This is a genomic window from Pseudomonas sp. EA_15y_Pfl1_P101, assembly GCF_963970835.1.
Taxonomy (GTDB): domain Bacteria; phylum Pseudomonadota; class Gammaproteobacteria; order Pseudomonadales; family Pseudomonadaceae; genus Aquipseudomonas; species Aquipseudomonas tritici.
In genome coordinates, this window is record NZ_CAXAPA010000002.1 from 1 (window position 1) to 57671 (window position 57671).

52 protein-coding genes and 1 tRNA gene (1 of these 53 running past the window's edge) are annotated in these 57671 nt (G+C 59.5%); 29 read left to right on the forward strand and 24 right to left on the reverse strand.

Translation table 11 applies throughout. From position 1 onward, the window contains the following. Nucleotides 1–500 precede the first annotated feature (500 nt). The gene (gene tyrS / locus AACY36_RS02375) at nt 501–1700 is read right to left on the reverse strand and encodes a tyrosine--tRNA ligase (RefSeq protein ID WP_339415447.1); all 1200 of its coding nucleotides are present in this window, start codon (nt 1698–1700) and stop codon (nt 501–503) included. Nucleotides 1701–1909: 209 nt separating this feature from the next. Here tyrS and AACY36_RS02380 point away from each other — a divergent pair, with 209 nt between their 5' ends. Continuing rightward, the gene (locus tag AACY36_RS02380; protein WP_339438162.1) at nt 1910–3319 is read left to right on the forward strand and encodes a peptidoglycan DD-metalloendopeptidase family protein; all 1410 of its coding nucleotides are present in this window, start codon (nt 1910–1912) and stop codon (nt 3317–3319) included. A gap of 3 nt (nt 3320–3322) precedes the next feature. Beyond that, a complete protein-coding gene (locus AACY36_RS02385) occupies nt 3323–4414 on the forward strand; it encodes an anhydro-N-acetylmuramic acid kinase (RefSeq protein WP_339415445.1) in 1092 nt (363 codons plus the stop codon). Between the two features lie 77 nt (nt 4415–4491). Here the strand turns inward: AACY36_RS02385 and erpA are convergent, their stop codons facing one another. After that, nucleotides 4492–4842 (reverse strand): iron-sulfur cluster insertion protein ErpA, encoded by a 351-nt coding sequence (gene erpA, locus AACY36_RS02390; RefSeq protein ID WP_003176443.1) that lies wholly within the window; start codon nt 4840–4842, stop codon nt 4492–4494. 153 nt (nt 4843–4995) lie between these two features. Continuing rightward, nucleotides 4996–6030 carry an N-acetyl-gamma-glutamyl-phosphate reductase gene (gene argC / locus AACY36_RS02395; RefSeq protein WP_339428458.1) on the reverse strand — a complete coding sequence of 345 codons (1035 nt, stop codon included), beginning with the start codon at nt 6028–6030 and terminating at the stop codon, nt 4996–4998. Nucleotides 6031–6165: 135 nt separating this feature from the next. Here argC and hemJ point away from each other — a divergent pair, with 135 nt between their 5' ends. From hemJ to coq7, 6 genes are all read left to right on the forward strand, one after another. Then, entirely contained in the window at nt 6166–6594 is a 429-nt protein-coding gene (gene hemJ / locus AACY36_RS02400) for a protoporphyrinogen oxidase HemJ (protein WP_339415443.1), read from the forward strand. Between the two features lie 24 nt (nt 6595–6618). Continuing rightward, the gene (locus AACY36_RS02405; RefSeq protein WP_339438163.1) at nt 6619–7581 is read left to right on the forward strand and encodes an NAD(P)H-dependent flavin oxidoreductase; all 963 of its coding nucleotides are present in this window, start codon (nt 6619–6621) and stop codon (nt 7579–7581) included. Nucleotides 7582–7650: 69 nt separating this feature from the next. Beyond that, entirely contained in the window at nt 7651–8613 is a 963-nt protein-coding gene (locus AACY36_RS02410; RefSeq protein ID WP_339415441.1) for a DUF805 domain-containing protein, read from the forward strand. 62 nt (nt 8614–8675) lie between these two features. After that, complete coding sequence (locus AACY36_RS02415) at nt 8676–9464, forward strand: SDR family NAD(P)-dependent oxidoreductase (protein WP_339415440.1); 789 nt, start codon at nt 8676–8678, stop codon at nt 9462–9464. 46 nt (nt 9465–9510) lie between these two features. Next, a complete protein-coding gene (locus AACY36_RS02420) occupies nt 9511–9849 on the forward strand; it encodes a histidine triad nucleotide-binding protein (RefSeq protein WP_003194682.1) in 339 nt (112 codons plus the stop codon). Between the two features lie 116 nt (nt 9850–9965). Then, nucleotides 9966–10613, forward strand: coding sequence for a 2-polyprenyl-3-methyl-6-methoxy-1,4-benzoquinone monooxygenase (gene coq7, locus AACY36_RS02425; RefSeq protein WP_339496710.1), 648 nt, complete (start codon nt 9966–9968; stop codon nt 10611–10613). A gap of 61 nt (nt 10614–10674) precedes the next feature. Here coq7 and AACY36_RS02430 read toward each other — a convergent pair whose 3' ends face one another. After that, a complete protein-coding gene (locus AACY36_RS02430; RefSeq protein WP_005792019.1) occupies nt 10675–11097 on the reverse strand; it encodes an OsmC family protein in 423 nt (140 codons plus the stop codon). Nucleotides 11098–11343: 246 nt separating this feature from the next. Between AACY36_RS02430 and crp the strand changes: the two genes are divergently transcribed. Next, complete coding sequence (gene crp / locus AACY36_RS02435; RefSeq protein ID WP_065871978.1) at nt 11344–11988, forward strand: cAMP-activated global transcriptional regulator CRP; 645 nt, start codon at nt 11344–11346, stop codon at nt 11986–11988. Here crp and AACY36_RS02440 read toward each other — a convergent pair. The 14 genes from AACY36_RS02440 to AACY36_RS02505 form a co-directional block, all read right to left on the reverse strand. Continuing rightward, nucleotides 11985–12680: a lipoate--protein ligase family protein gene (locus AACY36_RS02440; protein WP_339428460.1), complete on the reverse strand. Its 696-nt coding sequence runs from the start codon at nt 12678–12680 to the stop codon at nt 11985–11987. The genes crp and AACY36_RS02440 overlap by 4 nt on opposite strands. A gap of 160 nt (nt 12681–12840) precedes the next feature. After that, entirely contained in the window at nt 12841–13677 is an 837-nt protein-coding gene (gene trpC / locus AACY36_RS02445) for an indole-3-glycerol phosphate synthase TrpC (protein WP_339415436.1), read from the reverse strand. Further along, complete coding sequence (gene trpD / locus AACY36_RS02450) at nt 13674–14723, reverse strand: anthranilate phosphoribosyltransferase (RefSeq protein WP_339415435.1); 1050 nt, start codon at nt 14721–14723, stop codon at nt 13674–13676. Before trpD ends, trpC begins: the two co-directional genes overlap by 4 nt. Before the next feature lie 9 nt (nt 14724–14732). Continuing rightward, entirely contained in the window at nt 14733–15326 is a 594-nt protein-coding gene (locus AACY36_RS02455) for an aminodeoxychorismate/anthranilate synthase component II (protein ID WP_339415434.1), read from the reverse strand. A gap of 9 nt (nt 15327–15335) precedes the next feature. Beyond that, on the reverse strand, nt 15336–16817 hold the full coding sequence (gene trpE / locus AACY36_RS02460; RefSeq protein WP_339496711.1) for an anthranilate synthase component I: 1482 nt from the start codon (nt 16815–16817) through the stop codon (nt 15336–15338). A 70-nt stretch (nt 16818–16887) separates the two neighbouring features. After that, nucleotides 16888–17706 carry a phosphoglycolate phosphatase gene (locus AACY36_RS02465; protein WP_339415432.1) on the reverse strand — a complete coding sequence of 273 codons (819 nt, stop codon included), beginning with the start codon at nt 17704–17706 and terminating at the stop codon, nt 16888–16890. Further along, nucleotides 17703–18377 (reverse strand): ribulose-phosphate 3-epimerase, encoded by a 675-nt coding sequence (rpe, locus tag AACY36_RS02470; protein WP_034101050.1) that lies wholly within the window; start codon nt 18375–18377, stop codon nt 17703–17705. Before rpe ends, AACY36_RS02465 begins: the two co-directional genes overlap by 4 nt. An 84-nt stretch (nt 18378–18461) precedes the next feature. Then, entirely contained in the window at nt 18462–19610 is a 1149-nt protein-coding gene (locus tag AACY36_RS02475) for an iron-containing alcohol dehydrogenase (protein ID WP_339415431.1), read from the reverse strand. 153 nt (nt 19611–19763) lie between these two features. Further along, nucleotides 19764–20588, reverse strand: a complete 825-nt coding sequence (locus AACY36_RS02480; protein ID WP_339415430.1) for an ABC transporter permease — start codon at nt 20586–20588, stop codon at nt 19764–19766. A 12-nt stretch (nt 20589–20600) separates the two neighbouring features. Then, nucleotides 20601–21848 carry an ABC transporter permease gene (locus tag AACY36_RS02485; RefSeq protein ID WP_339415429.1) on the reverse strand — a complete coding sequence of 416 codons (1248 nt, stop codon included), beginning with the start codon at nt 21846–21848 and terminating at the stop codon, nt 20601–20603. Nucleotides 21849–21959: 111 nt separating this feature from the next. Further along, complete coding sequence (locus AACY36_RS02490; protein WP_339415428.1) at nt 21960–23000, reverse strand: ABC transporter substrate-binding protein; 1041 nt, start codon at nt 22998–23000, stop codon at nt 21960–21962. 44 nt (nt 23001–23044) lie between these two features. Next, nucleotides 23045–24157 carry an ABC transporter ATP-binding protein gene (locus AACY36_RS02495; protein ID WP_049711272.1) on the reverse strand — a complete coding sequence of 371 codons (1113 nt, stop codon included), beginning with the start codon at nt 24155–24157 and terminating at the stop codon, nt 23045–23047. 214 nt (nt 24158–24371) lie between these two features. Beyond that, entirely contained in the window at nt 24372–25001 is a 630-nt protein-coding gene (locus tag AACY36_RS02500) for a response regulator transcription factor (protein ID WP_339415427.1), read from the reverse strand. Nucleotides 25002–25019: 18 nt separating this feature from the next. Continuing rightward, nucleotides 25020–27014: a PAS domain-containing sensor histidine kinase gene (locus AACY36_RS02505; protein WP_339415426.1), complete on the reverse strand. Its 1995-nt coding sequence runs from the start codon at nt 27012–27014 to the stop codon at nt 25020–25022. A gap of 77 nt (nt 27015–27091) precedes the next feature. Between AACY36_RS02505 and AACY36_RS02510 the strand changes: the two genes are divergently transcribed. Next, nucleotides 27092–28066 (forward strand): alpha/beta hydrolase family protein, encoded by a 975-nt coding sequence (locus tag AACY36_RS02510; RefSeq protein WP_339415425.1) that lies wholly within the window; start codon nt 27092–27094, stop codon nt 28064–28066. 140 nt (nt 28067–28206) lie between these two features. Here AACY36_RS02510 and AACY36_RS02515 read toward each other — a convergent pair whose 3' ends face one another. From AACY36_RS02515 to AACY36_RS02525, 3 genes are read right to left on the reverse strand one after another with little or no spacing between them, the layout of a single operon-like run. Further along, the gene (locus AACY36_RS02515) at nt 28207–28974 is read right to left on the reverse strand and encodes a TerB family tellurite resistance protein (RefSeq protein WP_339415424.1); all 768 of its coding nucleotides are present in this window, start codon (nt 28972–28974) and stop codon (nt 28207–28209) included. A gap of 1 nt (nt 28975) precedes the next feature. Further along, a complete protein-coding gene (gene murU, locus AACY36_RS02520) occupies nt 28976–29650 on the reverse strand; it encodes an N-acetylmuramate alpha-1-phosphate uridylyltransferase MurU (protein ID WP_339415423.1) in 675 nt (224 codons plus the stop codon). Then, nucleotides 29647–30672 (reverse strand): aminoglycoside phosphotransferase family protein, encoded by a 1026-nt coding sequence (locus tag AACY36_RS02525; RefSeq protein ID WP_339415422.1) that lies wholly within the window; start codon nt 30670–30672, stop codon nt 29647–29649. The genes murU and AACY36_RS02525 overlap by 4 nt, the downstream gene beginning before the upstream one ends. A gap of 130 nt (nt 30673–30802) precedes the next feature. On the opposite strand from AACY36_RS02525, the gene AACY36_RS02530 reads away from it, so the two are divergent. From AACY36_RS02530 to AACY36_RS02580, 11 genes are all read left to right on the forward strand, one after another. Next, entirely contained in the window at nt 30803–33613 is a 2811-nt protein-coding gene (locus AACY36_RS02530) for an LPS-assembly protein LptD (RefSeq protein WP_339438167.1), read from the forward strand. Beyond that, complete coding sequence (locus AACY36_RS02535) at nt 33588–34928, forward strand: peptidylprolyl isomerase (RefSeq protein ID WP_065871786.1); 1341 nt, start codon at nt 33588–33590, stop codon at nt 34926–34928. Before AACY36_RS02530 ends, AACY36_RS02535 begins: the two co-directional genes overlap by 26 nt. Beyond that, entirely contained in the window at nt 34925–35914 is a 990-nt protein-coding gene (gene pdxA, locus AACY36_RS02540; protein WP_339436907.1) for a 4-hydroxythreonine-4-phosphate dehydrogenase PdxA, read from the forward strand. Before AACY36_RS02535 ends, pdxA begins: the two co-directional genes overlap by 4 nt. Then, complete coding sequence (rsmA, locus tag AACY36_RS02545; protein WP_339415419.1) at nt 35911–36723, forward strand: 16S rRNA (adenine(1518)-N(6)/adenine(1519)-N(6))-dimethyltransferase RsmA; 813 nt, start codon at nt 35911–35913, stop codon at nt 36721–36723. Before pdxA ends, rsmA begins: the two co-directional genes overlap by 4 nt. A gap of 106 nt (nt 36724–36829) precedes the next feature. Beyond that, nucleotides 36830–37210 carry a Co2+/Mg2+ efflux protein ApaG gene (apaG, locus tag AACY36_RS02550; protein ID WP_339415418.1) on the forward strand — a complete coding sequence of 127 codons (381 nt, stop codon included), beginning with the start codon at nt 36830–36832 and terminating at the stop codon, nt 37208–37210. Beyond that, nucleotides 37210–38049, forward strand: a complete 840-nt coding sequence (locus AACY36_RS02555; protein WP_339496713.1) for a symmetrical bis(5'-nucleosyl)-tetraphosphatase — start codon at nt 37210–37212, stop codon at nt 38047–38049. The genes apaG and AACY36_RS02555 overlap by 1 nt, the downstream gene beginning before the upstream one ends. A gap of 9 nt (nt 38050–38058) precedes the next feature. Beyond that, the gene (gene glpE, locus AACY36_RS02560) at nt 38059–38388 is read left to right on the forward strand and encodes a thiosulfate sulfurtransferase GlpE (protein WP_339428469.1); all 330 of its coding nucleotides are present in this window, start codon (nt 38059–38061) and stop codon (nt 38386–38388) included. Nucleotides 38389–38672: 284 nt separating this feature from the next. Next, nucleotides 38673–40595: a PrkA family serine protein kinase gene (locus AACY36_RS02565; RefSeq protein WP_003194732.1), complete on the forward strand. Its 1923-nt coding sequence runs from the start codon at nt 38673–38675 to the stop codon at nt 40593–40595. 123 nt (nt 40596–40718) lie between these two features. Beyond that, entirely contained in the window at nt 40719–41990 is a 1272-nt protein-coding gene (locus tag AACY36_RS02570) for a YeaH/YhbH family protein (protein WP_339496714.1), read from the forward strand. Further along, on the forward strand, nt 41987–43552 hold the full coding sequence (locus AACY36_RS02575; protein WP_339415414.1) for a SpoVR family protein: 1566 nt from the start codon (nt 41987–41989) through the stop codon (nt 43550–43552). Before AACY36_RS02570 ends, AACY36_RS02575 begins: the two co-directional genes overlap by 4 nt. Before the next feature lie 63 nt (nt 43553–43615). Next, on the forward strand, nt 43616–44845 hold the full coding sequence (locus tag AACY36_RS02580; RefSeq protein WP_339415413.1) for a multifunctional CCA addition/repair protein: 1230 nt from the start codon (nt 43616–43618) through the stop codon (nt 44843–44845). A gap of 29 nt (nt 44846–44874) precedes the next feature. Here the strand turns inward: AACY36_RS02580 and folK are convergent, their stop codons facing one another. Both folK and folB read right to left on the reverse strand, forming a co-directional pair. Continuing rightward, complete coding sequence (folK, locus tag AACY36_RS02585; RefSeq protein WP_339415412.1) at nt 44875–45393, reverse strand: 2-amino-4-hydroxy-6-hydroxymethyldihydropteridine diphosphokinase; 519 nt, start codon at nt 45391–45393, stop codon at nt 44875–44877. Then, complete coding sequence (gene folB / locus AACY36_RS02590) at nt 45384–45737, reverse strand: dihydroneopterin aldolase (RefSeq protein WP_032883867.1); 354 nt, start codon at nt 45735–45737, stop codon at nt 45384–45386. Before folB ends, folK begins: the two co-directional genes overlap by 10 nt. A 74-nt stretch (nt 45738–45811) precedes the next feature. Here folB and plsY point away from each other — a divergent pair, with 74 nt between their 5' ends. Further along, nucleotides 45812–46381 (forward strand): glycerol-3-phosphate 1-O-acyltransferase PlsY, encoded by a 570-nt coding sequence (gene plsY / locus AACY36_RS02595; protein ID WP_339415411.1) that lies wholly within the window; start codon nt 45812–45814, stop codon nt 46379–46381. Nucleotides 46382–46414: 33 nt separating this feature from the next. Here plsY and tsaD read toward each other — a convergent pair whose 3' ends face one another. Further along, complete coding sequence (gene tsaD / locus AACY36_RS02600) at nt 46415–47440, reverse strand: tRNA (adenosine(37)-N6)-threonylcarbamoyltransferase complex transferase subunit TsaD (protein ID WP_065871797.1); 1026 nt, start codon at nt 47438–47440, stop codon at nt 46415–46417. Between the two features lie 202 nt (nt 47441–47642). On the opposite strand from tsaD, the gene rpsU reads away from it, so the two are divergent. The 7 genes from rpsU to AACY36_RS02635 form a co-directional block, all read left to right on the forward strand. After that, complete coding sequence (gene rpsU, locus AACY36_RS02605; protein ID WP_002551877.1) at nt 47643–47858, forward strand: 30S ribosomal protein S21; 216 nt, start codon at nt 47643–47645, stop codon at nt 47856–47858. Nucleotides 47859–48304: 446 nt separating this feature from the next. Continuing rightward, nucleotides 48305–50275, forward strand: coding sequence for a DNA primase (gene dnaG, locus AACY36_RS02610; protein ID WP_339415410.1), 1971 nt, complete (start codon nt 48305–48307; stop codon nt 50273–50275). Between the two features lie 67 nt (nt 50276–50342). Next, nucleotides 50343–52193, forward strand: a complete 1851-nt coding sequence (gene rpoD / locus AACY36_RS02615) for an RNA polymerase sigma factor RpoD (RefSeq protein ID WP_339415409.1) — start codon at nt 50343–50345, stop codon at nt 52191–52193. 121 nt (nt 52194–52314) lie between these two features. Then, the gene (locus tag AACY36_RS02620; RefSeq protein ID WP_339438170.1) at nt 52315–56058 is read left to right on the forward strand and encodes an EAL domain-containing protein; all 3744 of its coding nucleotides are present in this window, start codon (nt 52315–52317) and stop codon (nt 56056–56058) included. Between the two features lie 15 nt (nt 56059–56073). Continuing rightward, nucleotides 56074–56150: transfer RNA gene (locus AACY36_RS02625), tRNA-Ile, on the forward strand. A gap of 105 nt (nt 56151–56255) precedes the next feature. Then, nucleotides 56256–57320 carry a site-specific integrase gene (locus AACY36_RS02630; RefSeq protein WP_339496715.1) on the forward strand — a complete coding sequence of 355 codons (1065 nt, stop codon included), beginning with the start codon at nt 56256–56258 and terminating at the stop codon, nt 57318–57320. 218 nt (nt 57321–57538) lie between these two features. Then, nucleotides 57539–57671, forward strand: the 5' portion of a protein-coding gene (locus AACY36_RS02635; RefSeq protein WP_054071027.1) for a hypothetical protein. The gene runs 104 nt beyond the window's last position; the window shows 133 of its 237 coding nt (coding positions 1–133); the start codon lies at nt 57539–57541; its stop codon lies beyond the right edge, outside the window.

The following is a 57671-nucleotide window of genomic DNA, read 5'->3' on the forward strand; positions in this document are numbered from 1 at the left end:
ACATCTTTGATTTCTCGCGGAGTAACTTGTGATGCTGATAATCTTGTTGACTATCAGTCTGACTCCACAAGCACCCACACGAATTGCTTGATTCAGTTGTTAAAGAGCGGTTGGTTAAGATCTTTCGCCTCAACCGAGGCGCGCATTCTACAGCAGCCTCATTTGCTGTCAAGTGATTATTTTCAGAAGTTTTCGAAGAATTCTTCAACAACTTCAACCACTTGCGCTTCCGATCTCTCGTTAGCGGGAGGCGAATTCTACAGCGTTACACGCTGCTGTCAACACCTCTTTTTCTCCGCTTTCGACCGAGAGGATCGAAACGTTAATAGAGCCAAACAACACCGCTCTACCAACTCCTTCTGGGCTTCGATCAACTGAAGCAACTCGCTGTCGAATTTCGCATAACTCTTTGTTTACCAAGGAGTTTTCCGTTTCGACTGCGCCGGAAGTGGGGCGAATTATAGACAGATATAAATCGCCGTCAACACTTAATTTCAGGTTTATTCGGATTTGAGCGTAATACGCGCAAATGCCTTCTTTCCAGCCTGGCAAACGTGTGTAGCACCCAGCTCGCATATAAAGGTGCGATCTACAACCTCACCATCTATACGCACACCACCGGAACCCAACAAATCACGCGCAACCGCCGAGTTCTTCACCAAGCCCGCCTTATTAAGGACAGCAGCGATCGGCATCGCCTCGGCAGCGGACAGCTCAATCTCCGGCAGATCATCCGGCAGCTCGCCATCCTTCATACGGTTACCCGCCGCACGGTGAGCACTGGCCGCAGCCTCTTCACCATGGAAGCGCGCAACGATCTCTTCCGCCAGCTTGATTTTCACGTCACGCGGATTAGTGCCTGCTTCTACGTCAGCACGCAGCGCATTGATCTCATCCATCGAGCGGAAGCTCAGCAACTCGAAGTAGCGCCACATCAGCGCATCAGGAATCGAAACCAGCTTGCCGTACATCACACCCGGCGCTTCCTGGATACCGACATAGTTGCCCAAGGACTTGGACATCTTCTTGACGCCATCCAAGCCTTCCAGCAACGGCATGGTCAGAATGCACTGAGCCTCCTGCCCATACGCACGCTGCAGTTCACGCCCCATCAAGAGGTTGAATTTCTGATCAGTGCCACCCAGCTCAACATCAGCACGCAACGCTACCGAGTCGTAGCCCTGAACCAGCGGATAGAGGAACTCATGAATGGCGATCGGCTGGTTGGTGGAGTAACGCTTGTCGAAGTCATCACGCTCAAGCATGCGCGCAACGGTGTACTGGGAGGTCAAGCGAATGAAATCCGCCGGCCCCATCTGATCCATCCAAGTAGAATTGAACGCCACCTCGGTCTTGGCCGGATCAAGAATCTTGAACACCTGTGTCTTATAGGTCTCGGCGTTATCGAGCACCTGCTCACGGGTCAACGGCGGACGCGTGGCACTTTTGCCACTTGGGTCACCGATCATCCCGGTGAAATCACCTATAAGGAAGATGACCTGATGCCCCAGCTCCTGGAACTGACGCAGCTTATTAATAAGCACGGTATGACCCAGGTGCAGATCCGGCGCCGTCGGATCAAAGCCAGCCTTAATACGCAGGGGTTGGCCACGCTTGAGCTTTTCGATCAGCTCAGCTTCGACCAACAGTTCTTCCGCACCACGTTTTATCAGCGCTAGCTGTTCTTCAACCGACTTCATAACAGACCCGCAAGGCTCAGATTCAAAAGGGAACCAACCATACAAGATCAGGGACTAATTACAAGTTTTGCCCTGCGAACGGACACCGTTCAGCAAGCCCAGCGTTCGCGAGCTTGCGCCACAGATGATTTGGTTATATTTTATACAGTTATTTCATCTTCATCATGTCATTCATCTTTTCCATTTCATCTTCAAAGTCAAAATTACCTATGACCACTGAACCGTCTAAAGCGCCGCCGCTTTACCCGAAGACCCACTTGCTCGCCGCAAGTGGCATCGCCGCCCTTCTCAGCCTGGCACTCCTGGTATTCCCTTCCAGTGACGTAGAAGCCAAACGAACATCCCTGAGCCTTGACCTGGAAAGTCCAGTTGAACAACTGACACAAGATCAAGACGCTTCCGACGCGCAACAAGCCACAAATGCACCCGCCGGCTCACCCTTCGCCCAGATAGAAAACAGCCCGAAGGACACACAGCAAGCTGGCGAGACGCCGACTGTAGAGGTGGCCAAGAGTCCTCTGCACCGCGAAATCATCGTAGGTAAGGGCGATACACTATCGACACTGTTCGAGAAAGTCGGCCTGCCTGCCGCTACCCTCAACGACGCACTGGCCAGCGACAAACAAGCCAAGCAATTCACTCAGCTCAAACGCGGTCAAAAGCTTGAATTCGAACTGACCCCCGACGGCCAACTCAACAAGCTCCACAGTACCGTCAGCGACCTTGAAAGCATCACGCTGACCAAAGGCACCAAAGGCTTTGCCTTCAACCGCATCACCACCAAACCGGTGACGCGCTCGGCCTACGTTCACGGGGTGATCAACAGCTCCCTGTCGCAATCTGCCGCCCGCGCCGGACTGTCCCACAGCATGACCATGGACATGGCCAGTGTGTTTGGCTACGACATCGACTTCGCCCAAGACATCCGTCAAGGCGACGAATTTGATGTGATCTACGAGCAGAAAGTCGTCAACGGCAAAGTTGTCGGCACTGGCAACATCCTCTCCGCGCGCTTTACCAACCGCGGCAAGACCTACACCGCCGTGCGCTACACCAACAAGCAAGGCAATAGCAGCTACTACACCGCCGACGGCAATAGCATGCGCAAGGCCTTCATCCGCACACCGGTAGACTTCGCTCGCATTAGCTCGCGTTTCTCCATGGGTCGCAAGCATCCAATTCTGAACAAAATCCGCGCCCACAAAGGCGTCGACTATGCCGCCCCACGTGGCACGCCGATCAAGGCAGCAGGCGACGGTAAAGTGCTGCTGGCCGGCCGTCGTGGTGGCTACGGCAATACCGTGATCATCCAGCACGGCAACACCTACCGTACGCTGTATGGCCACATGCAAGGCTTTGCCAAGGGTGTGCACACTGGCGGCACCGTGAAGCAAGGCCAAGTGATCGGCTATATCGGTACCACTGGCCTCTCTACCGGGCCGCACTTGCACTATGAGTTCCAGGTCAATGGCGTACACGTCGACCCGCTGGGTCAGAAGCTGCCGATGGCCGACCCGATCGCCAAGGCCGAGCGTGCACGGTTCATGCAACAGAGCCAGCCATTGATGGCACGCATGGACCAGGAGCGCTCCACCCTGCTGGCTTCGGCGAAGCGTTAAAGTATGGCGCTCTATTTAGGCGTGATGTCCGGGACCAGCCTCGATGGACTGGACATTGCCTTGATCGAGCAAGATCCGGCGATCAAGCTGATCGCCACGCACTACATTCCCATGCCGGAAACCCTGCGCGCCGAGCTGCTTGCTCTGTGCGCCAGCGGCCCAGATGAGATCGCCCGTTCAGCCATTGCCCAACAAAACTGGGTGAATCTTGCCGCTCAAGGCATTCACACGCTGCTCAAGCAACAAAACCTCAAGCCTCAGGACATTCGCGTAATTGGCAGCCATGGCCAGACCATCCGCCATGAACCCGCCCGGGGCTTTACCGTGCAAATCGGCAACCCAGCCCTGCTCACCGAGCTGACGGGTATCACCGTCGTCAGCGACTTCCGCAGTCGTGATGTTGCCGCCGGCGGCCAGGGCGCCCCACTGGTGCCCGCATTCCATGAAGCACTGTTTAGCGACCACACCGGTAACCGCGCAGTATTGAATGTGGGAGGTTTCAGCAACCTCAGCCTGATCGAGACCGGCAAACCTGTAGCCGGCTTCGACTGCGGCCCGGGCAATGTCCTGCTTGATGCATGGATACACCAACAACGCGGCGAACACTTTGATCGTGATGGGCAGTGGGCGGCGAGCGGCAAGGTAGAGCCTCAACTACTCAACGACCTGCTCAGTGACCCATTCTTCATGACCAAGGGCCCTAAAAGCACCGGGCGCGAAGTGTTCAACCTGGGATGGCTGCACCAACACCTCAGCCACTTGCCCGCGTTCGAGCCTCAGGATGTGCAGGCCACGCTGCTGGAGCTGAGCGCCCTGACCATTGTCGATTCCCTACGGTCCGCACAGCCCCAGACAGAAACACTGCTGGTGTGTGGCGGAGGCGCTCACAACGCCACGCTGATGAGTCGGCTGGCCGCGTTGTTGCCATCAACCCAGGTCAGCAGCACCGCCACCTACGGCGTGGACCCCGACTGGGTCGAAGCCATGGCCTTCGCCTGGTTGGCCCATTGCTGCCTTGAAGGCATTGCCGCCAACCGCCCCAGCGTCACCGGTGCACGCGGGCTTCGGGTACTGGGCGCGATCTACCCTGCCTGACCGCCTCCAGAATCCGCAGACAGCAAAACGCCGCTTGGCCTATCACAGCCAAGCGGCGTTTTAACATGCCCTGTCGATCAGATCGAGAACGAAGACCCGCAACCACAGGTGGTGGTAGCGTTAGGGTTCTTGATCACGAAACGCGAACCTTCCAGACCTTCCTGGTAATCCACCTCGGCTCCTGCCAGGTATTGGAAGCTCATCGGGTCCACGACCAGACTCACGCCCTCGCGTTCAACGATGGTGTCATCATCGGCTACATCTTCATCGAAGGTAAAACCGTACTGAAACCCTGAACAACCGCCGCCCGTTACAAATACGCGCAGCTTCAAGCGATCATTACCCTCTTCATCGACCAGGCTCTTCACCTTGTGCGCAGCACCGTGGGTGAATTGCAAAGCCGTGGGGGTGAAGGATTCAACGCTCATGCTAATAATCTCCCGGCGTACCGCCGCCATATGCGTAATGGCGGGCATTATCCGCTTCTCCTAGAAAAGCGGTCAACTATTATGGGAGCAGCGGCAAGCTTCGAGCTACTAGCTTCAAGCTTGCCGCTGATGACTTGAAGCTTGCCGCTGCCCTTAAGGCAGCATGCCTGCGTGGGACAGGCCCAGCTTCTCATCCAGGCCAAACAAGATGTTCATGTTCTGCACCGCCTGGCCCGACGCGCCCTTGACCAGGTTATCGATCACCGACAGCACCACGACCAGGTCGCCATCCTGCGGACGATGCACAGCAATCCGGCACACGTTGGCGCCACGCACGCTGCGGGTTTCCGGGTGGCTGCCGGCTGGCATAACGTCGACGAACGGTTCGTTGGCATAACGTTTTTCGAACAGCGCCTGAAGGTCTACCGAGCGATCAACCACCGTTGCGTACAACGTAGAGTGAATGCCGCGAATCATCGGCGTCAGGTGCGGTACGAAGGTCAGGCCCACGTCTTTACCGGCCGCGCGACGCAGCCCCTGGCGGATTTCCGGCAAGTGACGATGCCCTTTTACTGCGTAGGCCTTCATGCTTTCTGACGTCTCGGAATAAAGCGAACCGACCGCCGCGCCACGACCAGCGCCGCTCACGCCCGACTTGCAGTCTGCGATCAAGCGCGAAGCGTCCGCCAGCCCAGCCTCCAGCAATGGCAGGAAACCCAGTTGAGTGGCTGTTGGATAGCAACCGGGTACCGCGATCAAACGCGCTTGCTTGATCTGCTCACGATTGACTTCCGGCAGGCCATAGACCGCTTCTTCCAGCAGTTCAGGCGCACCGTGAGGCTGGCCATACCACTTGGCCCACTCATCAGCGTCCTGCAAACGGAAGTCCGCCGACAGATCGATCACTCTGGTGCCCGCCGCCAGCAGCTCACCGGCCAAGGCATGGGCAACACCATGAGGGGTGGCGAAGAACACCACGTCGCAGGCGCCGAGGGTCTTGATGTCCGGAACGCTGAACGCCAGGCCATCGTAATGGCCTCGCAGGCTCGGATACATGTCGGCCACGGCCAGGCCGGCCTCGGATCGGGAGGTGATGACCACAACCTCAGCTTGCGGATGCTGAGCCAACAGACGCAGCAATTCGACACCGGTGTACCCCGTGCCGCCGACGATACCGACCTTGACCATAAACCTGCCCTCAACGAACCACTGGAAAGCCGTCGATAATAGGGGCCGTATCGTCCTGCGACAACCGTCAACGTGACGTACGGGCGCATGAGCCACTACTATCTTCAGTTACCGTGAACCTGGGAATAACTAGAAATGCTCTATCTATGGATCAAAGCCTTCCACATTGTCAGCATCGTCTGCTGGTTTGCCGGGCTGTTCTACCTGCCACGCCTGTTCGTCTACCACGCCCAAAGCGAGGACACCGTCAGCAAGGAACGCTTCAGCGTCATGGAGCGCAAGTTGTACCGCGGCATCATGAATCCGGCGATGCTGGCCAGCCTGGTATTCGGTATTTGGCTGATCGCCCTCAACCCCGGCATCTTTCAATCGGGCGCCTGGATCCACGCCAAGCTGACCCTGGTGGTGTTGCTGATCGGCTACCACCATATGTGCGGTGCGCAGGTAAAACGTTTCGCCCGTGGCGAAAACACCCGCAGCCATGTCTTTTATCGCTGGTTCAATGAAGTACCCGTTCTGATATTGCTGGCTATCGTAATTTTGGTCGTTGTCAAACCGTTCTAACTTCAATTACTCGGGGTACCTCCAATGTCGCTGCCCGCTCTGCTTGAACAACGTCTGCGCCTGCCCGTCGTGGTTGCGCCGATGTTTCTGATTTCCAACCCGCAACTGGTCCTGGCGTGCTGCCGCAATGGGGTGGTCGGGAGCTTCCCGGCGCTTAACCAACGCGAAAGCAGCGGGTTCAAGGCCTGGCTGGAGGAAATCGAAGCGGGCCTGGCAGAGCTGGACAATCCTGCGCCCTACGCCGTCAACCTGATCGTGCACAGCAGCAACCCGCGCCTGGAGGCGGACCTGGCGATCTGCGTTGAACACAAAGTGCCGATCGTCATTACCAGCCTGGGCGCTGTGAAGGAACTGGTAGACGCTGTGCACAGCTACGGCGGCCTGGTGTTCCACGACGTCACCACTCGGCGCCACGCTGAGAAGGCGGCCGAAGCCGGCGTGGATGGCCTGATCGCCGTAGCCGCGGGCGCCGGGGGCCATGCTGGCACTTGGAGCCCGTTCGCGCTGACCGCCGAGATTCGCCAGTTCTTCGACAAAACGCTGCTGCTGGCCGGCTGCCTCAACCACGGGCACGAGATTCTCGCCGCCCAGTTGCTCGGCGCCGACCTGGCCTATTTCGGCACTCGCTTTATTGGCACCACTGAAAGCCATGCCCCGGATGCCTATAAAGAGATGCTCCTCACATCGCGCGCCGCCGACATCGTGCACACTCCTGCTGTCTCCGGCGTCCCCGCCAGCTTTATGCGCCAGAGCCTGGAAAACGCCGGCTTCGACCTCGCCGCCCTGCAAGGCAAAGGCGAAGTCAACTTTGGCTCCAAGCTCAAACCGTTGAGCGACGAGGCCAAAGCATGGAAGACTGTATGGTCTGCCGGCCAAGGTGTCGGTGAAATCGATGATTTGCCAAGTGTCGATGAACTGGTTGCGCGCCTCGATGCCGAATACCGCAAGGCACGCGAACAGGCAGTTCAACTGCGCTGGCCTCGCTGACCCAACCGCAAGGCCCGCCGATTGAGTGGGCCTGCACAACCTCCCTGAACAAGTGACAAGGAAGCCCGCATGAGCGACAACCGTTTCAAGATTGTGTTTGATGGGGCCTTGCTCCCGGGCGTAGAAAGCACCACAGCCAAACTGAACCTGGCCGAGCTGTTCAAGAGCGAAGTTGAAGCCATCGAGAAGCTCTTCACCGGCCGCCCTGTTGCGCTCAAACGTGACCTGTCGCGCCCGGATGCCGAAACCTACCTCACCGCGCTGAAAAACGCCGGTGTGGACGCACGCATCGAAGCCGAACAACCCGTAGCCTTCAGCCTCGCCGAAACCCATGAGACGGATTCCGGGGCTTCCGACTTCTCCCGCCCGGACGCTTCACCCTATGCACCGCCGCGCGCTGCCGTAGGTGAAAACCTGCCGGAGTACTCCACCCTAAAAGTCTTCACTCTCCACGGGCGCATCGGGCGACTGCGGTATCTCGCCTGGACCCTGGTGTTGACCTTAGCGATGCTGGTCGCGGGTGGCATCATCAGCACCGTCAGCTTTGCGGTCGCCACGGCCTCGCCAACCGCAGGTACCCTCCTTGGGGTGTTGCTGGGTCTCGCGTTGTTTGTTGCGCTGGTGTGGGTCAGTGTACAAATCGGTGTGCAGCGCCTGCACGATCTGGGTTGGTCAGGCTGGCTGTACTTCCTCAACCTGGTACCGCTGGTGAACAGCGTCTTCCCGATCCTGTTGCTGGTATTGCCAGGAAATGCAGGCGCCAACCAATACGGCGCACCACCACCCCGCAACTCCACCGCGGTAAAAGTCCTGGCCACGCTGTGGTTGGCGTTTATCCCAGTCATGCTCGCCATCGTGGTGACCCTGGGCATGAACGGTTACCTGAACCAACTCGAAGCCAACATGGACAGCAGCTACGAAAGCAGCTCCATCACCGCCGATGAAGATGCCGACCAAGCCACGGCCGTAGAAGAAGACGAAGCGCAAAGTGCTGACGAAGCGGGCGAACCTGTAGACTCTCCAGAACAGTAAAGAAACGCGCCGGCCTGTGATGCCTTTGTCACAGGCGCGGCGGTGTTGCGATGGAGAAAGGCATGACCCGTTACGCTCTGATCACCGGCGCCTCCAGCGGCATCGGCCTGGCCTTGGCCGAAGCGCTGGCCCGTCGCGGCCGCAGCTTGATTCTGGTGGCCCGCCAGCGTGATCAGTTGGAAAGCATTGCAATCGAATTGACTCAACGCTTCGGTGTCGAGGTGCTGTTCCGGGCCTGCGACCTGGGCGAGCCACTGCGCTTGTCCGGGTTCCTGCTGGAGCTTGAAGAAGGCGAACGGCAGATCGACTTGCTGGTGAACTGCGCCGGCATCGGCACCAGCGGCCCCTTCCTGGCTCAGGACTGGATGACCGAGCAAGACCTCATAGAGGTCAACATCCTGGCCCTGACTCGTATGTGCCATGCCCTCGGTAACACCATGGCGCTGCAGGGCGGCGGGCAGATTCTCAATGTGGCGTCCGTCGCGGCATTCCAGCCTGGCCCGTGGATGAGCACCTACTACGCCAGCAAAGCCTACGTACTGCACTTTTCCGAAGGTTTGCGCGAAGAGTTGAAGACCTGCGGCATCAAGGTCTCGGTCCTCTGCCCCGGCCCGACACGCACCGCATTCTTCGGCACCGCGCAAATGGACACCGCCAAGCTCGACCGTAGCCAACAACTGATGAGCCCCGAAGAAGTGGCGCTTTATACCGTGCGCGCCCTGGAAAAGAACAAAGCCATCATCATTCCCGGCCGACGCAACCGCTGGATCGCGTTCAGTCCACGTTTCAGCCCCCGATGGCTGACCCGCAAGATCGCCGGTGCCATTAACAAGGCCTATTGCCCGCGCTGAACGGCTGAGTACACTCACCCTGCACATTCATAATGGAGAAACAGCTGTGGATACTCTGTTCACCAAGATCATCAACAGAGAAATACCCGCGAAGATTATCTACGAGGATGACCAGGTCCTGGCCTTCCACGATATTGCACCGCAGGCACCCGTGCATTTTCTGGTCATTCCCAAGAAACCTATCCGCACGTTGAACGACCTGACTGAAGACGACAAAGCCCTAGCAGGTCATATTCTGTTCACCGCCCAGCGCCTGGCCGTTGAGCAAGGCTGCGAAAAAGGTTTTCGTGTGGTGATGAACTGCAATGAAGACGGCGGGCAGACCGTTTATCACATCCATATGCACGTGCTGGGTCAGCGCCAGATGAACTGGCCGCCGGGCTGATCGGCCCTCGAACATGGGTCGTGACCCAGGCTGCGACCCCATGCCCTTGACGCGGCGCAAACGCTTCCCCCTCTCTTGCGGTAAACTGGCCGCCGAGATTCTTCCCGGAGGTCAGCATGACTACCCAACGTCACTACTCGCCGATTGACCGTTTTTTGCTGCAAGCCGACACGGCCATGCGCACGCTGCTGCCATTCAGCGGCCAACCGTATCGCCCCTCGCCCGCCATCGTGCGCCCCGACGCACAGATGAGCGAGACCGAGACCCGCCACGTCGCCGGCCTAATGCGCATCAACCACACCGGTGAAGTCTGTGCCCAGGCGCTCTACCAGGGCCAGGCGCTGACTGCCAAGTTGCCGCAGGTACGCGCCGCCATGGAACATGCCGCCGAAGAGGAAATCGATCACTTGGCCTGGTGCGAACAACGCATTCGCCAACTCGGCAGCCATCCCAGCGTGCTGAACCCGCTGTTTTATGGCTTGTCGTTTGGTATCGGCGCTGCTGCCGGGCTGATCAGCGACAAGGTCAGCCTGGGTTTTGTCGCGGCGACCGAACGTCAGGTGTGCAAGCATCTGGATGAGCATCTGGAACAACTGCCGGCCGAAGACGAAAAGTCCCGGGCGATTCTTGAGCAGATGCGTATCGATGAAGAACACCACGCCGAAAGCGCACTGGATGCTGGCGGTTTCCGCTTCCCGGCGCCGGTAAGGTTAGGCATGAGCCTCTTGGCCAAGGTCATGACCAAAAGCACCTATCGTATCTAAGCGTATAAAATCCAAAAAAAGGGCGCCGTCACAGCGCCCTTTCTTTTTGCCGATTGAGCGATCAGCCCAATTCGATGATTTCGTAATCATGGGTGATGGCCACACCGGCCGCGCCGAGCATGATCGACGCCGAGCAGTACTTCTCAGCCGACAGCTCGATAGCACGCTTGACCTGGGCTTCCTTCAACGCCCGGCCCTTCACCACGAAATGCATATGGATCTTGGTGAATACCTTGGGATCTTCAGTGGCGCGCTCGGCTTCCAGGAAGGCTTCGCAGCTTTCCACGGCCTGGCGGGACTTTTTCAGGATGCTGACCACGTCGAAATTGCTGCAACCGCCTACGCCAAGCAGGAGCATTTCCATCGGGCGTACGCCCAGGTTACGGCCACCGGCTTCCGGAGGGCCGTCCATGACCACCACATGGCCACTGCCCGACTCTCCGAGAAACATGGCTTCGCCCGCCCATTGGATGCGTGCCTTCATCGCCCAGACTCCACTGCTAAAAAAGGGTCGCCAGCTTAGCACAGGGCCCGCACGCGTCAGCGTTTCACGCAAAAGCGATCAATAGCAGGGTTTGCGCCAAAAATGGGCTAATCGAGACAGGATGTGTCTGTTAAGCTGGCGCCAAATGGATGGCTCTTCGCCACCATTCATGCAATGTGTATCAATGCCGATACCGACGAATACAACGACTCCAACTACCTCGCGCAGTTTTTTCGGGACACAACCATGGTTGCCCTTACTCCCATATCCAAGATCAAGAATCTCGACAAACTGTTGATGCACTGCCAGCGCCGTCGCCATCCGGCCAAGCACAACATCATCTGCGCCGGCGAACGTTCAGAAACACTGTTCTTCATTATCAAAGGCTCGGTCACCATTCTGATCGAGGATGAAGACGGCCGTGAGATGATCATCGCCTACCTGAACACCGGAGATTTTTTTGGGGAGTTGGGGCTGTTCGAACAAGCCGGTAAGGAACAGAAACGCAGCGCCTGGGTACGTGCCAAGATCGAGTGCGAAGTCGCTGAGATCAGCTACGCCAAGTTCCGCGAACTGGCCCAGCAGGATCCCGACATCCTCTACGCCCTCAGCGGGCAGATTGCCCAGCGCCTGCGCGACACCACGCGCAAGGTCGGCGACCTGGCATTCTTTGATGTGACCGGCCGAGTAGCCCGCTGCCTGCTGGAGTTGTGCAAACAGCCCGACGCCATGACTCACCCCGACGGCATGCAGATCAAGGTCACACGCCAGGAAATCGGGCGCATTGTCGGCTGTTCACGGGAGATGGTCGGTCGCGTGCTCAAGGACTTGGAAGAGCGCAGCCTGGTGCACGTCAAAGGTAAGACGATGGTGGTGTTCGGCACCCGTTAACCCGGCAGGACGCTGGCCAGCATTTGACGATACAAGGTATCCAGCCGGCTGATCGCATCCGGTGCTGGGAAGGCTTCGTGCAGAGCGATATGGCTGTCGGCGCGAACCCGCTGCTCGAGACCGCAGGCTTCGTTAAAGCGGTTGACCGCCGCGATCAACGCATCGCGGTCGTTATCCAGCAACAAGGCACCGTGCACCAACCCCACCGGGCGGCCACCGCTTTGGCGCCAGCGCTGCGCGGTGCCGACCATTTTTCGGCCGTTGAGGTTGACGTTGTAGCGACCGTCGCAAAATGCCCCGTCGATTTCGCCGACAGAGGCGTCGCCACCCAGCTCGATCAGCAAGTCGCAAATCGGCTGGCATAAACGCAAGTAGCCGGTTTCGATGCGGTTCTGATCGCCCTCGCTGCGCGGTGGCGCGTAGACCAGGGCGATATTGACCGTGGCACTTGATTGCGGCACCGGCTCACCGCCGGTCTCGCGTAGCAATACAGGCCAACCGGCGGCGGCCGAGACCTGGCTGGCGGTGTCGAACGCCGGTAGCCGACTTAAACGACGCGGCATCACCAAGGCTTGATCGCTGGGTTGCCAGAACAGTAGGCCGAATTCCTGCTCGCCAGCGCAAACGGCTGCCAGTAAGGCTTGCTCGGCGGCCAGCCCAGCTTCAACAGTCATCGACACCGGCTTAACCATCAAACACCTACCTATCTGAATAAACACAAAACCCAATGTGGGAGCGGGCTTGCTCGCGAATGCGGTACATCAGACACATATTCAGTGACTGACCCACCGCATTCGCGAGCAAGCCCGCTCCCACATTTAGACTGCATTTCAAATCCTGACCGTGTTCAAGTCAGTCCAATGTCGAACCACTGACCGCCACACCACGCTCCGGGAAGAACAGACGCTGTAACTCCGCCCCCGGGTTTTCGGCACGCATGAAGGTCTCGCCCACCAGGAACGAATACACACCACTGATCTCCATCAACTCCACATCAGCGCGGTTGACGATGCCACTCTCGGTAATCACCAATCGGTCGCGCGGAATTCGCGGCAGCAGGTCAAGTGTGTTTTCCAAGCTGACTTCGAAGGTGTGCAGGTTACGGTTGTTGACGCCCACCAGCGGCGTGTCGAGGGTTTTAAGTGCGCGTTCCAGCTCATCGCCGTCGTGCACTTCCACCAACACATCCAGGCCGACGCTTTTGGCCACGGCCGCCAGTTCGGCCATCTTTACGTCATCCAGGGCGGAAACGATCAGCAACACGCAGTCAGCACCCAACGCACGGGCTTCGACGATCTGGTACGGATCGACCATGAAGTCCTTGCGGATCACCGGCAACTTGCACGCGGCGCGGGCTTGCTGCAGGAACAGGTCGGAACCCTGGAAGTAGTCGATATCGGTCAGTACTGACAGGCAGGTGGCCCCGCCCTTCTCATAGCTCTTGGCAATGTCTTCAGGAATGAAGATCTCGCGAATCACGCCCTTGCTCGGCGAAGCCTTTTTGATTTCAGCAATGACGGCGGGCTGCTTTTCCTTGGCCTGCTTGATAAGCGCATTGGCGAAGCCACGCGGCGCATCAGCGATCTTTGCCTGAGCTTCCAGTTCGGCGAGGCTCACGCGGGCTCGGCGCTCGGCGACTTCTTCAGCCTTGCGCGACAGGATCTTTTCCAGAACGGTCGGCACACTCATCCTTCATTCTCCATCTTGAATACCGCAGTGAATGCTCCCAGCTCTTCCAGCTTCTCGCGAGCCAGACCGGTGTGCAGCGCATCGTGGGCCAAGGCGACCCCTTCCTTAAGACTATAGGCATGGTCGGCTGCATAAAGTGCCGCGCCAGCATTCAAAACGATCATCTCAGCGGCTTTTTGACCATTCTCGGTCTTGCGACGCCCCAGGGCATCGCGAATCAGCTCGAGGGACGCCGCCGGGCTTTCCACTGCCAGGCCGTGCAGGCTCTGGCTCTTCATGCCCAAATCTTCCGGCTCGACCCAGTACTCGGTGACGTGATCATCTTTGAGCTCCGCCACGAAGGTCGGTGCTGCCAGGCTGAATTCGTCCAGGCCATCTTTGGAATGCACCACCAGCACATGCTTGCTGCCCATGCGTTGCAGCACTTGCGCCAATGGCCGGCACAGCGCCTGGCTGAATACGCCCACCACCTGGTGCTTCACACCGGCCGGATTCGTAAGCGGGCCGAGCATGTTGAACAGGGTGCGCAGGCCGAGGTCTTTGCGCGGGCCAGCAGCGTGTTTCATTGCGCCATGGTGGGATTGAGCAAACATGAAGCCGATGCCGACGTTATCGATGCAGCGCGCCACTTGGACCGGCGTCAGGTTCAGGTAGATGCCGGCGGCTTCCAGCAAATCGGCACTGCCGCTCTTGCCGGACACTGCACGGTTGCCGTGCTTGGCCACAGTGCATCCGGCCGCCGCGACCACAAACGATGCCGCCGTCGACACGTTGAAGATGTTGGCACCATCACCGCCGGTGCCGACCACGTCGACCACGCCGTCGAGGGTCTTGAGCTCAACCTTGTCCGCCAGCTCGCGCATCACCGACACGGCGCCGACAATCTCGTCGATGCTCTCACTCTTCATGCGCATTGCCATCATGAAGGCGCCGATCTGCGCATCGCTGCATTGACCCGTCATGATCTCGCGCATCACATCGCTCATTTCAGCGGTGCTCAGGTCCAGATGGCCGACGATACGGCTCAGGGCAGTCTTGATATCCATGGAAAGTCCTTAGCGCGTGCCGCCGCTCTGCTTGAGAAAATTAGCGAACAGCTCGTAGCCCTGCTCGGTCAGGATCGACTCGGGGTGAAATTGCACCCCTTCGATATTCAGTGTCTTGTGGCGCAAGCCCATGATTTCATCGACCGAGCCGTCTTCCAGCTGGGTCCAGGCGGTCAGTTCCAGGCATTCCGGCAGGGTTTCACGCTTGACCACCAGCGAGTGGTAACGGGTCACCGTCACCGGCAGGTTAAGCCCATGAAACACGCCCACATCATGATGGAACACCGGGCTGGTCTTGCCGTGCATCACCTGGCGCGCGCGCACCACGTCACCGCCAAACGCCTGGCCGATAGACTGGTGGCCCAGGCACACGCCCAGGATCGGCAGCTTGCCGGCGAAATACTTGATCGCTTCGAGGGAAATACCCGCCTCGGTCGGCGTGCATGGGCCTGGCGACACCACGATGCGCTCCGGATTCAGCGCAGCGATTTCAGCCACGCTCAGTTCATCGTTGCGCACTACCTTGACCTCGGCACCGAGTTCACCCAAGTACTGCACAACGTTGTAGGTAAAGGAGTCGTAGTTATCAATCATCAGTAACATGGGGAAACCTCAAGAATTGGGGGTCTGTTCAGCCAGCGCAACAGCGCGGAACATCGCGCGGCGCTTGTTCAGGGTTTCTTCCCATTCGAGGGCCGGCACCGAGTCGGCGACAATCCCGCCACCGGCCTGCACGTGCAGCTCCCCGTCCTTGATCACGGCCGTGCGGATCGCAATGGCCGTGTCCATGTTGCCGTTCCAGGCGAAATACCCCACGGCGCCGCCGTAGACACCGCGCTTGACCGGCTCCAACTCGTCGATGATTTCCATCGCACGGATCTTCGGCGCGCCCGACAAGGTGCCCGCCGGCAGGATCGCGCGCAGTGCGTCCATCGCCGTCAAGCCGGCTTTCAGCTCACCGGTGACGTTGGACACAATGTGCATCACGTTGGAATAACGCTCGATCACCATCTTCTCAGTGAGCTTGACCGAACCGATTTCCGAGACACGCCCGGTGTCGTTACGGCCCAGGTCGATGAGCATCAGGTGCTCGGCAATTTCCTTGTCGTCGCTCAGCAGGTCTTCTTCCAGCGCCAAATCCGCCTCTTCAGTCGCGCCACGTGGGCGCGTTCCGGCGATCGGGCGCACGGTGATCAAGTTGTCTTCGACGCGCACCAGCACTTCCGGCGAACTGCCCACCACGTGGAAGTCACCAAAGTTGAAGAAGTACATGTACGGCGTCGGGTTGAAGCAGCGCAGCGCGCGGTACAGGTCAATCGGCGCAGCCTTGAAGTCGATGGACATGCGTTGCGACGGCACCACCTGCATACAGTCACCGGCAAGGATGTATTCCTTGATGGTATCGACGGCGCGCTCGTAGTCATCTTGGGTAAAGCTTGAACGAAAGATCGGGTCAGCGGCTGGCGGACGGCTGAGGTCCAGGCCGCGACGCGGAGTGATCGGCTGGCGCAGCTTCTCCAGCAGGGCTTCGAGGCTGGCAAGGCCGCTCTCGAAAGCGTCGGCCTGGGACGGGTCGGCGAGCACAATCGCGTGCATCTTGCCGGCGAGGTTATCGAACACGACGACCGCGTCGGAGACCATCAACAGAATATCCGGTACACCCAACGGATCCGGGTTCGGGCACTTGCCCAGGCGTTTTTCCACGTAGCGTAAACAGTCGTAACCGAAGTAACCCACCAAGCCACCGTTGAAACGCGGCAGACCCTGGATGGTCGGCACGTTGTAACGCGCTTTGAACGCCTCGACGAACGCCAGCGGGTCTTCAACATCGTGGCTTTCGATCTCGACGCCATCATGGGTAATGCTCACATGATGGTCGTGCACACGCAGCACGGTGCGGCACGGCAGGCCGATGATCGAGTAACGGCCCCACTTCTCGCCGCCCTGTACGGACTCGAGCAGGTAAGAATTGGGCTCGTCGGCCAGTTTCAGGTAGATCGACAGCGGCGTGTCGAAGTCGGCCAGGGTTTCGCAGGCCAAGGGAATGCGGTTGTAGCCGGCAGCGGCCAAACGCAGGAATTCTTCGCGGGTCATGATGTGCCTCGTGGCTTGAGGGTCTAACAGTCAGGTATGCAAACGTGCCGCATGGCGCGGCCAGGATCAGTCAGGCGCGCCAACGCCAGCGGGCCAGGGCCTTGATGACTTTCATCCAGAGTTTGCGAGTGACCACCACGATGGAATTTCCAGAAGGGGACGGATCGGTATCAGGCAACGTTATCTCAGCGCTCGCTCCCAAGCAACCGGGGATTAGCAGGCGCAGGTCATCAATTACCAATGAAGGCGACTCTTCGGCAATCGGCCGGCCATGGTTGTAGCCGTAACTGAGGGCCACACACTGCACGCCAGCGGCCTTTGCCGCCTGCACATCGCTGCGCGAATCACCGACAAACAGCGACTGCGAGGCCGGGATATTGGCCATTTTCATCACGAAAAACAGTGCCGCCGGGTCGGGTTTTTTCTGCGGCAAGGTATCGCCACCGATGATCCAGCGGAAATACCGGCCAATTTTCATCTGGTCCAACAGCGGCGCGACGAAGCGTTCCGGCTTGTTGGTGATGAGGGCCATTTCCACGCCCTGCTTGCTCAGCCACTTGAGGGTGTCGCGCACGCCGGGGTAAACCACGGTCAGTTCGTGGCCGTCTTCATAGGCGGCGTTGAACAGTTCCAGGGCGTGTTCGACCTCGACCTCATCCACCCCTTCGGCATCAATGTTGTCGGCCAAGGCCCGGCGCACCAGCATCTGCACGCCGTTGCCCACCCACTCGCGCACCGACTCGATCCCGGCGGGCTTGCGTCCCAGTTTGAGCAGCATCTCGTCCACCGCCGCCGCCAGGTCGGGCACCGAGTCGATCAAGGTACCGTCCAGATCGAACATCACCAGCCGTGGCAATTTGCCGGGGAACAGTTGCTCAAAGCCGCTCACGGACGTGCCAGCGCCAATTCGGCGCGCATCTTGGCGATGACTTCCTGGTAGTCCGGCGCGTTGAAGATCGCCGAGCCGGCCACAAAGGTGTCGGCGCCAGCTGCTGCGATTTCGCGGATGTTATTGACGTTGACCCCGCCGTCGATTTCCAGGCGAATGTCACGGCCAGAAGCGTCGATCAGTGCACGGGCTTCGCGCAGTTTGTCGAGGGTGCCGGGGATGAACTTCTGCCCGCCGAAGCCTGGGTTGACGCTCATCAGCAGGACCATGTCGACCTTGTCCATCACGTATTTGAGCACGTCCAGCGGGGTGGCAGGGTTGAACACCAGGCCCGCCTTGCAGCCGCCTTCGCGGATCAGTTGCAAGGTGCGGTCGACGTGCAGCGAGGCTTCCGGGTGGAAAGTGATGTAGGTCGCGCCGGCCTCCACGAAGTCACCGATGATGCGGTCCACCGGGCTGACCATCAGGTGCGCGTCGATCGGCGCAGTGATGCCGTACTTGCGCAGCGCGGCGCAGACCATCGGGCCGATGGTCAGGTTGGGCACGTAGTGGTTGTCCATGACATCGAAGTGCACAAAGTCGGCACCGGCGGCCAACACCTTGTCCACTTCTTCACCCAGGCGGGCGAAGTCGGCGGAGAGAATCGATGGAGCAATGACGAAGGGCTGCATGACGCACCTTTTTTGAGCTAAATCACGATGGCGCGCATTGTATACCTCATGCTTTGCCGCGCGCACCGTGACCTGGCTCAATGACTAGTACGCGGCCCGATAGATTTTCTCGATATCGGCTGCGCTGAGCTTGCGCGGGTTGTTGCGCATCAGCCGTTCAATGCCCGCCGCTTCCACGGCCATGGCCGGGATAGCATCCTCGGGCACCCCGAAACTGCGGAGCCCAGCCGGGATTTCGACGGCGGCACACAGCCGCGTCATAGCCTCGACGGCTTGGTCGGCGGCATCGTTGACGCTCAACCCCGTGACATTCACGCCCATGGCCTGGGCAATGTCCTGCATGCGCTCCACGCAGGCCAACTTGTTCCAGTGCATTACATAGGGCAGCAACAGCGCGTTGCTCACGCCATGGGCGATATTGAAACGTCCACCCAGCTGGTATGCCAACGCATGCACCGCGCCGACCCCGGCATTCCCAAAGGCCATCCCCGCCATCAGGCTGGCGGTGGCCATGTCGTCGCGTGCCTGCAGGTTGGCCGGGTTGGCGTAGGCCTTGGGCAACGCGTTGGCAATCAGCTTGATCGCGCCAATGGCCAATGCATCGGTAATCGGCGAGGCGTTCAGCGACAGGTAGGATTCGATGGCATGCACCAGCGCATCCACGCCGCTGGCGGCGGTGACGCTGCGCGGGCAGGTCAGGGTCATTTGCGGGCTGATCAGCGCCACATCCGGCAGTAGATAATCGCTGACGATGCCCTTTTTCAGCTGCGCGACCTTGTCGGAGAGGATCGCCACATTGGTCACTTCCGAGCCGGTGCCGGCTGTGGTGGGAATAGCGATCAGCGGCGGCCCTTTGCGCGGTACCTGATCGACGCCGAACAAGTCCGCCAGGGCGCCGTGGTAGCCGGCATAGGCGGCCACGCTTTTGGCAATGTCGATGGCACTGCCGCCGCCCAGGCCGATCAAGCCGTCATGCCCGCCGTCGCGGTAGACGCGCATGCAATCTTCGACAATGGTGATTTCCGGGTCCGGCAGCACGCGGTCGAAAATTTCGTAGCTGCGTTCGCCCAGGTGTTCGAGTGCCAGCGCCACGGTGCCGGACTTGACCAGCGCGGCGTCGGTGACGATCAGCGGGTTATCCACATCCAGTCGCGTGAGCTCAAAGGCCAGTTGTTCGATGGCGCCCGCGCCGGTCAGCAGTTTATGGGCGATCTTGAATGAGGAAATACTCATGTGCGCGGCCTCCTATCGTTGGTGGGCTGGCACAAGGATAGCTGGAGATTTTGGGTTGCCTAGCATTCAGCGACTGAATGGTCATTTCTGGTTCAACACAGGACCATGTGGGAGCGGGCTTGCTCGCCCCCACATTTTGATCGCCGTTTGGCTTCAGACTTGGGCTGTGCGCAGTTTCTCGCTGCGCCCACGCAGCCATTCCAGGGTCAGCAGCAGCAACACCGAGAAGGCAATCAACAAGGTCGCCGCAGCAGCAATCGTCGGGCTGAGGTTTTCGCGGATGCCGCTGAACATCTGGCGCGGCAGGGTCGCTTGCTCGGGGCCGGCGAGAAACAGCGTGACCACCACCTCATCAAACGAAGTGGCGAAAGCAAACAGCGCCCCGGAAATCACCCCTGGTGCGATCAACGGCAAGGTCACCCGGCGAAACGCGGTCAATGGCGAAGCACCGAGACTGGCCGCCGCCCGCACCAAGTTGTGGTTGAACCCCTGCAAGGTCGCCGACACGGTGATAATCACAAACGGCACGCCCAACACCGCATGCACCACGATCAGCGAGAAAAAGCTGTTGCCCAGGCCCAGTGGCGCAAAGAACAGGTAACTGGCCACACCAATGATCACCACCGGCACCACCATCGGCGAAATCACCAGCGCCATTACCAGCGCCTTGCCGGGGAAATTCCCACGGGTCAGGCCAATCGCTGCCAAGGTGCCGAACACCATGGCCAGCACCGTGGCCGACGGGGCAACGATGACGCTGTTCTTAAGTGCACGCATCCATTCAGCCGAGGCGAAGAAGTCCTGGTACCACTTCAGCGAGAAGCCTTGCAGCGGATACACCAGGAAACTGCCACTGTTGAACGACAGCGGGATGATCACCAGCACCGGCAGTATCAAAAACAACAGGATCAAGCCGCAGAGGATCCGCAAGCTGTAGAACCAAACCCGCTCAACGGGCGACATATAAGGGCTCAGCATCGCAAGGTCTCCTTAGCTCAGGCGCAGGCGACTGGCGCCGACCAGCTGGTTGTAGATCAGGTACAGCACCACGGTGGCCAGCAGCAGCAAGCCGCCCAACGCCGTCGCCATGCCCCAGTTGATGCTGGTGTTGGTGTAGAACGCCACGAAGTAGCTGACCATCTGATCGTTCGGGCTGCCCAGCAGTGCCGGGGTGATGTAGTAACCAATTGCCAGGATGAACACCAACAGGCAACCGGCGCCCACGCCGGCGTAGGTCTGCGGGAAGTACACGCGCCAGAAGCTGGCGAACGGATGACAGCCCAGGGAAATCGCTGCACGCATATAAGTGGGCGAAATACCCTTCATCACGCTGTAGATCGGCAGGATCATGAACGGCAGCAGAATATGCACCATGGAGATGTAGACCCCAGTTCGGTTGAACACCAGTTCCAGAGGTGTATCGATCAGGCCCACGCCCATCAGTGCACTGTTGATCAGGCCGCCGGATTGCAGCAGTACGATCCACGCCGCTACCCGCACCAGGATCGAGGTCCAGAACGGCAGCAACACCAGGATCATCAGCAAGTTGCTTTTGCGCGCCGGCAAATTGGCCAGCAAATAGGCCAGAGGATAGGCCAGCAGCAGGCAGAGGGTGGTGATCACCAGGCCCATCCAGAAGGTGCGCGCAAAAATGTCCAGGTAGATCGCCTGGTCTGGCGTGGCCGGCGCCACTTCGCCGAGGTCGTCGATGCGGTGATCGACGGCCGCCAACAAATAGAACGGCGTCAGGCTGCTGGTATTGCGCCGGATCGCCTGCCAGTACGCCGGGTCGCCCCAGCGTTCGTCGAGGTTTTCCAACGCTTCTTTATAAGAGGCCGGCGTTTCGCTGAACGGCAGCGCCCGCGCGGTTTTGGTCAGCAGGCTGCGGTAGCCGGCCAGTTCCATGTTGAGGCGCTTGGACAGGTCGCCCAAGGTCTGGTTTTTGCGCGCTTCGCCCAAGTCTTCACTGAGGGCCTGATACACCGGCTCGCCCGGCAGACCACGACCATCCCAGGCCGTCACCGCCACCACCGTGCGCGGCAAACCGCCCACCACTTCCGGGTTGCCGACGCTTTTGACCAGCAGTGCGACAATCGGCACCAGGAACACCAGCAGCAAAAACAGCACCAACGGCGCAATCAAGGCCTGGGCCTTCCAGCGGTTGAGCCGCTCGGCACGCGCCAGGCGCTGCTTGAGGGTAGGGCTGTTGACCTCGTTCGAGGGAACGGCGATGGCCATGGCTGACTCCGAAAAACTGAAATAAAGACTACACCTATGGCTGGGCTCTGATTGGCAGTGAGCGGGCTTGCCCGCTCACTGCAACAGACCTATCCACCCCAGCAGGCGGTGTTACTTGGCAGCCCAGGAGTTGAAGCGCTGCTCGAGCTGCTCACCGTTATCCGCCCAGAAGCTCACGTCGATCTGCACCTGGTTGGCGATGTTTTCCGGGGTGGTCGGCATATCCTTGAGGATGTCCTTGGCCAGCAACGGTACGGCTTGGGTGTTGGCCGGGCCGTAGGCGATGTTTTCCGAGTAGATCTTCTGCTGCTGCGGTTGCACCGAGAACGCGATGAATTTCTTCGCTGCTTCGGCACGGTCCTTGGCCAGGCCTTTAGGAATGGCCCATGCGTCGAAGTCGTAGATGCCGCCGTTCCACACCACTTTCAGGTTGCTTTCTTTTTGCACAGCGGCGATGCGGCCGTTGTAGGCCGAGCTCATCACTACGTCACCCGAGGCCAGGTATTGCGGCGGTTGTGCACCCGCTTCCCACCACTGGATCGACGGTTTGAGTTCGTCGAGTTTCTTGAACGCACGGTCCTGGCCATCTTTGCCGGCCAACACTTTGTAGACGTCCTTCGGCGCGACGCCGTCTGCCATCAAGGCGAATTCCAGGGTGTACTTGGCGCCTTTACGCAGGCCACGCTTGCCCGGGAATTTCTTGGTGTCCCAGAAATCTGCCCAACTGGTGGGTGCCGTGGTGAGCTTGTCGGCGTTGTAGGCCAACACGGTCGACCATACGAAGAAGCCTACGCCGCACGGCTGGATCGCACCCTTCACGTAGTCGGCGGTGTTGCCGAACAGTTTCGGGTCCAGCGGTTCGAACATGTCCTCGTCGCAGCCACGGGACAGCTCCGGGGATTCCACTTCCACCAGGTCCCAGGACACGCTCTTGGTGTCGACCATGGCTTTGACCTTGGCCATTTCACCGTTGTACTCACCGGCGACGATCTTGCCGTTGCCCGCGCTTTCCCACGGTGCGTAGAAAGCTTTGACCTGGGCCGCCTTATTCGCGCCACCAAAGGACACGATCGTCAGGTCCGGGCCCGCCATGGCCTGTGTCGCGCCCATCAAGCTCAAGGCCAGGGCGGAATATTTAAGGGATCTCAACATTGTTGTTCTCTCCACGTGCAGGGTTGGTGAAGCCATGGGGGCGATCAGTTCGCCTCTAGAAGTGGGTCGAGTGCGCGAACGTGCTCGACTTGCCAGCCAATCGGTACCACGTCGCCGACCGCCAGGGCTGGGTCCAGCTCGGCAATCGGTTGTTTCACAAAAAAATCGGCTTTGCCGCAGACTTCCAGGCGTACACGCACGTGGTCGCCCAGGTAGATGAATTCCGCCACACGCCCGGAGAAGCGGTTGACGCAGCTTTCGCTGGAACCATTGAGGCTGACGCGTTCCGGGCGCACCGACAGGGTCACCGGGCCGCCGATCTGGCCGACGTTGACCGCCAGTGCCTCGACCTTCTCGCCACGTGCCAGCTCCACCACGCAGCGCTCGCCGGTGTGGCTGTGCAGACGACCATTGAGGCGGTTGTTCTCGCCGATGAAGTTGGCAACAAAGGTGTTCTTCGGTTCTTCGTACAAGGTGCGCGGCGCGGCGATCTGCTGGATTTCGCCCTGGTGGAACACCGCCACGCGGTCGGACATGGTCAGCGCTTCGCCTTGGTCGTGGGTCACGTACACCACGGTCACGCCGAGGCGCTGGTGCAGGTGCTTGATCTCCATCTGCATGTGTTCGCGCAGTTGCTTGTCGAGGGCGCCGAGGGGTTCGTCCATCAGTACCAGTTGCGGCTCGAACACCAACGCACGGGCCAGGGCCACGCGCTGTTGCTGGCCGCCGGAGAGTTGCGCCGGATAACGCTGGGCGAAGGCGTCGAGCTGGACCATGCTCAGCACGCGTTTGACCCGCTCGCTGACATCGGTCTTGCTCAAGCCGCGCACCGACAGCGGGAACGCCAGGTTCTCGGCGACGGTCATGTGCGGGAACAGCGCGTAGTTCTGGAACACCATGCCGATGTCGCGCTTGTGCGGCGGTACATTGTTGATGGAGCGCCCGGCCAGCTGGATCTCGCCTGCCGTCGGCGTTTCAAAGCCGGCCAGCATCATCAGGCTGGTGGTCTTGCCCGAACCGGAAGGCCCGAGCAAGGTGAGGAACTCGCCCTTGCGAATCTCCAGGTTGAGGTCTTTGACGATCAGGTTCTCGCCGTCGTAGCTCTTCTGCACGCCACGAAAGCTGACCAGCACATCATTTGAATCCACCTCGCTCATACCCGCACCTTTGTATTTTGGACTGCTGTGAGACAAGCGTAGTCCAGGCGCGAGCCCCCGGAAATCGGGGGCCAGGAGAGATTCGCATCAGCCGGATGGAAGGTTTGGGGTAGGGATTGCCCTACAACGATGGCGGGGATGGGACAGTGCAACGCCGCGATACGGCGGAAATGGGTTCAGCGCATCTCACCGTTAGTCGCAAACAGGCATGTCATCACAACAACTTGTGCTCCATGGCGTACTTCACCAGTTCAGCCAGCGAAGTGATATGGAGTTTTTGCATCAACCGCGCCTTGTGGGTGCTGATGGTCTTGCTGCTCAACGCCAACTGTTGGGCGATGTCGTTGACGTTGGCGCCCTGGGCCAAGCGTTCGAATACCGAGAACTCGCGCTCCGACAGCAACGAATGCAGCGGCCGGGTATCGGTGAGGCCCACTTCGAAAACCATGCGGTCCGCCAGGTCCGGGTCGATATAACGCCCACCAGCCGCCACCTTGCGAATTGCCGTGAGCAACAGCGCCGGGTCGCTGTCCTTGGTGGCATAGCCGGCGGCGCCGACCTTCAAGGCACGGGCGGCCATTTGCGCTTCGTCGTGCATCGACAGCACGAGGATCGCCGGCGGATTGTTCAGCGCACGGATGCGTGCAATCGCCTCCAGGCCGTTGACGCCAGGCATTGAGATATCCAGCAGCACCACTTCACACGGCACATTGCGCAAGGTCTCCAACAGTTGTTCGCCATTGCTCGCTTCGCCAACGACCAACAGGTCTTTGGCCAAGCCGATCAATTGCTTGATGCCTTCACGAACGATGGTGTGGTCTTCGGCTACCAGTACGCGGATCACAGGGACTTCCTCTTGGTGTTATGCATCCAACGGCACCGTAACACTCAAGGTGGTGCCCTCCCCCAACTCGCTGTCCAGGCTCAGTTGCCCGCCCATGATCAGCACCCGCTCGCGCATGCCCACCAGGCCAAACGACACCGGGCGCCCCTGGGCCTGGACGAAACCGACGCCATCATCACTGATGGTCAGCCGCAAATCGGTGCCCTCGACGGCGAGGGTCAGCTCCACAGTATGCGCCTGGGCATGACGCATCACATTGGTCAGCGCCTCCTGCAGGATCCGGAACAGGCCAATGGCCTTGGCATCGCTGAGGGCCGGCAGGTTATCCGGGACTTGTACCAGACAGGGAATTTGCGTACGGGCTTCGAAGCGCCGGGCCTGCCATTCAATGGCCGAGGCAATGCCGGCATCGAGAATCGGCGGGCGCAGCGCTGTCGCCACATCGCGCACCAGCTGGAATAGCTGGGCGATCAGGCGCTTCATGCTGTTCAAGCGGTCGTGCAAACCAGGGTCGAGTTGCGCATAGCTCAGCTCGCACATTGAGGTCTCGAGCTTGAGCACCGTGAGCATTTGCCCAAGCTCGTCGTGCACCTCACGGGCGATGCGCGCCTTTTCTTCTTCGCGCACGGTTTCCAGGTGGGCGGACAGCTCGCGCAATTGCGCTTCACTTTGCAGCAAGGCCGTCAGGGTACGGCGTAGCTCAGTGACATCGTTGAGGTAGACCACCAGGTATTCGGCCTCGGCAAAACGCAGGAAGCTCAAGGACACGTTCGTCGGCAGGATGCTGCCGTCAGCACGCTGGCAATCGGTGGCGAAATTCTGCGGACCGTCTTCGCTGGCCCGCGCGCGCCTCCACAGGTTGAGCCAGCGGTCCATATGCAGGCTTGGATCAAGGTCAACCAGCGGCCGCTCGATCAGCGCACCGGGGCCGTAGCCGAGCATGCTCTCGGCCGCACGATTGGCGTAGCGCACATGGCTATCCCAGTTGACCCAGAGGATGCCGACAGTGCTTTGGTCGATAGAAAACTGCGTCAACCGCAAGGCTTCGGCACCGGCGGCGCGGGCCGTGCTTTCTTCGCGGGCGGCCAGCAAGCCGTGTTCCAGCACCCGCTGCTGGCGACGCTGCCAAAACACGACAGCCAGGCTGGCGAGCAGCAACAGCCCCAGCAACAGGCAGAGGTTTTGCCACAGCCCTGGGGATGCTGTGAGGTGTGGGTATTTAGGTTGCAGCCAGCGGCTGTGCAGTTGGTCAAGGTCGCGTGCGGGGATGGCGCGCAAGGCGCTTTCCATGATGCTGGCCAATTCTGGCCATTCCCGCCGCGTAGCCACCCGCAGCAATTGCGGCAGGCCAATATCGCCCACCACCGCCAGCCCGGCGAATTCCGCTTCGCCGGACAGACGGCTCAATTGCGCTTCGTCCACCACCGCGTAGCGTGCCTGCCGGCTCACCAGCAATTGCAGAGCCTGGCGCTCCATGGGCACGCCTTGAAGGTTGAGGCCGGGGTAGGTGCTGCGCAGGTAATCGGCCACAGCGCTGGGCATGCGCACGGCGACGCGGGATTGCTCATCGAGTTTCTCCAACTCCACGGCCCCACCGCCATCGCGGATACCGACGATGTGTTGCGGCACGCGCATATAAGGGTCGGTGAACAACCACAGACGCAAACCGGCAGGGGTTTGTTGCAGGCCGGGGGCGATGTCCACTTCGCCATCGCGTACGGCGGCTTCCAATTGCTCCTGGTTGGGGAAGTTGCGCCAGGTCAGCTCGATGTTCAGCGCCTTGGCTAACCATTGCATCAACTCGACATTGGCCCCGGACAGCCGCTGCAAACGCCGGTCGTATTGCGCGTAAGGTGCCTGCAACACCAGGCCCACCCGCAGCTCCGGGTGCTGGGCCAGCCATTCGCGTTGCTGCACATTGAGCTGCGCCTGGGGAACGGCGGGCGCAGGGGCGGCGTTTGCCATCAAGGCAAGGCACATACAGCCGATAACCAGCAGACAGCGAAAACCCATGATCCACGTCTCACATCACTGACAAACACTGACCAACCCATTAGGCTGCTGGAATCACTTCTGGCCGGGAATTAACGATGCCCTTTTTACACCGTTCGGCACTGCCAGCATTGTGCCTGTCGCTGCTTTTTACCAGTGCCTTTTCTGTACAGGCCGCTGACGCCCCTGAGCCGGCCGCAGAAAAACCCGTCGAGCGCCAGCCTTTGCCTGAGCGCAGCCTGGCAGAAGCCAGCGCCCTGGAGCGCAAAATCCCGCAACAGGAGCAGCAACAATTACAGGCCGGCAGCGATTCATTCCTCGCCCTGTGGAAACCGGCCAACAGTGCCGAACCCGAAGGTGTGGTGATTATCGTACCGGGCGCCGGGGAGAATGCTGACTGGCCGCAAGCGATCAGTCCGTTGCGGCACAAATTGCCGGATGCCAACTGGGGCAGCCTCAGCCTGTCGTTGCCGGACGTGAGCGTGGACACCCTGCCGCCGCGTGTGATGGAAGCGCCCAAGGCCACCGTCGATGCCAGCAGCAAGGAAGCGAGCACCGCCGACAAACCCATCGAGCAGGCTGCCAGCGCTGAGGCCGAGGGCACTGACCCGGCAGTGGTTCCTGGGGCCGACGAGCAGGACAAGACCGATGCTTCGCGCATCTTTGCCCGCATCGATGCCGCCGTGGCCTTCGCCCAGACCCAGAGTGCGCGCAGTGTGGTGCTGCTCGGCCATGGCACCGGCGCCTGGTGGGCGGCGCGCTATTTGAGCGAGAAGCAGCCGTCCCAGGTGCAGAGGTTCGTCATGGTCGCGGCGCAGACGCCAACCGGGCGCCATCCGGACATCCAGCAACTGGCCCCCGGCCTGAAGCTGCCGACCGCCGACGTGTTCTATCAAGACGACCCTCAGACACGCAAAAACGCCCTGGCCCGCGCCCAGGCGGCCAAGCGTTTGAAGAATGACGGTTATAAACAGGTGTCGCTGAAAACCTTGCCCGGTAACAGCGCGGCTGAGCAGGAGCAGTTGTATCGACGGGTTCGCGGGTGGTTGAGTCCGCAGGCGACGACTGACTGAAACCGGATTGGCAACCCGGTCGAAATGTGGAAGCTGGCTTGCCTGCGATGGCGGAATATCAGTGCCAAAGGCATTGCTGACCCGCCGCTATCCCAGGCAAGCGAGCGCCCACAGTAGATCGGGTTTTCACGCAAAAATAATCAGCGGAAATCCCGCCGCTCGCGAATCAACGCATAAGCGCTATGCAATTCGCGAGTACGTTCGGTCGCCTCACGCACTTGCGTAGCGCTCGCGCCACTGCCGGCAACCTTGTCCGGGTGATGGCGGCTGAGCAGGCGGCGATAAGCCTGCTTGATCACCGACGGTTCGGTGGTGGCCGTCACACCCAGCACACGCAACGCGTCCTGATAGGTAGGCCCCCGACTGACCAGCGGCTTACGCTCCGGTGTGTAGTCGGCCGCCAACGCCTGGAGCTGTTGCGGCGTCCAGCCCAGCCATTTGCCCCACAAGTCGATCAAGTCACGCTCGGCGTCATCCGCCTTGCCGTCTGCCCAGGCCATGCGCCAGCACGCACGCAATACACCTTCGGCCGCGTGGGGTTGCGCCTTGAGCACCCGCAGATAGCGGCGCACCCGGTCGGAGCCGGACTTGCCACGATTGAACGCTGCGATAGCACGACGTTGGGCTGACTCGGTCATGTCCAGCGAGCGCATCTCCTGGCGCGCCTGTTGAATATGGCCGTCCACCACGCGCCCATTGCTCTTGGCCAAACGCCCCAGCAACACAAACAACAGCTCGTCATTGCGCAACGCCGGGCGCCCGCCCAGCCGCTCGCGCAACTGCGCCCAGCTTTGCAGTTGCAGGCGACGGTCCAGCGCCTGCCCCAACAGCGCACCCAACAAGGCCCCCGGAATACTGGCTATGGCAAAGCCAGCCCCCGCGCCGATCAGCGTCCCTGGCCACAGCATGTTACTGCCCCGCTGTCAGCAGGGTTTCGACTTGCGCCAGGCGCTCCAGCGTACCGACATCAATCCAGCGTCCCGCCATGTGCTCCCCCGTTACCAGACCTTTAGCCATGGCCGCCCGCAGCAGCGGCGCCAGCTTGAAGGCACCCGCACTGCAACCCGCGAACAACGTGGGGTCGAGCACTGAAATGCCACTGAAGGTCAGGTTATCGGCACCGGCCGCAGCATCATGAAGCAAACCTTGATCAAGGTAGAAATCGCCACCTGAAGGGTGATGCGCCGGGTTGTCGACCATCACCAGATGGGCCAGGCCCTTGAGCGGTCGCTTGAGTTGGGTGAAGTCGTAGTCGGTCCAGATATCGCCATTGACCACCAGGAAGGGTTCGTCGCCCAGCAACGGCAATGCCTGGAAAATCCCACCGCCGGTTTCCAGCGGCTCGCCCTCGGGGGAGTAACGGATGCGCAAGCCAAACTGCGCGCCGTCCCCCAGATAACATTCAATCTGCTGGCCGAGCCAGGCATGGTTGATCACGATGTCAGTGAAGCCGGCCTTGGCCAGCGCCTCCAAGTGATACTCGATCAGACGCTTGCCGCCGGCCTGCACCAGCGGCTTGGGCGTGTGCAACGTGAGCGGACGCATCCGCTCACCTTTGCCAGCGGCCAGGATCATCGCCTTCATACGCTCATCTGCGCAGGTGGGCGCAGACTGGCCAGCAATTCACCCAGCTCGCTCAACTCCGAACGGTCCGCCAACACCGCGTCTATATAAGCAAAGAAGCGCGGCACATCGGCCAGGTAGCGTGGCTTGCCGTCACGATGGCAGATGCGCGCGAAGATACCGATGACCTTGAGGTGGCGCTGCACGCCCATCAGGTCGCTGGCACGCAGGAAGTCTTCGAAATCGGCCTGCACCGGGATGCCCAGTCGTCCCGCGCGCTCCCAATAGCCGCGCTGCCATTCCCGCACGCGGGCCTGGGGCCAACTGAGGAAGGCGTCCTTGAACAGGCAGGTGATGTCGTAGGTCACCGGGCCGTAGACCGCATCCTGAAAATCCAGCACGCCGGGGTTCGGCTCGCTGATCATCAGGTTGCGTGGCATATAGTCGCGGTGCACCAACACCTTCGGCTGCGCCAGGGCACTGTTGATCAGGTGGTCACTGACACGCTGCCAGAGCGCTTGTTGTTGCGTATCGAGTTCGATACCCAGATGGCGACGCACGTACCACTCCGGAAACAATTCGAGCTCACGACGGAGTAAGGCCACGTCATAGCTTGGCAATGGCGCGTCCATCGGCAACTGCTGAAAAGCCAGCAAGGCATCGATGGCTTGGGCAAACAATGGGTCGGCGTTTTTGTCGTCAATCACGTCCAAATAGGTTTTTCTGCCCAGGTCATTGAGCAAAAGAAAGCCTCGCGGCAAATCTTCTGCATAAATTTTTGGAACATTTATCCCTGACTTCGCCAGCAAATGTGCGATATCGACGAAAGGTTTGCAGTTTTCCTGGGGGGGTGGCGCATCCATTACCACGAATGTATGACCACCGCCTTCCCAACGGAAATAGCGCCTGAAACTCGCGTCGCTGCTGGCCGCGGTCAATGTGGCCGGGGGTACGGCACCCCAGCCTTGAGCGTTGAAAAGGATCGGCAACTGCTCATCCAGCCAGACTTCCAGCTGTTGTAAACGTAGATCTTGCTCTGGCATTACAAGGGTCTCCGACGGCGCTAGCCGTCAAGCGGGGCATGCTTTATTATCACGCATCTTTTTCAGACCATCGAGAGGCGTGCGGCCCAAACCGCGGGCAGATGGCACGCAGGAAGCCCGGACTAATAAGATGGCATTGAAATCCCCCGCGTTTCGTAGAAAATTTCCGTTGCTGGTAACCGGCAGTCTGCTGGCCTTGCAACCCTTCGCCACCTCATTCGTGGTCGCCGCGGAACAGTATGACTGCTCAGTCTCTGCTTCGGGTGCCTGGGATTGCGCGCCGAAAACCGCCGCAGCCCCTCTGCCACCACGCCCGGTGCATGACGGCGCAGCCGTCAGCTCCGCCAACAGCACGGCGCAAGCCGAGGCTGGCGGCAAAGCCGAGGCCGTGCCGCAGACCGCACTGGTCACCGACTCCAAGGGCCGTGGCCTGCGCTCGCGCAGCGCCGACTACAGCCACCTGGACTGGGTACCGCGCGACAAGCTGACCGCAGCGCAGTTGGCCGAAACCGGCCCGTATTGCGGCGGTGCGTACATCGAGCCGATTCGTCCTGGCATGAACGACAAGACGAACAAGAGCGATGCGCCCACCTTCATCGGTGCCAAAGCCTCGCGTTACGAGCAGGAGTCGCAAGTCGCGACCCTGGCCGGTGACGTCGTCATGCGCCAGGGCAGCATGCAGATGGAGTCCGAAGAAGCCAGCCTGTACCAGGCCGAGAACCGTGGCGAGCTGAATGGCAAAGTCCGTCTGCGCGACAACGGTGCACTGATCGTCGGCGACCATGCCGAAGTGCAGCTCGACACCGGCGCCGCCCAGATCGACAACGCCGAATACGTGCTGCACAAGTCACGTATCCGCGGTAACGCGCTGTACGCCAAGCGTGCCGAAAACGCGATCATCCGTCTCAAGGACGGCACGTACACGACGTGCGAGCCAGACAGCAACGCCTGGCAGCTGCGAGGCAACAACATCACGTTGAACCCGGCAACCGGCTTCGGTACGGCGACCAACGCAACATTGCGGATCAAGAACATCCCGATCCTGTACACCCCGTACATCTATTTCCCGATCGACGACCGTCGTCAATCCGGCTTCCTGCCACCGAGCTTCAGCAGCGGCAGCGAAAACGGCTTTACCCTGGTTACGCCGTACTACTTCAACCTGGCGCCAAACTACGACGCCACGTTGTACCCGCAATACATGACCAAGCGCGGCATGATGATGGAAGGCGAATTCCGCTACCTCACCAAGTCTAGCGAAGGCCAGTTCGGCGGCGCGTACCTGAACGACGACAACGACGAGCGCAGCAAGCAGACCGATTACGAAAAAACCCGTTATATGCTCAATTGGCAACACAAGGGCGGGTTGGATTCGCGTGTAATGACCCAGGTCGACTACACAACGATCAGCGACCCTTACTTCTTCCAGGACCTCAAGTCCAACCAGGAAGGCGTCGAAAGCCGTGACTTCGTCAACCAGCAAGGTGCCGTGACGTATCGCGGCGACACCTTCCAGGCACGCCTGAACCTTCAGGCCTACCAGTTGGCAACGATCTCCCAGATCACCCCGTATGACCGCCTGCCGCAGATCACCTTCAACGGTCAGCTGCCATACCACCCTGGCGGCTTGAACTTCAGCTACGAGACCGAAGCCGTGCGCTTCGACCGCGACCTGGAGAATGGATTCTTCAAGGATCAGGACGGCGTAGCAACACGCCGCCTGGATACCTACGTCACGGGCCTGACCCGTGCGAACGGTACTCGCCTGAACGTAGCGCCGGCCGTCGAATACCCGATGAACTGGACCTACGGCTTTGTTACGCCGAAGCTCAAGTACGTGTACACCAAGTACGACCTGGACCTGGACAGCATTGGCAAGAACGACATCATTGCCGCTCAAGCTGCAGCCACGCCGGCCAACCCGTACGCAGGCGGCACGTTCAAAAGCTCCCAGGACCGTGCGGTTCCGATCGCCAGCGTAGACAGCGGCCTGTACTTCGACCGCAATACCAACTGGTTCGGCAAAGACTATCGCCAGACCCTCGAGCCGCGTGCGTTCTACCTGTATGTGCCGAACAAGGACCAGGCGGACATCCCGGTCTTCGACACCAGCGAGTACTCGTTCAGCTACGCGTCGTTGTTCCGCGACAACCGTTTCAGCGGCTCCGACCGTATCGGCGACGAGAACAAGCTGTCGCTGGGCTTGACCAGCCGCTGGATCGAAGACAACGGTTTCGAGCGTCAGCGCGTAGCCGTGGGCCAGGCGCTGTACTTCAAGGATCGTGAAGTTCAACTGCCGGGCATCCTCGCCGCCGACCGTGCCGATGCACAGTCGGACGTATCGCCAGTCGCCCTGGACTACGAGTTCCGCTTCAACCGCGATTGGCGTGCCACGGCTGACTACAACTGGGACACCGAGGAACACAGTCCTCGTTCCGGCAGCGCGATGCTTCACTACCAGCCGGAAGACAACCCGAACAAGATCATCAACGTCGGTTATCGCTATCGTAACGACCAAGTCGTCTACAACCAGCTGACCGGCAAATGGCAGTTCGGCGGTGACTACGGCCAGCCAGGCGACGCGAACTTCGTGAAGGATTACTACAAAATCCAGCAACACGACTTCTCGATGATGTGGCCGATCATTCCTCAGTGGAACCTGATCACCCGCTGGCAGTATGACTACGCTCGCAACCGTACGCTGGAAGCCTTCGGTGGTTTCGAGTACGACAACTGCTGCTGGAAACTGCGCGTCATCAACCGCTACTGGGTTTCCAACGACGAATACAGCCAGATCGCCCCGCTTAACGAAAAGGGTGACCACGGGCTCTTCCTCCAGATCGTCCTCAAAGGACTCGGCGGCCTGACCGGCGCCAAGGTAGAGAGCTTCCTCGACAAAGGCATTGAAGGTTATCGTGAACGTGAAAACCAAGCTTTCTGATTGTCTGCGCCCGCTAGTGCTGGGCGCGCTGTTCCTGGGGACCGCATCGGCACACGCTGCGGTTCAACAGCTGGATAAGGTAGTGGCCATCGTCGATAACGACGTGATCATGCAGAGCCAACTGGACCAACGCGTCAAGGAAGTCCAGCAAACCATCGCCAAACGTGGCGGTGGCGTGCCACCGACCAGCGTCCTGGACCAACAGGTTCTGGAGCGCCTGATCGTCGAAAACCTGCAATTGCAGATCGGTGATCGTTCCGGCATCCGTATTTCGGACGAGGAACTGAACCAGGCGGTAGGCACCATTGCCCAGCGCAACAACATGAGCATTGACCAGTTCCGTGCAGCCCTGGCCCACGACGGTTTGTCCTATGAGGACGCCCGTGACCAGATCCGCCGTGAAATGATCATCAGCCGTGTGCGTCAGCGCCGTGTCGCCGAGCGGGTTCAAGTGTCCGAGCAGGAAGTGAAGAACTTCCTGGCGTCGGACCTTGGCAAGATGCAGCTTTCCGAAGAACTGCACCTGGCCAACATCCTGATCCCGACACCGGACAGCGCCAACTCCGAGCAGCTCAATGCAGCCGCCGCTAAAACCCAGGCTATTTATGATCGATTGAAGGCAGGTGCCGACTTCGCCCAAATGGCGATCGCCCAGTCGGGCAGCGACAACGCCCTCGAAGGCGGTGACATGGGCTGGCGTAAAGCTGCTCAGCTGCCTCCACCGTTCGACCGCGAGCTGAGCGCTATGGAAGTGGGTGGCATTACTCAGCCAGCCCGTACCCCAGGCGGTTTCATCATTCTCAAGTTGCTGGAAAAACGCGGTGGCGAGACCTCGCTGAAAGACGAAGTACACGTTCGTCACATCCTGGTCAAACCAAGCGAAATCCGCACCGAAGCCCAAACCAAGGAACTGGCCCAGAAGATCTATGACCGCATCGAAAGCGGTGAAGACTTCGCCACCCTGGCCAAAAGCTTCTCGGAAGACCCGGGTTCTGCTCTCAACGGCGGCGACCTGAACTGGATCGACCCGAAAGCCTTGGTGCCAGAGTTCCAGCAAGTGATGGCCGATACTCCGCAAGGTGTGCTGTCCAAGCCGTTCAAGACCCAATATGGCTGGCATGTGCTGGAAGTCCTTGGCCGTCGCGCCACCGACAACACCAACCAGGCCCGCGAGCAACAAGCACTGAACGTATTGCGTAACCGCAAATACGACGAAGAGCTGCAAACCTGGCTGCGTCAGATCCGCGACGAAGCCTACGTTGAGAACAAGCTGCCAGGCGCCGAGCAAACAGGCACCGACCAGGCTACTCAGTGAAACCCCAGCGTTTCGCGGTGACACCCGGCGAGCCGGCCGGCATTGGTCCTGACCTGTGCCTGCTGCTCGCCTCGCAATCCCAGCCATACCCCCTGATCGCCATTACCAGCCGCGACCTGCTCCTTGAGCGGGCCGCGCAACTGGGTGTGGCCGTCAATTTGCTGGACGTGGCGCCGGGTTACTGGCCCGACCTGCCCGCTCCCGCCGGCAGCTTGTATGTGTGGGACACGCCGCTGCAGGCCAAGGTAGTGGCCGGGCAACTGGACAAGGCCAATGCGGCGTTCGTGCTGGAAACCCTGACTCGCGCAGGGCAAGGCTGCATCGACGGCGACTTCGCCGGCATGATCACCGCCCCAGTGCACAAGGGCGTGATCAATGAGTCTGGCATCGCCTTTTCCGGCCATACCGAATTCCTTGCCGAGCTGACCCACACCGCTCAAGTCGTCATGATGCTGGCCACGCGCGGCCTGCGAGTCGCCTTGGTGACCACGCACCTGCCCCTGCGTGAGATTGCGGACGCCATCACTGCCGAACGTTTGGAGCGTGTGACGCGCATCCTGCATGCCGACCTGCAACAGAAATTCGGCATCGCCCAACCGCGCATCCTGGTCTGTGGGCTCAACCCCCACGCGGGTGAAGGCGGCCACTTGGGCCATGAAGAAATCGACATCATCGAACCAACCCTGGAGCGTCTGCGCCAAGAAGGCATGGACCTGCGTGGCCCACTGCCTGCGGACACTCTGTTTACCCCCAAATATCTGGAGCACTGCGACGCAGTGCTGGCGATGTACCACGACCAGGGGCTGCCGGTGCTTAAATACAAAGGCTTCGGCGCCGCCGTCAACGTGACACTGGGCCTGCCGATCATCCGAACGTCCGTCGACCATGGCACTGCCCTGGACCTGGCGGGCAGCGGCAAGATCGATACCGGCAGCCTGCACGTGGCCCTGGAAACCGCCTATCAGATGGCCGAGACCCGTATATGACCGAGCATTACCAACACCGGGCGCGTAAGCGCTTCGGGCAAAACTTCCTGCACGACGCTGGCGTGATCGACCGTATCCTGCGGTCTATCCATGCCAAGCCCGAAGACCGTCTGCTGGAAATCGGCCCGGGCCAGGGCGCACTGACCAAAGGTCTGCTTAACAGTGGCGGCCAACTGGATGTGGTTGAGTTGGACAAGGACCTGATCCCGATCCTCAACCAGCAGTTCGCCGACACGCCGAACTTCAACCTGCACCAGGGCGATGCACTGAAGTTCGACTTCAACAGCCTCAACGCAGCGCCCAACAGCCTGCGGGTGGTGGGCAACCTGCCATACAACATCTCCACGCCGCTGATCTTCCACCTGCTGAACAACGCCGGGATCATCCGCGACATGCACTTCATGCTGCAAAAGGAAGTGGTCGAGCGCCTGGCTGCAGGGCCTGGTGGTGGCGATTGGGGTCGTTTGTCGATCATGGTTCAGTACCACTGCCGCGTCGAACACCTGTTCAACGTCGGGCCCGGCGCGTTCAACCCACCGCCGAAGGTCGACTCGGCCATCGTGCGCCTGGTGCCTCACGCCGTGCTGCCCCACCCGGCCAAGGATCACAAATTGCTGGAGCGAGTCGTACGCGAAGCGTTCAACCAGCGCCGCAAAACCTTGCGCAATACACTCAAGAACCTGCTGAGCACCGCTGAAATCGAAGCTGCTGGTGTCGACGGCAGCCTGCGCCCCGAACAACTGGACCTCGCGGCGTTCGTGCGCCTGGCCGACCAGCTTGCCATCCAGCCTGCGCCAGCCGCGGACTGAAGCCGGCAGTACCTGGGCCAGACACCATGTCTGGCCTAGTGCCCCGCTCTTGGCCTAGACTGACCCGCATCTGCTGTCCTCCGCTTTTGCTTTTAAGGCCTCTTGCATGTCCGATCCTCGCTACCAGATCGACGTCAGCGTCGTCACCCGCTTCCTGGCGGACCAATCACAACCTGAACATAACCGCTTCGCCTTTGCCTACACCATCACGGTGAAAAACAACGGGCTGGTGCCGGCCAAGCTGCTGTCCCGCCACTGGGTGATCACCGACGGTGACGGCCAGGTCGAAGAAGTACGCGGCGCAGGCGTGGTGGGCCAGCAACCGCTGATCGACATCGGCGCGAGCCACACCTACAGCAGCGGCACGGTGATGACCTCCAAAGTCGGCACCATGCAGGGCTCCTATCAGATGAAGGCCACCGACGGTAAATTGTTCGACGCCATCATCCCACCCTTCCGCCTCGCCGTGCCGGGAGCCCTGCACTGATGGCGACCTATGCGGTCGGAGACCTGCAAGGGTGCCTGGAGCCCCTCAAGTGCCTGCTTGACCGCGTGGCCTTCGACCCAGAGAAAGATCGCCTGTGGCTGGTCGGTGACCTGGTCAATCGCGGCCCCGAGTCCCTCGAGACGTTGCGCTACTTATATAGCCTGCGCGATTCCCTGGTGTGCGTATTGGGCAACCACGACCTGCATCTGCTCGCGGCCGGCCATAACATTGAGCGTCTGAAAAAGGGCGATACCCTGCGGGAAATCCTCGAAGCACCGGATCGCACCGAGTTGCTCGACTGGCTTCGCCGGCAAAAAATCCTGCATTACGACGAAGGCCGCAATATGGCCTTGGTCCATGCTGGCATCCCGCCCCAGTGGACACTGAAGAAAGCCCTCAAGTGCGCCGCCGAAGTCGAAAGCGCCCTGGCCGATGACAACCTGTACACCGCCTACCTCGACGGCATGTACGGCAACGAGCCGGTGAAGTGGGACAACGACCTCACCGGCGTTGCACGCCTGCGGGTGATCACCAACTACTTCACGCGCATGCGCTTCTGCACCGCCGAGGGCAAGCTCGACCTCAAAAGCAAGGAAGGCGCCGACACCGCATTGCCGGGTTACAAGCCCTGGTTCGCGCACAAGGACCGCAAGGCCCGCGACACCCAGATCATTTTCGGTCACTGGGCGGCACTTGAAGGCCAATGCGATGAGCCCGGCGTGTTCGCCCTCGACACCGGTTGCGTCTGGGGTGGCGCCATGACCCTGATGAATATCGATACCGGCGAGCGCCAGAGCTACCAGTGCGAACCGCCCCAACCTATCACCGCCAAGCCCTAGGAGCCCGCCATGAGCGAATTCAAACGTATCCCTCCCGAACAAGCCCAGGCCCTGCGCGAGAAAGGCGCCGTAGTGGTCGACATCCGTGACCAGCCGACTTATCTGGCCGCCCACATCCGCGGCGCCCAGCACCTGGACAACGTCAACATCGCCGATTTCATCCGCGCCGCCGACCTCGATGCGCCCGTGATCGTGGCCTGCTACCACGGCAACTCCAGCCAGAGCGCTGCGGCTTATCTGATCAGCCAGGGCTTCTCCGACGTCTATAGCCTGGATGGCGGCTTTGAGCTGTGGCGTACGACCTTTCCTGCAGAAATTTCTTCCGGCGATTCGCAATAATTTTTTTAACACCCCGCTACCCCGCGTGACGCTTGGGCTCGCGCCGTTTCTGACGAACGGCGCAGCCAAACTAATTGCGCATCGCGCCTTGACCTCTCCGATTCCGAACTATCCTTAAGCGCAGGCCATCCGAATCAGGGGAGAGCCGGTACACCGGCGTGCGGGTCATCGGTAGTGTTTCAGGGTGCTTGGGGGGAAAACAGTCATTGGCGTCTGCCAATGTCTGCCAGCATCGACTGATTGATCCGGCGTCGGCTCCACGTATCGAGCGAGGTGACGACGTCATGAGTATCTTTAGCCACTTCCAACAACGCTTCGCGTCCACACAGCAAGAAGAACTCACGCTGCAAGAGTATCTCGAGCTGTGCAAACAGGACCGCAGCACCTACGCGTCTGCCGCCGAACGCCTGCTACTGGCAATTGGCGAGCCGGAGCTGGTGGAAACCGCCAACAACTCGCGGCTGTCGCGAATATTCTCCAACAAGGTGATCCGCCGCTATCCGGCCTTTGAAGACTTCCACGGCATGGAAGAGTGCATTGACCAGATCGTCTCCTACTTCCGCCACGCCGCCCAGGGCCTGGAAGAGAAGAAACAGATCCTCTACCTGCTCGGCCCCGTCGGCGGCGGTAAGTCGTCCTTGGCCGAAAAACTCAAACAACTGATCGAGAAGGTGCCCTTCTACGCCATCAAGGGCTCACCGGTCTTCGAGTCGCCCCTGGGCCTGTTCAACGCCACGGAAGATGGCGCAATCCTCGAAGAAGACTTCGGCATCCCGCGCCGTTACCTCAACACCATCATGTCGCCCTGGGCCACCAAGCGCCTGGCCGAATTCGGCGGTGACATCAGCCAATTCCGCGTGGTGAAACTCTACCCGTCCATCCTCAACCAGATCGGCGTGGCCAAGACCGAACCGGGTGACGAGAACAACCAGGATATCTCGGCACTGGTGGGCAAGGTCGATATCCGTAAACTCGAAGAATTCCCGCAAAACGACGCCGACGCCTACAGCTATTCAGGCGCACTGTGCCGGGCCAACCAGGGCCTGATGGAGTTCGTGGAGATGTTCAAGGCGCCGATCAAGGTGCTGCACCCACTGCTTACCGCAACCCAGGAAGGCAACTACAACAGCACTGAAGGGCTGGGCGCGATTCCGTTCACCGGAATCCTGCTGGCCCACTCCAATGAATCGGAATGGCACACCTTCCGTAACAACAAGAATAACGAAGCCTTCATCGACCGGATCTACATCGTCAAGGTGCCGTACTGCCTGCGCGTCAGCGATGAAATCAAGATCTACGACAAGCTGCTGTTCAACAGCTCCCTGGCCAAGGCCCATTGCGCACCCGACACCCTGAAGATGCTCGCCCAGTTCACCGTGCTGTCGCGCCTCAAGGAGCCGGAGAACTCGAATATCTATTCGAAGATGCGCGTGTACGACGGTGAAAACCTCAAGGACACCGATCCCAAGGCCAAGTCGATCCAGGAATACCGCGATACGGCAGGTGTGGACGAGGGCATGAACGGCCTGTCGACGCGCTTCGCGTTCAAAATCCTGTCCAAGGTCTTCAACTTTGACCCCCACGAAATCGCCGCCAACCCGGTGCACCTGCTTTACGTGCTGGAACAGCAGATCGAACAGGAGCAATTCCAGGCGGAAACCCGCGAGCGCTACCTGCGTTTCCTCAAGGAGTACCTGGCGCCGCGCTACATCGAATTCATCGGCAAGGAAATCCAGACCGCGTACCTGGAGTCCTACAGCGAGTACGGCCAGAATATCTTCGACCGTTACGTGCTGTACGCCGACTTCTGGATCCAGGACCAGGAATACCGCGACCCGGAAACCGGCGAGATCCTCAACCGCGTCGCACTCAACGAGGAACTTGAGAAAATTGAGAAACCGGCCGGCATCAGCAATCCGAAGGATTTCCGCAACGAAATCGTCAACTTCGTGCTGCGCGCCCGGGCCAACAACAATGGCAAGAACCCGACTTGGCTCAGCTACGAGAAGCTGCGAGTGGTCATCGAGAAGAAAATGTTCTCCAACACCGAGGATCTGCTGCCGGTCATCAGCTTCAACGCCAAGGCCAGCAAGGAGGATCAGCAAAAGCACAACGACTTCGTCACACGAATGGTCGAGCGCGGCTACACCGACAAACAGGTACGGCTTCTTTCGGAATGGTACCTACGGGTCCGGAAATCGCAGTGAGGCAGCTGCAAGCTTCTAGCTGAAAGCCGCAAGAGAAAAGCTATTGAACCCGTCGTTGCGCGGAATTGATGGGCTTTGACTTGCGGCTTGTAGCTTACGACTTGAAGCTCCCCGGAGGGGCCTATGAGCTATGTGATCGACCGACGCCTCAATGGCAAGAACAAGAGCACGGTAAACCGCCAGCGTTTCCTGCGGCGTTACCGTGACCACATCAAAAAAGCCGTCGAGGAGGCCATCAGCCGCCGCTCCATTACGGATATGGAGCATGGCGAGCAAATCAGCATTCCCGGACGGGACATCGACGAACCGGTGCTGCACCACGGCCGGGGCGGCAAACAGACCGTCGTGCATCCGGGCAACAAGGAATTCACCACCGGTGAGCACATCCAGCGCCCACAAGGCGGTGGCGGCGGTAAAGGCCCTGGCAAGGCGGGCAATTCCGGCGAAGGCATGGACGAGTTCGTGTTCCAGATCACTCAGGAAGAATTTCTCGAATTCATGTTCGAGGACCTGGAGCTGCCTAATCTGGTCAAGCGCAACCTGACCGGCACCAACACCTTCAAGACCGTTCGCGCCGGGATCAGCAACGAGGGCAACCCTTCCCGCATCAATATCATCCGTACCCTGCGCTCGGCCCACGCGCGGCGCATCGCACTGTCAGGCAGCAGCCGCGCCAAACTGAGAGATGCCAAGGAAGAGCTGGCGCGTTTGAAACGTGAGGAACCGGACAACTTCGGCGACATTCAGCAAATCGAGGCGGAAATCGAGAAACTCAGTGCGCGCATTCATCGTGTGCCGTTCCTAGACACCTTTGACTTGAAATACAACTTGCTGGTCAAACAACCCAACCCCAGCTCCAAGGCAGTGATGTTCTGCCTGATGGACGTGTCCGGCTCCATGACCCAGGCCACCAAGGACATCGCCAAGCGCTTCTTTATCCTGCTTTACCTGTTTCTCAAGCGGAACTACGACAAGATCGACGTAGTGTTCATCCGCCATCACACCAGCGCGCGGGAGGTCGACGAGGAGGAGTTTTTCTATTCACGGGAAACGGGTGGGACCATCGTCTCCAGTGCCTTGAAGCTGATGCAGGAGATCATGGCCGAGCGCTACCCCGCCAACGAGTGGAACATCTACGCGGCCCAGGCCTCGGACGGTGACAACTGGAACGACGACTCGCCCATCTGCCGCGACATCTTGATCAACCAGATCATGCCGTTCGTGCAGTACTACACTTACGTTGAAATCACCCCCCGTGAGCATCAGGCCCTGTGGTTCGAATACGAGCGCATTGGCGAAGCCTTTGCAGACACATTCGCCCAGCAGCAACTGGTCTCGGCCGGCGATATCTACCCGGTCTTCCGTGAACTCTTCCAGCGCAGGTTAGTGACATGACCGCCAAAAAAGAGCATAAGCGCCAACCCATATCCACGGGGTCCGAGTGGACCTTTGAACTGATCCAGGCCTATGACCGGGAAATCAGCCGCATCGCGGCGGGTTATGCCTTGGACACCTACCCCAACCAGATCGAAGTGATCACCGCGGAACAGATGATGGATGCCTACGCCTCTGTCGGCATGCCGTTGGGGTATCACCATTGGTCCTACGGCAAACACTTTCTCAGCACCGAGAAGTCCTACACCCGAGGACAGATGGGTTTGGCGTACGAGATCGTGATCAACTCCGACCCGTGCATTGCCTACCTGATGGAAGAAAACACCATCTGCATGCAGGCGCTGGTGGTGGCCCATGCCTGCTACGGACACAACAGCTTCTTCAAGGGCAATTACCTGTTCCGCACCTGGACCGATGCCAGTTCAATCATTGATTACCTAGTGTTCGCCAAGCAGTACATCATGCAATGCGAGGAACGCCACGGCATTGATGCGGTGGAAGACTTGCTCGACTCTTGCCATGCGCTGATGAACTACGGGGTCGACCGCTACAAACGGCCCTACCCGATTTCCGCCGAAGAAGAACGCCTGCGCCAGAAGGAACGCGAGGAGCACCTGCAAAAACAGATCAACGACCTGTGGCGCACCATTCCAAAACGTGCAGGCAAAAACAGCGACAAGGACAATGCGCGCTTCCCCGCCGAACCTCAGGAAAACATCCTGTACTTTCTGGAAAAACACGCCCCACTGCTGGAGCCCTGGCAACGGGAAATCGTTCGCATCGTGCGTAAGATCGCCCAGTATTTTTATCCACAGCGCCAGACCCAAGTGATGAACGAAGGCTGGGCGACGTTCTGGCACTACACGCTGATGAACGACCTGTACGACGAAGGCCTGGTCACTGACGGTTTCATGATGGAGTTCCTCACCTCCCACACCAGCGTGGTGTTCCAGCCGGGGTTCGACAGCCCGTATTACAGTGGTATCAACCCCTACGCACTGGGCTTCGCCATGTACCGCGATATCCGGCGTATGTGCGAACACCCTACCGAAGAAGACCGCCGCTGGTTCCCGGAAATCGCTGGCACCGATTGGTTGTCCACCATCAAGTTCGCCATGAGCAGTTTCAAGGACGAGAGTTTTATCCTGCAGTACCTGTCACCCCAGGTGATTCGGGACCTCAAGCTGTTCAGCATCATGGATGACGACCTCAAGGATGACCTGGTGGTACCGGCCATCCACGACGAGCCCGGCTACCGCACCATCCGCGAAACGCTGGCGGCGCAGTACAACCTGGGCAACCGCGAGCCGAATGTGCAGATCTACAGCATCGATGTGCGCGGCGATCGCTCGTTGACCTTGCGCCACCAGCAACATGACCGCAAACCCCTGGGCGAATCCACCGAGGAAGTACTCAAGCACCTGCACCGCCTATGGGGCTTCGACATTCATTTGGAAACGCTGCAGGGCGACCAAGTGATGAAGACTCACCATGTACCGCCGCGCAACGAGCATGGCGACAACGACTACGGCCGACTGGACTTGGCCGTCGTTCATCTCTGAAACAGCAAAGCCTCCATTGGCTAGGCACAGGCGGTATCCTGTGCGGCTAATGGAGGCTTTTTCATGAAAATCTACAAAGTCGGCGGTGCCGTGCGTGACCGCCTGCTGGGCATCAAGGTCACCGATGTTGACCGCGTCGTCGTGGGGGCGACCACCGAAGAGATGCTGGCCAAAGGTTTCAAACCCGTCGGCGCTGACTTCCCCGTGTTTCTCGACCCGAAAAATGGCGATGAATACGCCCTTGCCCGCACAGAGCGCAAGAGTGGCCGGGGTTATGGCGGCTTTGTGTTTCATGCGAGCCCAGAGGTGACGCTGGAAGAAGACCTGATCCGTCGCGACCTGACCATCAACGCCATGGCGGAAGACGATGAGGGTAATTTGACCGACCCTTATCATGGCCAGCATGATCTTGAAGCGCGCATCCTGCGCCACGTTTCCCCGGCGTTCGCCGAAGATCCGCTACGAGTGCTCCGCGTTGCGCGCTTTGCTGCACGTTACGCGCACCAGGGTTTTACGGTCGCTCCGGAAACACTGGCGCTGATGCGTCAACTCAGCGAATCCGGCGAACTGGAAGCCCTGACGCCTGAGCGCAGCTGGAAAGAAATCTCCCGAGCGCTGATGGAAGACCAGCCCCAGGTGTTCATCCAAGTACTGCGCGACTGCGATGCATTGAAAACCTTGATGCCCGAAGTCGATGCACTGTTCGGCGTACCGCAACCCGAAGCCCATCACCCCGAAATCGATACGGGCATACACACTTTGAGCGTGCTGGAACAGGCCGCCCTGCATAAACAGCCGCTGACCGTGCGCTGGGCCTGCCTGCTGCATGACTTGGGCAAGGGCCTGACGCCGGTGGATAAGTTACCGCAGCATATTGCTCACGAACACACCGGCTTGAAGCTGATCAAGGCCGTCAATGAACGCTTCAAAGTACCGAAGGACTGCCAGGAGCTGGCGCTGCTGGTGGGCCAATATCACACCCACGGCCATCGGGCGCTGGAGTTGAAAGCCTCGACGCTGCTGGAATTGCTGCAAAGTTTCGACGTTTACCGGCGGCCGCAGCGCTTTGAAGAGTTTGTGGTTGCGTGCGAGATGGATGCCCGAGGCCGAAAAGGCTTAGAGCAGCGAAGTTATCCACAAGCGGATTATTTGCGCGGGGCGGCGAAGGTGGCGCGCGAAGTGCCGGTGGCACCACTGCTGGAAAAAGGCTTCAAAGGCCCGGAACTGGGTGAAGCGCTCAAACGCGAACGCCTGAAAGCGCTGAAGGCCTACAAAGAACAGCCTATTTCCTAGACGCGGCCCTCCTGTGGTGAGGGCCGCGTCTACAAGAGCGCGTCTGGGGTGAGTTGCTGGCCTTGCCATTCAAACCCTACAGGCGCGAGCACCTGGTCGATTTGCGCATTGCGCCATAACTCAGCCAGGGTCTTGCCCACTTCAGGATGCACACGCTCTGGCGCCATCAACGACAGCGGCCACAGCACAAACGCGTTTTTCAGGATTTCTGCACGCGGCAGGACCAAACCATCGAAGTTACCCACCAGCTCGCCGTACAGCAGCACATCGATATCCAGCGGCAGGCCCTTGCGGTCCGGTGCATAGCGACCATTATCGGCCTCGATGAATTTCAACCGGCGATCCAGCGCCATCAGCGGCAGGTCGGTGTAGGCCGAGACCACCAGATTGAAGAACGGACCGCTCTTGATGCCCACCGGCTGGCTTTCGAACACTGGCGAGCAGCGCACATCCGTCAAAAAGCTCGCCAGCGCGTCAAGGCCGGCGCGCAGATGAGATTCGCGCTCGATATTGCTGCCTAGGCCAAGGTATACCTGAGTTAGCGACATCCGCGCTCGATCTCCACGCCCACACCCTTGGCAGCCGGCACGGCCCCCGGCTTGGTCAACTTGAGGTGCAGCCAGGGAATCTGGAACTCACTCATCAGTACTTGCGCCAGGCGCTCGGCGAAGGTTTCCACCAACTGGTACTGGGATTGCTCGGCAAATGCCTGGATGCGAGCGGACACGCTGGCGTAATCCAGTGCCAGGGTCAGGTCATCGCCAGCGGCGGCCGGGCGGTTATCCCAGGCGAAGCTCAGGTCCAGGCGCAGGCATTGGCGTATCCCGCGCTCCCAGTCATAGGCCCCGATGACGGTGTCGACTTCCAGGCCTTCGATAAACACTCTGTCCAAGCACTCTTCTCCGCAGCACGACAAGGGCGCAATGCCCCGTTAGAATCAGGGCGTCCTCGCCCGGAATAGTTAGCATGTTTTGGTCACTGGCGATCCTCGCCTACCTGCTCGGCTCGCTGTCCTTCGCCATTTTGCTCAGCCGCCTGACGGGAAATCCCGATCCGCGAATGAGTGGCTCAGGCAATGCCGGCGCCACCAATATGTTGCGCCTGGCCGGTAAGAAGCTCGCCGTGCTCACGCTGCTGGGCGACGTGTCCAAGGGCTTGCTGCCCGTGCTGATCGCCAGCCTCGCCGGCCTTACCCTGCAACAACAGGCCTGGATCGGCATATGCGCCGTCCTCGGCCATCTGTTTCCACTGTACTTCCGCTTTCGCGGTGGCAAAGGCGTCGCCACGGCAGCCGGCATGCTGCTGGGGATTTACCCACCGGCGGCGTTGCTGGCTGTACTTGCCTGGCTCCTGACGTTCTACCTGACCCGCACCAGCTCACTCGCCGCGCTGATCGCCACCCCGCTCACCCTGCCGCTGTTGGCCTGGCAAGAACCGGCGGCGTTGTTGCCGATGAGCGCACTGACACTGCTGATCGTCTGGCGCCACCGGGGCAATTTACGCGACCTGTTTGCCGGGCGCGAACGGCATTTTTAAATACGTTCGATGAGCCCGGCTCACGTTACGGCCCTACAGCGGCGACAACTGCTCCATCGGCCAGCGCGCCTGCACACTGATCGCCAGGCTTTCGTGCTGCCCCGCCTGCAAGCGTTGGCAACCGGCATAGGCGATCATCGCGCCATTGTCGGTGCAAAACTCTGGCCGCGCGTAGAAAACGTCGCCCTTCATCTCACCGAGCATTTTTTCCAGTGACGTGCGCAACGCCTTGTTGGCACTGACGCCGCCTGCGATCACCAGGCGCTTCATGCCCGCCTGTTTCAGGGCGCGCTTGCACTTGATGGTCAAAGTCTCCACCACGGCCTGCTGGAACGCCAGCGCGATGTCGCAACGGGCTTGCTCACTGTCGTCCCCGGCGCTGACGCTTTGCTGCCAGGTGTTCAGCGCAGAGGTTTTCAAACCACTGAAACTGAACATCAGGCCAGGCCGATCGCACATCGGGCGTGGGAAGGTATAACGGCCGGCAACGCCTTTTTCGGCAAGACGGGCGATTTCCGGGCCGCCGGGATAATTGAGGCCCATCATCTTCGCGGTCTTGTCGAACGCCTCACCGGCGGCGTCATCCAGGGACTCACCCAAAAGGGTGTATTGGCCGATTCCATCCACCTGAACCAGTTGCGTATGGCCGCCTGAAACCAACAAAGCGACGAACGGGAACTCTGGTGGCGTTTTTTCCAGCATGGGCGCCAATAAATGGCCTTCCATATGGTGCACACCGAGGGCTGGAATACCCCAGGCAAAAGCCAGCGCCTGGGCGCAAGAGGCCCCAACCAGCAGGGCTCCGACCAATCCAGGGCCAGCGGTGTAGGCGATCGCGTCGATCTCGGTCGGCACGCAACCGGCCTCATCCAGCACCTGGCGAATCAGGGGCAGCATGCGTTTGACGTGATCACGGCTGGCCAGCTCCGGCACCACGCCGCCATAGGCGCGGTGCAGGTCGATCTGACTGAACAGCGCATCGGCCAAGAGCCCGCGTTCACTGTCGTAAAGTGCGACACCGGTTTCGTCGCAGGAGGTTTCAAGTCCCAGTACTAGCATGGGTTTGCGCCTTGTAGAGGCTAGATTCGAAGGCGCGCATAATAGTCGCCACTCCCCCTCCCGACTAGCGGTTTTCGATCAGAGGCTTTGCATTCCGGGCAATGAGGGGTTAACATCCGCAACCCTTAAAAACCGACGACCTCAGCCGCGAATTTTTTGCGACGAGAACGTTGATCCCGGTAATGAAAGAAGGTAGCTCTGGATGCCAGCCGTCAAAGTTAAAGAGAACGAACCCTTCGACGTAGCTCTGCGTCGTTTCAAGCGCTCCTGCGAAAAAGCCGGTGTACTGGCTGAAGTTCGTAGCCGCGAATTTTATGAGAAGCCAACTTCTGAGCGTAAGCGTAAAGCAGCAGCCGCTGTTAAGCGTCACGCCAAGAAAGTTCAGCGCGAACAGCGCCGCGCCGTTCGTCTGTACTAATACACAGACGTCCGTAGCAAGCTTCTGCCAAGCCCGGCCCTCAGCCGGGCTAATGGCATTTGCGGATATCGCTTGATGCTTCACTGTTGACGCCGCACATGCGACTGAGACAACTGCTTCACACGTCAGGACTGGCTCTTTTGCCAGCGGTGCACGTCTCTTCTGACGAGCCTAACAAGGCTACTGACGCGCACACTTATTATTCAAGCAGGCGATCAACTGTATCGACTGTGCCCGACAATGCGCTTCCGAGGCCCGCCATTGGCCAAGACCGGAGGCCAGGGCAACATTTCCATGCCGAAAACCTGATTGAAATTAACGTCAGTGAATGATCGGCAGATACACTTCCTGAAAGCCCAAGCAGACAACCGATGATCGAGCCACACGATACGTGCGCTTGAGCACTTAGCGGGCCCTCATTTACACGCAGTGATGACGAGAACGCCATGGCCGGGCTAATTCCCCAGAGCTTTATTGACGACCTTCTGAACCGCACCGACATCGTCGATGTTGTCAGCTCGCGCGTGCAACTGAAAAAAGCCGGCAAGAACTACACCGCTTGCTGCCCGTTTCACAAAGAGAAAACCCCATCGTTCAGCGTCAGCCCCGACAAACAGTTCTACTACTGCTTCGGTTGCGGCGCAGGCGGTAACGCCCTGGGCTTTCTCATGGACCACGACAACCTGGATTTCCCCCAGGCGATCGAGGACCTGGCGAAAGCTGCCGGCATGGAAATCCCTCGCGAAGAAAGTGGCCGACCGCACAAACCGCGGCAACCCACAGATTCGCCGCTGTACCCACTGCTGACCGCCGCTGCCGACTTCTACCGTCAGGCGCTTAAAAGCCATCCGCAGCGCAAAGCCGCCGTCGACTACCTCAAGGGCCGCGGCCTCACCGGTGAAATCGCCCGTGACTTCGGCCTCGGCTTCGCCCCGCCCGGCTGGGACAACCTGTACAAGCACTTGAGCAGCGACACTCTCCAGCAAAAAGCCATGATCGACGCCGGCCTGCTGGTGGAAAACGCCGAAACCGGCAAACGCTATGACCGCTTCCGCGACCGCGTGATGTTCCCGATCCGCGACAGCCGTGGCCGCATCATCGCCTTTGGTGGTCGAGTACTGGGGGATGACAAGCCCAAGTACCTGAACTCCCCGGAAACCGCGGTGTTCCACAAAGGCCAGGAACTCTACGGCCTGTTCGAGGCGCGCAAGAACAACCGCAACCTCGATGAGATCATCGTGGTTGAAGGCTATATGGACGTGATCGCGCTCGCCCAACAGGGCCTGCGCAACGCCGTGGCCACACTCGGCACCGCCACCAGCGAAGAACACATGAAGCGCCTGTTTCGCGTGGTGCCCAGCGTATTGTTCTGCTTTGACGGCGATCAGGCCGGCCGCAACGCCGCCTGGCGCGCACTTGAAGCAACGCTGTCGAGCCTGCAGGACGGGCGTCGCGCACGCTTCCTGTTCCTGCCTGAAGGCGAAGACCCGGACACCTTGGTGCGCTCCGAAGGCACCGACGCGTTCCGCGCGCGCATCAATCAACATGCACAGCCCCTGGCAGACTATTTTTTCCAGCAACTGACCGAAGAGGCCGACCCGCGCTCCCTCGAAGGCAAGGCCCACATGGCCACCCTCGCGGCGCCGCTGATCGATAAAGTCCCAGGCGCCAACCTGAAATCACTGATGCGCATGCGCCTGCTGGAAATCACTGGACTGAGCGGCGAAGCCGTCAGCCAGCTGGTGCACAACGCACCGCAGGAGGCGCCGCCGACCTATGACCCAGGCATGGATTACGACGCTATGCCGGACTACTCCGACTTCCACCAACCGCAGGAGGCCTACACGCCCCAGCAGGAGTGGACACCGAAGAAGCCCGGCGCCGGCGGCAAGAAATGGGACAACAAACCCTGGAGCAAGAACGGCAAGCGCGGTGATCGCGATGAGGCCTTCGCCCCGCGAACGCCTGTGGCCGTAGAAGCGCCAACGCTCATTGCGTTGCGTACGCTCATCCATCACCCGCAACTGGCGGGCAAGGTCGAGAGCGCCGACCATTTTGCCAACGCGAGCAACACCTACGCTCAGGTGCTGATCGCCTTGATCGAGGCGGTACAGAAAAATCCTAAGCTAAACTCAATTCAGCTGATGGCTCGTTGGCATGGCACCGAACAAGGCCGCCTATTGAAAGCACTCGCGGAAAAGGAGTGGCTAATTGACGGCGATAACCTTGAACAACAGTTTTTAGACACCATTACTAGGTTATCTGCGGGTCAGCACACGCAGACCCTCGATGAACTCATCAAGAGAGCAAGGCAGCCTGGATTATCGGCTGAAGAGCAAAATCAGATAGCAAAACAGATGCGCGACCTCTTAAAACAGAATGTTTCCGCATCAAACCCGACCTCAGCTGGCGTGTGAGGTCATAGCTCGGGTATAATCCTCGGCTTGTTTTTTGCCCGCCAAGACCTTCAGTGGATAGGGTGTTATGTCCGGAAAAGCGCAACAGCAGTCTCGTATCAAAGAGTTGATCGTTCTCGGTCGTGAGCAGGGTTACCTGACTTACGCGGAGGTCAACGACCACCTGCCTGAGGATATTTCAGATCCAGAGCAGGTGGAAGACATCATCCGCATGATTAACGACATGGGGATCAACGTATTCGAAGCTGCGCCAGATAAGGATTCTCTTATGCTGGCGGACGCCGATACCGACGAGGCTGCAGCTGAAGAAGCTGCTGCCGCGCTGGCTGCTGTGGAGACCGATATCGGTCGAACCACCGACCCTGTGCGCATGTATATGCGTGAAATGGGTACCGTCGAGCTGCTGACACGCGAAGGCGAAATCGAAATCGCCAAGCGTATCGAAGAGGGCATCCGTGAAGTGATGGGCGCAATCGCGCACTTCCCTGGCACGGTTGACCATATTCTCTCCGAGTACACCCGCGTCACCACCGAAGGTGGTCGCCTGTCCGACGTGCTGAGTGGCTACATCGATCCGGACGACGGCATTGCGCCGCCTGCCGCCGAAGTGCCGCCGCCTGTCGACCCGAAAGCGGTGAAAGCCAACGACGATTCCGAAGACGACGATGCTGAAGCCAGCAGCGACGACGAAGATGAAGTTGAAAGCGGTCCGGATCCGATCGTGGCTGCCCAGCGTTTCGGTGCGGTTTCCGATCAAATGGAAATCACCCGCAAGGCGCTGAAAAAGCACGGTCGCGGCAATAAGCTGGTTATTGCCGAGCTGGTGGCGCTGGCCGAACTGTTCATGCCGATCAAGCTGGTACCGAAGCAATTCGAAGGCCTGGTCGAGCGTGTTCGCAGTGCCCTTGAGCGTCTGCGTGCACAAGAGCGTGCGATCATGCAGCTCTGTGTCCGTGATGCGCGCATGCCGCGCACCGACTTCCTGCGCCAGTTCCCGGGCAACGAAGCTGACGAAAGCTGGTCCGACGGCCTCGCCAAAGGCAAAGGCAAATACGCCGAAGCCATTGGTCGCCTGCAGCCGGACATCATTCGCTGCCAGCAAAAGCTGATCGCACTGCAGACCGAAACCGGTCTGACGGTTGCCGAGATCAAGGACATCAACCGTCGCATGTCGATCGGTGAGGCCAAGGCCCGCCGCGCGAAGAAAGAGATGGTCGAAGCGAACTTGCGTCTGGTGATCTCCATCGCCAAGAAGTACACCAACCGTGGCCTGCAATTCCTCGACTTGATCCAGGAAGGCAACATCGGCTTGATGAAGGCTGTGGACAAGTTTGAATACCGTCGTGGCTACAAGTTCTCGACTTATGCCACTTGGTGGATCCGTCAGGCGATCACTCGCTCGATCGCCGACCAGGCCCGCACCATCCGTATTCCGGTGCACATGATCGAGACCATCAACAAGCTGAACCGCATTTCCCGGCAGATGTTGCAGGAAATGGGTCGTGAACCGACCCCGGAAGAGCTGGGCGAACGCATGGAAATGCCTGAGGACAAAATCCGCAAGGTATTGAAGATCGCTAAAGAGCCGATCTCCATGGAAACGCCGATTGGTGATGACGAAGACTCCCATCTGGGTGACTTCATCGAAGACTCGACTATGCAGTCGCCAATCGATGTCGCCACCGTTGAGAGCCTTAAGGAAGCGACTCGCGACGTACTCTCCGGCCTCACTGCTCGTGAAGCCAAGGTACTGCGCATGCGTTTCGGCATCGACATGAATACCGACCACACCCTTGAGGAAGTCGGTAAGCAGTTTGACGTGACCCGTGAACGGATCCGTCAGATCGAAGCCAAGGCGCTGCGCAAGTTGCGCCACCCGACGCGAAGCGAGCATCTGCGCTCCTTCCTCGACGAGTGATACCAAAACCCCCGGCCCAGGCCGGGGGTTTTGTTTTGTATCGATAAAACCGTCCGTAATCCCCCTCCCCCGTAATGCCCGTCTACACTCGAAACATTCCCCGTGCCATAACGAGACCGTTATGCCCAGACTGCAGGCTGTGTTTTTACTGTGGCTGCTGACCTGGACCGCAACGGCTGGCGCGTTGAGTCTTAGCGATGATGAGCGCGGCTGGCTGGCGGACCATCAGGAGTTGCGCCTGGGAGTGGACGCGTCATGGCCACCCTTTGAATACCATGACGAAGATGGCCGCTACCAAGGCCTGGCGGCGGATTACGTGCGCCTGATCCAGGATCGCCTCGGCGTGCGGGTCAAGTTGATCGAGCCGGCGAACTGGAGCGCCTTGCTGGAGCAGGCCCGGAACAACCAAATCGACCTGCTGCCTGGCATCATGTCCACGCCGGAACGCCAGCGCTACATGGCATTTACCCGTCCGTACCTTGATTTCCCCATCGTCATCCTGGCCCACGAAGGCGGCGCGAAACCACGCACCCTTAAGGACCTCTACGGATTGAAGATTGCCGTGGTGGAAAACTATGCGCCCCATGAGTTGCTCCGCACCCACCATCCCGACCTCAACCTGGTGACCATGCCGAATGTCAGCTCGACCCTGCAAGCCTTAGCCACCGATGAGGTGGATGCGGTGGTCGGCGACCTGGCCTCAAGTGTCTGGAGCCTGCGCCAACTCAAGCTCGACGGCTTGTACGTCAGCGGTGAAACGCCCTACCGTTACCAACTGGCGATGGGCGTACCGCGCGACAACAAAGTACTGGTGGGCATCCTCGATAAGGTACTGGCCGACCTCAGCCCGGACGAAACCGATGCGATCCAACAACATTGGGTCGGTAGCTTTACCGACCACCGCACCTTCTGGAGGGATCTGCTGACTTACGGCCTGCCTGCGGTACTGTTGCTGAGCACCGTGCTGGCCGTGATGATTCGAATCAATCGTCGGCTCAGTTCGGAAATTTCCCGACGCGTCGCCCTCGAACAGAAACTGCGCAGCAGCGAATATCACTATCGCGGCTTGGTGGAAAGCCTGTCCGCCATCGCCTGGGAAGCCAGTATCACCGACTTCACCTACAGCTATGTTTCGCCCCACGCTGAGGAATTACTGGGTTATCCGCGCGCCCACTGGCTGATCCCGGGGTTCTGGCGCAACATCATTCACCCTGCCGACCTGATCCGCACCGAAGCCTACTGCTACCAGGAAACCCGCGCCAATCGCGACCACAGCGTCGACTACCGGGTGATCACCGCAGATGGGCGCTGCTTGTGGGTGCGCGACATCGTCAGCCTGATCGAGCACGGCCATGAGCCCGTACTGCGCGGCTTGATGATCGATATCAGCGAGGCCAAGCGCACTGAAGAAGCCTTGCAACTGTCCGAGCAAAAATTTGCCTCGGTGTTCCAGCAATGCCCAGACATGCTAGTGATCGCACGGCTGTCTGATGGCTGCTTGCTGGAGGTGAACAAGGCGTTCGAAGACCAGATTGGCCTGACGGCGGAACAGGTCGTCGGCAAAACCGCCACCGAACTGAATATCTGGGGCATCCAGGGTGTCGGCCCCGACCTGCTGCAACGGGTGCAGACCACTAGCATCCGCAACCTCGAAATGCCCTTTGTGCGCAGCGATGGCCAAGCCTTCATCGGGCTGATTTCCGCCGAGCCGTTCCAATTGGACACCACCGAGGCCATCGTGGTGGCGGTGCGAGACATCACTCAACTCAAGGAAACCCAGCAACAACTGCAAACCTCCGAAGAGAAATTCGCCAAGGCCTTCCACGCCTCCCCCGACGGCTTGCTGCTGAGCCGACAGCGCGATGGACTGTTGATTGAAGTGAACGATGGTTTCAGTCGAATCACGGGCTTCACCAGCGCAACATCCCTCGACCAATCAACCCTGGACCTGGGCATCTGGGTCGACCTCAACGAACGCAAACACATGCTGGAACTGATGCAGCGCGATGGCTTTGTGCGTGATTTCATCTGCCATATTCGTCGCAACGATGGGCAGATTCGCCTGTGCGAGTTGTCCAGCCGCCCACTGCCTATCGGCGACGAAGACTGCATGCTGACCATTGCGCGGGACATCACCGAACGCCAACTGATGCAGGAAAAACTGCAACAGGCCGCCACGGTGTTCGAAAGCACGGCCGAAGGCGTCTTGATCACTGATATCCGGCAGAACATCAGCGCCGTCAACCGCGCCTTCACCGAGATAACCGGCTACAGCGAGGCCGAAGCCCTCGGCCATACGCCGCGCTTGCTTGCCTCCGGCCTGCATGACAGCGCCTTCTACGCGGCGATGTGGCACCAACTGACAGCTCAAGGGCATTGGCAGGGCGAGATCTCCAACCGACGCAAGAACGGCGAGCTGTACCCCAGCTGGCTGACGATCAGCGCCGTGCGTAATCGCGATCAGTTGATCACGCACTTCGTCGCGGTGTTTGCCGACATCTCCAGCCTCAAGCTGGCCCAGGCCCGTCTCGATTACCAGGCGCATCACGATCCATTGACCGGCCTGCCCAACCGCACTTTGTTCGAAAACCGATTGCTGGCCGCCCTCAATGGGCATCAAGAAACCGGCAAACAGGGCGCCGTACTGTTTCTCGATCTGGACCGCTTCAAACACATCAACGACAGCCTCGGCCACCCTATCGGCGACTTGCTGCTCAAAGACGTCGCGGCGCGCCTCAAGGAACAACTGCGCGACATCGACACCGTTGCTCGCCTGGGCGGCGACGAGTTCATCATCCTGCTCCCCGGCCTGCAGCACCCCAGCGATGCCCAATACCTGGCCAATAAACTGCTGGCCTGCTTCACCCCACCCTTCCAGGCAGGTGAACACGAGTTCTTCATCAGCGCCAGCATCGGCACCAGCCTATACCCGCAGGACGGTACCGACGTCGCGACGCTGGTCAAAAATGCCGACGCTGCGATGTACCGCTCCAAGGCCAAGGGACGTAACCGGGTCGAAAGCTATACCCGCGACCTTACTGCGCAGGCCAACGAACGCGTGGCACTCGAACATGAACTGCGCCGCGCCATCGAGCGCGATGAACTGACCCTGTACTACCAGCCAAAACTGAGCCTGAATACTCAAGCACTGATCGGCGCCGAAGCGCTGATCCGCTGGCGCCATCCCACCTTTGGCGACGTGCCGCCCGAACACTTCATTGCCCTCGCCGAAGAGAACGGCATGATCCTGCAGATCGGTGACTGGGTGCTGGAACAGGCCTGCCGACAAATGCATGCCTGGCAAGGCACTTTCGACGCATTTGGCCCGCTGTCGGTCAACCTGGCCGGCGCCCAACTGCGTCACCAAGGCTTGCTCGCTCGCATCGAACAGCTATTGCACGACTACCGGCTCGACCCAGGCTGCCTGCAACTGGAGATCACCGAGAACTTCATCATGAGCCAGGCCGAAGAAGCGCTGGAGGTACTGCACCAGCTCAAAGACCTGGGCGTACAACTGGCCATCGATGATTTTGGCACCGGCTATTCATCCCTCAGCTACCTCAAACGCCTGCCGCTGGATTTCCTCAAGATCGATCAATCCTTCGTCCGCGGCCTGCCCGACGACCCCCACGACGCAGCGATCGTGCGCGCCATTATCGCCCTGGGCCACAGCATGCAATTCACTATCATCGCCGAAGGCGTGGAGAACCCCGCACAGCAAGCCTTCCTGGCTGCCGAAGGCTGCGAACAGATGCAAGGCTACATCGTCAGCCTGCCGCTACCGCCCGAGGTTTTTGCCGCGACCTTTCTTCGTATGAGCATTAAGGATTTTTCGGATAGCACAGCGGGGAAACCATCGCTATAATCCGCGACCTACTGAGGGCCTATAGCTCAGTTGGTTAGAGCAGGGGACTCATAATCCCTTGGTCGTAGGTTCGAGTCCTACTGGGCCCACCATATAAACCAAGGGCTGCAGCAATGCTGCAGTTTCGAGAGGGTGTTTTGGAATGCCTCCGAGGTACAGTTTCGGTACAGTCCGTGCCGATGTCTTCGGAGAACAGCATGGCAACTCTCGTAAAAACCCCATCAGGAACCTGGAAAGCGATCATCCGAAAAGTCGGATGGCCGACAGCATCCAAAACGTTTCGCACCAAACGCGATGCAGAGGATTGGTCACGTCGAACCGAAGACGAGATGGTCAGAGGTGTCTACATCCAGCGCAGCGGATCAGAGCGGATGACCCTAGAAGCGGCGCTGAAGCGTTATCTGTCTGAGGTCACTCCTACCAAAAAGCCTTCTACTCAGAATGGCGAAGCAAGCAAGGCAAAAAAGCTCACTACCGAGCTGGGCAAATACTCCCTTGCAGCCCTCTCCAGCGAAATCATCGCAGCCTACCGTGACAAGCGACTGTCTCAGCCCGCAGCCCGCAAGCGCACATTGACCAGCAACAACACCGTTCGGCTTGAGTTGGCGCTCTTGGGACATCTTTACTCAACGGCAATCAAAGAATGGGGGCTCGGCCTCACATTCAATCCAGTTGCGAGCATTCGGAAGCCCAAGCCTGGAAAGGGTCGAGAGCGGCGTTTTGTAGGGGACGAAGGGGACCGGCTTCTAGGTGCTGCTGATGCGCATAGCAACCCTATGCTCGGATGGATGGCGCGAATCGCCGTGGAAACGACCATGCGTTCATCTGAGATTGCCACGCTTACGCTCTCCCAAGTGGATCTCAAAAAACGGGTCGTCCACCTTCCGGATACCAAAAATAATACCCATCGAACCGTGCCACTCAATAAGCGTGCGACAGATGCAATGCATGCGGCGGTAGACAATCCTCTCAGGCCGAAGGACTGCCAACTTATCTTCTTCGGTGAACCTGGCAGAGATGGTAAGCGTAGGCCTTATGCGTTCAACAAAGTCTGGGCAACGCTGAGGAAGCCGCTCGGGATGACGGATTTTCGCTTTCATGATTTGAGGCACGAGGCCGTCAGCCGACTTGTCGAATCTGGCCTATCCGACCAAGAAGTTTCAGCAATCAGCGGCCACAAATCCATGCAAATGCTAAAGCGCTACACTCACTTACGCGCGGAGGATCTGGTCGAGCGGCTGGATAGCATCGGCAAAGACTAGATTTAAATAGGGTAGAAAAGATTCTGCATGCGAAAACTTTTCTACCCTTTCCTCCCCTGCACTGATATGGAAATCCCTATCCACAGCGCGATGTTTTTTTGAGCGCCCCCCCATTTCCCAACTTTCTGCGATTAATTCCCCCAGGCAGCTTTCAAAGCCAGAAAATAGGGCAGTCCCTTTCCACTATTTAGTCATCAACCTAAAGCGTGGATACCCAGATGACTGCTAGTAACGCCCGTTTTGAGCAACAGCTCATTGACCGATACGGCCCCTTGTTAACAAAGAAGCAGCTGGCAGAGCTGCTACACAGAAGTGAAAAGGGGCTGGACTACACCATTGCGCATCCGGCAG

Coding starts and splice junctions, on each gene's coding strand:
- tyrS (WP_339415447.1), bottom strand. CDS start 1,700: ATGAAGTCGGTTGAAGAACAGCTAGCGCTGATAAAACGTGGTGCGGAA.
- AACY36_RS02380 (WP_339438162.1), top strand. CDS start 1,910: ATGACCACTGAACCGTCTAAAGCGCCGCCGCTTTACCCGAAGACCCAC.
- AACY36_RS02385 (WP_339415445.1), top strand. CDS start 3,323: ATGGCGCTCTATTTAGGCGTGATGTCCGGGACCAGCCTCGATGGACTG.
- erpA (WP_003176443.1), bottom strand. CDS start 4,842: ATGAGCGTTGAATCCTTCACCCCCACGGCTTTGCAATTCACCCACGGT.
- argC (WP_339428458.1), bottom strand. CDS start 6,030: ATGGTCAAGGTCGGTATCGTCGGCGGCACGGGGTACACCGGTGTCGAA.
- hemJ (WP_339415443.1), top strand. CDS start 6,166: ATGCTCTATCTATGGATCAAAGCCTTCCACATTGTCAGCATCGTCTGC.
- AACY36_RS02405 (WP_339438163.1), top strand. CDS start 6,619: ATGTCGCTGCCCGCTCTGCTTGAACAACGTCTGCGCCTGCCCGTCGTG.
- AACY36_RS02410 (WP_339415441.1), top strand. CDS start 7,651: ATGAGCGACAACCGTTTCAAGATTGTGTTTGATGGGGCCTTGCTCCCG.
- AACY36_RS02415 (WP_339415440.1), top strand. CDS start 8,676: ATGACCCGTTACGCTCTGATCACCGGCGCCTCCAGCGGCATCGGCCTG.
- coq7 (WP_339496710.1), top strand. CDS start 9,966: ATGACTACCCAACGTCACTACTCGCCGATTGACCGTTTTTTGCTGCAA.
- AACY36_RS02430 (WP_005792019.1), bottom strand. CDS start 11,097: ATGAAGGCACGCATCCAATGGGCGGGCGAAGCCATGTTTCTCGGAGAG.
- crp (WP_065871978.1), top strand. CDS start 11,344: ATGGTTGCCCTTACTCCCATATCCAAGATCAAGAATCTCGACAAACTG.
- AACY36_RS02440 (WP_339428460.1), bottom strand. CDS start 12,680: ATGGTTAAGCCGGTGTCGATGACTGTTGAAGCTGGGCTGGCCGCCGAG.
- trpC (WP_339415436.1), bottom strand. CDS start 13,677: ATGAGTGTGCCGACCGTTCTGGAAAAGATCCTGTCGCGCAAGGCTGAA.
- trpD (WP_339415435.1), bottom strand. CDS start 14,723: ATGGATATCAAGACTGCCCTGAGCCGTATCGTCGGCCATCTGGACCTG.
- AACY36_RS02455 (WP_339415434.1), bottom strand. CDS start 15,326: ATGTTACTGATGATTGATAACTACGACTCCTTTACCTACAACGTTGTG.
- trpE (WP_339496711.1), bottom strand. CDS start 16,817: ATGACCCGCGAAGAATTCCTGCGTTTGGCCGCTGCCGGCTACAACCGC.
- rpe (WP_034101050.1), bottom strand. CDS start 18,377: ATGCAGCCCTTCGTCATTGCTCCATCGATTCTCTCCGCCGACTTCGCC.
- AACY36_RS02475 (WP_339415431.1), bottom strand. CDS start 19,610: ATGAGTATTTCCTCATTCAAGATCGCCCATAAACTGCTGACCGGCGCG.
- AACY36_RS02480 (WP_339415430.1), bottom strand. CDS start 20,588: ATGCTGAGCCCTTATATGTCGCCCGTTGAGCGGGTTTGGTTCTACAGC.
- AACY36_RS02485 (WP_339415429.1), bottom strand. CDS start 21,848: ATGGCCATCGCCGTTCCCTCGAACGAGGTCAACAGCCCTACCCTCAAG.
- AACY36_RS02490 (WP_339415428.1), bottom strand. CDS start 23,000: ATGTTGAGATCCCTTAAATATTCCGCCCTGGCCTTGAGCTTGATGGGC.
- AACY36_RS02495 (WP_049711272.1), bottom strand. CDS start 24,157: ATGAGCGAGGTGGATTCAAATGATGTGCTGGTCAGCTTTCGTGGCGTG.
- AACY36_RS02505 (WP_339415426.1), bottom strand. CDS start 27,014: ATGGGTTTTCGCTGTCTGCTGGTTATCGGCTGTATGTGCCTTGCCTTG.
- AACY36_RS02510 (WP_339415425.1), top strand. CDS start 27,092: ATGCCCTTTTTACACCGTTCGGCACTGCCAGCATTGTGCCTGTCGCTG.
- AACY36_RS02515 (WP_339415424.1), bottom strand. CDS start 28,974: ATGCTGTGGCCAGGGACGCTGATCGGCGCGGGGGCTGGCTTTGCCATA.
- murU (WP_339415423.1), bottom strand. CDS start 29,650: ATGAAGGCGATGATCCTGGCCGCTGGCAAAGGTGAGCGGATGCGTCCG.
- AACY36_RS02525 (WP_339415422.1), bottom strand. CDS start 30,672: ATGCCAGAGCAAGATCTACGTTTACAACAGCTGGAAGTCTGGCTGGAT.
- AACY36_RS02530 (WP_339438167.1), top strand. CDS start 30,803: ATGGCATTGAAATCCCCCGCGTTTCGTAGAAAATTTCCGTTGCTGGTA.
- rsmA (WP_339415419.1), top strand. CDS start 35,911: ATGACCGAGCATTACCAACACCGGGCGCGTAAGCGCTTCGGGCAAAAC.
- apaG (WP_339415418.1), top strand. CDS start 36,830: ATGTCCGATCCTCGCTACCAGATCGACGTCAGCGTCGTCACCCGCTTC.
- AACY36_RS02555 (WP_339496713.1), top strand. CDS start 37,210: ATGGCGACCTATGCGGTCGGAGACCTGCAAGGGTGCCTGGAGCCCCTC.
- glpE (WP_339428469.1), top strand. CDS start 38,059: ATGAGCGAATTCAAACGTATCCCTCCCGAACAAGCCCAGGCCCTGCGC.
- AACY36_RS02565 (WP_003194732.1), top strand. CDS start 38,673: ATGAGTATCTTTAGCCACTTCCAACAACGCTTCGCGTCCACACAGCAA.
- AACY36_RS02570 (WP_339496714.1), top strand. CDS start 40,719: ATGAGCTATGTGATCGACCGACGCCTCAATGGCAAGAACAAGAGCACG.
- AACY36_RS02575 (WP_339415414.1), top strand. CDS start 41,987: ATGACCGCCAAAAAAGAGCATAAGCGCCAACCCATATCCACGGGGTCC.
- AACY36_RS02580 (WP_339415413.1), top strand. CDS start 43,616: ATGAAAATCTACAAAGTCGGCGGTGCCGTGCGTGACCGCCTGCTGGGC.
- folK (WP_339415412.1), bottom strand. CDS start 45,393: ATGTCGCTAACTCAGGTATACCTTGGCCTAGGCAGCAATATCGAGCGC.
- plsY (WP_339415411.1), top strand. CDS start 45,812: ATGTTTTGGTCACTGGCGATCCTCGCCTACCTGCTCGGCTCGCTGTCC.
- tsaD (WP_065871797.1), bottom strand. CDS start 47,440: ATGCTAGTACTGGGACTTGAAACCTCCTGCGACGAAACCGGTGTCGCA.
- rpsU (WP_002551877.1), top strand. CDS start 47,643: ATGCCAGCCGTCAAAGTTAAAGAGAACGAACCCTTCGACGTAGCTCTG.
- dnaG (WP_339415410.1), top strand. CDS start 48,305: ATGGCCGGGCTAATTCCCCAGAGCTTTATTGACGACCTTCTGAACCGC.
- rpoD (WP_339415409.1), top strand. CDS start 50,343: ATGTCCGGAAAAGCGCAACAGCAGTCTCGTATCAAAGAGTTGATCGTT.
- AACY36_RS02620 (WP_339438170.1), top strand. CDS start 52,315: ATGCCCAGACTGCAGGCTGTGTTTTTACTGTGGCTGCTGACCTGGACC.
- AACY36_RS02630 (WP_339496715.1), top strand. CDS start 56,256: ATGGCAACTCTCGTAAAAACCCCATCAGGAACCTGGAAAGCGATCATC.